Annotated in this window: 52 protein-coding genes and 5 pseudogenes (1 of these 57 running past the window's edge); 32 read left to right on the top strand and 25 right to left on the bottom strand. The window is 69.8% G+C overall.

Annotation, left to right across the window (positions count from 1 at the left end):
* The 5 genes from ABZ098_RS30695 to ABZ098_RS30675 all read left to right on the top strand — a co-directional run.
* Positions 1-580 carry the 3' portion of a fumarylacetoacetate hydrolase family protein gene (locus ABZ098_RS30695; protein WP_356596893.1) on the top strand. The gene continues 209 nt to the left of window position 1, outside the view, so only the last 580 of its 789 coding nucleotides appear in the window; its start codon lies off the left edge, out of view; its stop codon occupies positions 578-580.
* The gene (locus tag ABZ098_RS30690; protein ID WP_356596637.1) at positions 577-1,551 is read left to right on the top strand and encodes an acetaldehyde dehydrogenase (acetylating); all 975 of its coding nucleotides are present in this window, start codon (positions 577-579) and stop codon (positions 1,549-1,551) included. Before ABZ098_RS30695 ends, ABZ098_RS30690 begins: the two co-directional genes overlap by 4 nt.
* Before the next feature lie 2 nt (positions 1,552-1,553).
* Positions 1,554-2,573, top strand: a complete 1,020-nt coding sequence (dmpG, locus tag ABZ098_RS30685; protein WP_356596635.1) for a 4-hydroxy-2-oxovalerate aldolase — start codon at positions 1,554-1,556, stop codon at positions 2,571-2,573.
* A 182-nt stretch (positions 2,574-2,755) separates the two neighbouring features.
* On the top strand, positions 2,756-3,112 hold the full coding sequence (locus tag ABZ098_RS30680; RefSeq protein ID WP_356596633.1) for a VOC family protein: 357 nt from the start codon (positions 2,756-2,758) through the stop codon (positions 3,110-3,112).
* A gap of 408 nt (positions 3,113-3,520) precedes the next feature.
* The gene (locus ABZ098_RS30675) at positions 3,521-3,871 is read left to right on the top strand and encodes a hypothetical protein (RefSeq protein ID WP_356596631.1); all 351 of its coding nucleotides are present in this window, start codon (positions 3,521-3,523) and stop codon (positions 3,869-3,871) included.
* A gap of 482 nt (positions 3,872-4,353) precedes the next feature.
* Here the strand turns inward: ABZ098_RS30675 and ABZ098_RS30670 are convergent, their stop codons facing one another.
* The 3 genes from ABZ098_RS30670 to ABZ098_RS30660 all read right to left on the bottom strand — a co-directional run bounded on the left by ABZ098_RS30670 (position 4,354) and on the right by ABZ098_RS30660 (position 7,654).
* Positions 4,354-5,613: a lipase gene (locus ABZ098_RS30670; protein WP_356596629.1), complete on the bottom strand. Its 1,260-nt coding sequence runs from the start codon at positions 5,611-5,613 to the stop codon at positions 4,354-4,356.
* Positions 5,614-5,864: 251 nt separating this feature from the next.
* A complete protein-coding gene (locus ABZ098_RS30665; protein ID WP_356596627.1) occupies positions 5,865-6,920 on the bottom strand; it encodes a MerR family transcriptional regulator in 1,056 nt (351 codons plus the stop codon).
* Entirely contained in the window at positions 6,914-7,654 is a 741-nt protein-coding gene (locus tag ABZ098_RS30660) for a HEAT repeat domain-containing protein (RefSeq protein WP_356596625.1), read from the bottom strand. Before ABZ098_RS30660 ends, ABZ098_RS30665 begins: the two co-directional genes overlap by 7 nt.
* 429 nt (positions 7,655-8,083) lie before the next feature.
* On the opposite strand from ABZ098_RS30660, the gene ABZ098_RS30655 reads away from it, so the two are divergent.
* On the top strand, positions 8,084-8,785 hold the full coding sequence (locus tag ABZ098_RS30655) for a class I SAM-dependent methyltransferase (RefSeq protein ID WP_356596623.1): 702 nt from the start codon (positions 8,084-8,086) through the stop codon (positions 8,783-8,785).
* Positions 8,786-9,396: 611 nt separating this feature from the next.
* Positions 9,397-10,170: an MBL fold metallo-hydrolase gene (locus ABZ098_RS30650; RefSeq protein ID WP_356596621.1), complete on the top strand. Its 774-nt coding sequence runs from the start codon at positions 9,397-9,399 to the stop codon at positions 10,168-10,170.
* Positions 10,171-10,516: 346 nt separating this feature from the next.
* Here the strand turns inward: ABZ098_RS30650 and ABZ098_RS30645 are convergent, their stop codons facing one another.
* The 3 genes from ABZ098_RS30645 to ABZ098_RS30635 form a co-directional block, all read right to left on the bottom strand.
* On the bottom strand, positions 10,517-10,741 hold the full coding sequence (locus ABZ098_RS30645; protein WP_356596619.1) for a hypothetical protein: 225 nt from the start codon (positions 10,739-10,741) through the stop codon (positions 10,517-10,519).
* 247 nt (positions 10,742-10,988) lie between these two features.
* Positions 10,989-12,194, bottom strand: a complete 1,206-nt coding sequence (locus tag ABZ098_RS30640) for a hypothetical protein (RefSeq protein WP_356596617.1) — start codon at positions 12,192-12,194, stop codon at positions 10,989-10,991.
* A 675-nt stretch (positions 12,195-12,869) separates the two neighbouring features.
* Complete coding sequence (locus ABZ098_RS30635) at positions 12,870-13,466, bottom strand: TetR/AcrR family transcriptional regulator (protein WP_356596615.1); 597 nt, start codon at positions 13,464-13,466, stop codon at positions 12,870-12,872.
* Positions 13,467-13,622: 156 nt separating this feature from the next.
* Between ABZ098_RS30635 and ABZ098_RS30630 the strand changes: the two genes are divergently transcribed.
* From ABZ098_RS30630 to ABZ098_RS30605, 6 genes are all read left to right on the top strand, one after another.
* On the top strand, positions 13,623-14,180 hold the full coding sequence (locus ABZ098_RS30630) for a 2Fe-2S iron-sulfur cluster-binding protein (RefSeq protein ID WP_142146786.1): 558 nt from the start codon (positions 13,623-13,625) through the stop codon (positions 14,178-14,180).
* Positions 14,177-15,169 carry a xanthine dehydrogenase family protein subunit M gene (locus ABZ098_RS30625; protein ID WP_356596613.1) on the top strand — a complete coding sequence of 331 codons (993 nt, stop codon included), beginning with the start codon at positions 14,177-14,179 and terminating at the stop codon, positions 15,167-15,169. Before ABZ098_RS30630 ends, ABZ098_RS30625 begins: the two co-directional genes overlap by 4 nt.
* Positions 15,166-17,283 carry a xanthine dehydrogenase family protein molybdopterin-binding subunit gene (locus ABZ098_RS30620; RefSeq protein WP_356596611.1) on the top strand — a complete coding sequence of 706 codons (2,118 nt, stop codon included), beginning with the start codon at positions 15,166-15,168 and terminating at the stop codon, positions 17,281-17,283. Before ABZ098_RS30625 ends, ABZ098_RS30620 begins: the two co-directional genes overlap by 4 nt.
* Entirely contained in the window at positions 17,276-18,508 is a 1,233-nt protein-coding gene (locus tag ABZ098_RS30615) for an XdhC/CoxI family protein (protein WP_356596609.1), read from the top strand. Before ABZ098_RS30620 ends, ABZ098_RS30615 begins: the two co-directional genes overlap by 8 nt.
* A gap of 129 nt (positions 18,509-18,637) precedes the next feature.
* A complete protein-coding gene (locus tag ABZ098_RS30610) occupies positions 18,638-19,249 on the top strand; it encodes a hypothetical protein (protein ID WP_356596608.1) in 612 nt (203 codons plus the stop codon).
* An 80-nt stretch (positions 19,250-19,329) separates the two neighbouring features.
* The gene (locus tag ABZ098_RS30605; RefSeq protein ID WP_356596606.1) at positions 19,330-19,554 is read left to right on the top strand and encodes a lamin tail domain-containing protein; all 225 of its coding nucleotides are present in this window, start codon (positions 19,330-19,332) and stop codon (positions 19,552-19,554) included.
* 309 nt (positions 19,555-19,863) lie between these two features.
* Here ABZ098_RS30605 and ABZ098_RS30600 read toward each other — a convergent pair whose 3' ends face one another.
* The 3 genes from ABZ098_RS30600 to ABZ098_RS30590 all read right to left on the bottom strand — a co-directional run bounded on the left by ABZ098_RS30600 (position 19,864) and on the right by ABZ098_RS30590 (position 20,795).
* On the bottom strand, positions 19,864-20,034 hold the full coding sequence (locus ABZ098_RS30600) for a hydrophobic protein (protein WP_356596604.1): 171 nt from the start codon (positions 20,032-20,034) through the stop codon (positions 19,864-19,866).
* A 232-nt stretch (positions 20,035-20,266) separates the two neighbouring features.
* Complete coding sequence (locus ABZ098_RS30595; RefSeq protein WP_356596602.1) at positions 20,267-20,545, bottom strand: hypothetical protein; 279 nt, start codon at positions 20,543-20,545, stop codon at positions 20,267-20,269.
* Positions 20,481-20,795, bottom strand: coding sequence for a hypothetical protein (locus ABZ098_RS30590; protein ID WP_356596600.1), 315 nt, complete (start codon positions 20,793-20,795; stop codon positions 20,481-20,483). Before ABZ098_RS30590 ends, ABZ098_RS30595 begins: the two co-directional genes overlap by 65 nt.
* A 236-nt stretch (positions 20,796-21,031) precedes the next feature.
* Here ABZ098_RS30590 and ABZ098_RS30585 point away from each other — a divergent pair, with 236 nt between their 5' ends.
* Positions 21,032-21,427, top strand: coding sequence for an Imm7 family immunity protein (locus ABZ098_RS30585; protein WP_356596598.1), 396 nt, complete (start codon positions 21,032-21,034; stop codon positions 21,425-21,427).
* Positions 21,428-21,442: 15 nt separating this feature from the next.
* Here the strand turns inward: ABZ098_RS30585 and ABZ098_RS30580 are convergent.
* Positions 21,443-22,327 (bottom strand): annotated as a pseudogene (locus ABZ098_RS30580) (IS5 family transposase).
* Positions 22,328-22,500: 173 nt separating this feature from the next.
* Here ABZ098_RS30580 and ABZ098_RS30575 point away from each other — a divergent pair.
* The gene (locus tag ABZ098_RS30575) at positions 22,501-23,559 is read left to right on the top strand and encodes a hypothetical protein (RefSeq protein WP_356596596.1); all 1,059 of its coding nucleotides are present in this window, start codon (positions 22,501-22,503) and stop codon (positions 23,557-23,559) included.
* Positions 23,560-23,828: 269 nt separating this feature from the next.
* Here ABZ098_RS30575 and ABZ098_RS30570 read toward each other — a convergent pair whose 3' ends face one another.
* Entirely contained in the window at positions 23,829-25,382 is a 1,554-nt protein-coding gene (locus ABZ098_RS30570) for an alpha/beta fold hydrolase (protein WP_356596594.1), read from the bottom strand.
* Positions 25,383-25,787: 405 nt separating this feature from the next.
* Between ABZ098_RS30570 and ABZ098_RS30565 the strand changes: the two genes are divergently transcribed.
* Both ABZ098_RS30565 and ABZ098_RS30560 read left to right on the top strand, forming a co-directional pair.
* Entirely contained in the window at positions 25,788-26,156 is a 369-nt protein-coding gene (locus ABZ098_RS30565) for a hypothetical protein (protein ID WP_356596592.1), read from the top strand.
* A gap of 91 nt (positions 26,157-26,247) precedes the next feature.
* The gene (locus ABZ098_RS30560) at positions 26,248-26,403 is read left to right on the top strand and encodes a hypothetical protein (RefSeq protein ID WP_356596590.1); all 156 of its coding nucleotides are present in this window, start codon (positions 26,248-26,250) and stop codon (positions 26,401-26,403) included.
* A gap of 487 nt (positions 26,404-26,890) precedes the next feature.
* On the opposite strand, the pseudogene ABZ098_RS30555 reads toward ABZ098_RS30560, so the two are convergent.
* The 6 genes and pseudogenes from ABZ098_RS30555 to ABZ098_RS30530 all read right to left on the bottom strand — a co-directional run.
* Positions 26,891-27,293, bottom strand: a pseudogene (locus ABZ098_RS30555) (ATP-binding protein); the annotation flags it as partial.
* 724 nt (positions 27,294-28,017) lie between these two features.
* Positions 28,018-28,662, bottom strand: a complete 645-nt coding sequence (locus tag ABZ098_RS30550) for a TetR/AcrR family transcriptional regulator (RefSeq protein WP_356596588.1) — start codon at positions 28,660-28,662, stop codon at positions 28,018-28,020.
* A gap of 28 nt (positions 28,663-28,690) precedes the next feature.
* The gene (locus ABZ098_RS30545; protein ID WP_356596586.1) at positions 28,691-29,095 is read right to left on the bottom strand and encodes a PaaI family thioesterase; all 405 of its coding nucleotides are present in this window, start codon (positions 29,093-29,095) and stop codon (positions 28,691-28,693) included.
* An 85-nt stretch (positions 29,096-29,180) separates the two neighbouring features.
* Positions 29,181-30,599 (bottom strand): MFS transporter, encoded by a 1,419-nt coding sequence (locus ABZ098_RS30540; RefSeq protein WP_356596584.1) that lies wholly within the window; start codon positions 30,597-30,599, stop codon positions 29,181-29,183.
* Entirely contained in the window at positions 30,596-31,081 is a 486-nt protein-coding gene (locus tag ABZ098_RS30535; protein ID WP_356596582.1) for a MarR family transcriptional regulator, read from the bottom strand. The genes ABZ098_RS30540 and ABZ098_RS30535 overlap by 4 nt, the downstream gene beginning before the upstream one ends.
* Before the next feature lie 59 nt (positions 31,082-31,140).
* Positions 31,141-31,365, bottom strand: a complete 225-nt coding sequence (locus ABZ098_RS30530; protein WP_356596580.1) for a hypothetical protein — start codon at positions 31,363-31,365, stop codon at positions 31,141-31,143.
* Positions 31,366-31,655: 290 nt separating this feature from the next.
* Here ABZ098_RS30530 and ABZ098_RS30525 point away from each other — a divergent pair, with 290 nt between their 5' ends.
* Positions 31,656-32,336: a response regulator transcription factor gene (locus ABZ098_RS30525; RefSeq protein WP_356596578.1), complete on the top strand. Its 681-nt coding sequence runs from the start codon at positions 31,656-31,658 to the stop codon at positions 32,334-32,336.
* 464 nt (positions 32,337-32,800) lie between these two features.
* Here the strand turns inward: ABZ098_RS30525 and ABZ098_RS30520 are convergent.
* From ABZ098_RS30520 to ABZ098_RS30500, 5 genes and pseudogenes are all read right to left on the bottom strand, one after another.
* Positions 32,801-32,991: pseudogene (locus tag ABZ098_RS30520) on the bottom strand (hypothetical protein); the annotation flags it as partial.
* A gap of 25 nt (positions 32,992-33,016) precedes the next feature.
* Entirely contained in the window at positions 33,017-34,432 is a 1,416-nt protein-coding gene (locus ABZ098_RS30515) for a HAMP domain-containing sensor histidine kinase (protein WP_356596576.1), read from the bottom strand.
* Positions 34,429-35,148 (bottom strand): response regulator transcription factor, encoded by a 720-nt coding sequence (locus ABZ098_RS30510; protein ID WP_356596574.1) that lies wholly within the window; start codon positions 35,146-35,148, stop codon positions 34,429-34,431. Before ABZ098_RS30510 ends, ABZ098_RS30515 begins: the two co-directional genes overlap by 4 nt.
* A 100-nt stretch (positions 35,149-35,248) precedes the next feature.
* Positions 35,249-37,501 (bottom strand): MMPL family transporter, encoded by a 2,253-nt coding sequence (locus ABZ098_RS30505; protein WP_356596572.1) that lies wholly within the window; start codon positions 37,499-37,501, stop codon positions 35,249-35,251.
* A gap of 110 nt (positions 37,502-37,611) precedes the next feature.
* Positions 37,612-38,565, bottom strand: coding sequence for a LysR family transcriptional regulator (locus ABZ098_RS30500; protein WP_356596570.1), 954 nt, complete (start codon positions 38,563-38,565; stop codon positions 37,612-37,614).
* Between the two features lie 200 nt (positions 38,566-38,765).
* On the opposite strand from ABZ098_RS30500, the gene ABZ098_RS30495 reads away from it, so the two are divergent.
* From ABZ098_RS30495 to ABZ098_RS30460, 8 genes are all read left to right on the top strand, one after another.
* Positions 38,766-39,923: a tartrate dehydrogenase gene (locus ABZ098_RS30495; RefSeq protein ID WP_356596568.1), complete on the top strand. Its 1,158-nt coding sequence runs from the start codon at positions 38,766-38,768 to the stop codon at positions 39,921-39,923.
* The gene (locus ABZ098_RS30490) at positions 39,920-41,599 is read left to right on the top strand and encodes a hydantoinase B/oxoprolinase family protein (protein WP_356596566.1); all 1,680 of its coding nucleotides are present in this window, start codon (positions 39,920-39,922) and stop codon (positions 41,597-41,599) included. Before ABZ098_RS30495 ends, ABZ098_RS30490 begins: the two co-directional genes overlap by 4 nt.
* Entirely contained in the window at positions 41,596-43,668 is a 2,073-nt protein-coding gene (locus tag ABZ098_RS30485) for a hydantoinase/oxoprolinase family protein (RefSeq protein WP_356596564.1), read from the top strand. The genes ABZ098_RS30490 and ABZ098_RS30485 overlap by 4 nt, the downstream gene beginning before the upstream one ends.
* Positions 43,669-43,749: 81 nt before the next feature.
* Positions 43,750-45,024, top strand: a complete 1,275-nt coding sequence (locus tag ABZ098_RS30480) for an MFS transporter (protein WP_356596562.1) — start codon at positions 43,750-43,752, stop codon at positions 45,022-45,024.
* Between the two features lie 27 nt (positions 45,025-45,051).
* Positions 45,052-46,038, top strand: a complete 987-nt coding sequence (locus tag ABZ098_RS30475; protein ID WP_356596560.1) for a phosphoglycerate dehydrogenase — start codon at positions 45,052-45,054, stop codon at positions 46,036-46,038.
* A 42-nt stretch (positions 46,039-46,080) separates the two neighbouring features.
* Positions 46,081-47,466, top strand: a complete 1,386-nt coding sequence (locus ABZ098_RS30470; RefSeq protein WP_356596558.1) for an acyclic terpene utilization AtuA family protein — start codon at positions 46,081-46,083, stop codon at positions 47,464-47,466.
* On the top strand, positions 47,459-47,785 hold the full coding sequence (locus tag ABZ098_RS30465) for a DUF4387 domain-containing protein (protein WP_356596556.1): 327 nt from the start codon (positions 47,459-47,461) through the stop codon (positions 47,783-47,785). The genes ABZ098_RS30470 and ABZ098_RS30465 overlap by 8 nt, the downstream gene beginning before the upstream one ends.
* Before the next feature lie 166 nt (positions 47,786-47,951).
* Positions 47,952-49,343, top strand: coding sequence for a DUF6351 family protein (locus ABZ098_RS30460; RefSeq protein WP_356596554.1), 1,392 nt, complete (start codon positions 47,952-47,954; stop codon positions 49,341-49,343).
* 767 nt (positions 49,344-50,110) lie between these two features.
* Here the strand turns inward: ABZ098_RS30460 and ABZ098_RS30455 are convergent.
* The 3 genes and pseudogenes from ABZ098_RS30455 to ABZ098_RS30445 all read right to left on the bottom strand — a co-directional run bounded on the left by ABZ098_RS30455 (position 50,111) and on the right by ABZ098_RS30445 (position 51,512).
* Positions 50,111-50,284, bottom strand: a complete 174-nt coding sequence (locus ABZ098_RS30455) for a hypothetical protein (RefSeq protein ID WP_356596911.1) — start codon at positions 50,282-50,284, stop codon at positions 50,111-50,113.
* Between the two features lie 57 nt (positions 50,285-50,341).
* Positions 50,342-50,587: pseudogene (locus tag ABZ098_RS30450) on the bottom strand (hypothetical protein); the annotation flags it as partial.
* Between the two features lie 43 nt (positions 50,588-50,630).
* Positions 50,631-51,512, bottom strand: coding sequence for a helix-turn-helix domain-containing protein (locus ABZ098_RS30445; protein ID WP_356596552.1), 882 nt, complete (start codon positions 51,510-51,512; stop codon positions 50,631-50,633).
* A gap of 173 nt (positions 51,513-51,685) precedes the next feature.
* Between ABZ098_RS30445 and ABZ098_RS30440 the strand changes: the two genes are divergently transcribed.
* The 6 genes and pseudogenes from ABZ098_RS30440 (at position 51,686) to ABZ098_RS30415 (ending at position 56,817) form a co-directional block, all read left to right on the top strand.
* A complete protein-coding gene (locus tag ABZ098_RS30440) occupies positions 51,686-52,702 on the top strand; it encodes a zinc-dependent alcohol dehydrogenase family protein (protein WP_356596550.1) in 1,017 nt (338 codons plus the stop codon).
* A 94-nt stretch (positions 52,703-52,796) separates the two neighbouring features.
* Entirely contained in the window at positions 52,797-53,462 is a 666-nt protein-coding gene (locus ABZ098_RS30435; RefSeq protein WP_356596548.1) for an SDR family NAD(P)-dependent oxidoreductase, read from the top strand.
* A gap of 16 nt (positions 53,463-53,478) precedes the next feature.
* Positions 53,479-54,021, top strand: coding sequence for a cyclophilin-like fold protein (locus tag ABZ098_RS30430; RefSeq protein ID WP_356596546.1), 543 nt, complete (start codon positions 53,479-53,481; stop codon positions 54,019-54,021).
* A 182-nt stretch (positions 54,022-54,203) separates the two neighbouring features.
* On the top strand, positions 54,204-55,457 hold the full coding sequence (locus ABZ098_RS30425; RefSeq protein WP_356596544.1) for an MFS transporter: 1,254 nt from the start codon (positions 54,204-54,206) through the stop codon (positions 55,455-55,457).
* 144 nt (positions 55,458-55,601) lie between these two features.
* Positions 55,602-56,364, top strand: a pseudogene (locus ABZ098_RS30420) (glucose 1-dehydrogenase); the annotation flags it as partial.
* Between the two features lie 39 nt (positions 56,365-56,403).
* Complete coding sequence (locus tag ABZ098_RS30415) at positions 56,404-56,817, top strand: cupin domain-containing protein (RefSeq protein WP_356596891.1); 414 nt, start codon at positions 56,404-56,406, stop codon at positions 56,815-56,817.
* The last annotated feature ends 185 nt before the right edge of the window (positions 56,818-57,002 follow it).

The raw sequence follows: 57,002 nt of genomic DNA, 5'->3' as shown, positions 1-57,002 counted from the left end.
GGACCGGCCGGATTTCGGGGCGCTGTTCGCCGACATGGCGGTGGCCGACGGCGGCCGGGTGCCGCTCGGACGGTTGCTGCAGCCCAAGGTGGAGGCCGAGGTCGCGCTGGTGCTCGGCCGTGATCTGCCGCACCGCGAGTGCACCGTGGTGGACGTGCTGCGCGCGGTCGACTTCGCGCTCCCCGCTCTGGAGATCGTGGACAGCCGGGTACAGGGGTGGGACATCACCCTCGTCGACACGGTCGCCGACAACGCCTCCAGCGGCCTGTATGTCCTCGGCGGCGCCCCGCTGCCGCTCACCGGCGTCGATCTGCGCGCCGTGACGATGACCATGACACGGAACGGCGAAACCGTCTCCGAGGGCACTGGTGCCGACTGTCTCGGCAGCCCGCTCAACGCGGCCGTCTGGCTCGCCTCCGCCCTGGCCGAGCGGGGCGACCCGCTGCGCGCCGGAGACCTGGTGCTCACCGGAGCCCTGGGGCCGGTCGCTCCCGCCGTCCCCGGTGACCGGTTCGAGGCGTCCATCAGCCACCTGGGCACCGTAGGTGTCGAGTTCACGAGTGAGAAGAACGAAGCATGAGCGCACGAACCAAGGTCGCCGTCATCGGCTCGGGCAACATCGGCACCGACCTGATGATCAAGGTGCTGCGGCTGTCGGAGACCCTCGACATCGCGGCGATGGCCGGCATCGACCCGGACTCCGACGGCCTGGCCCGCGCCCGCCGCCTGAAGGTGGCCACGACCCACGAGGGCGTCGAAGGACTCGTCCGGCTGGACGAGTTCGCAGACGTCGAGATCGTCTTCGACGCCACGTCGGCCGGCGCACACCGGCACCACGAGGACATACTGCGCCCGCTCGGCCGCACCCTCGTCGACCTCACTCCGGCCGCGATCGGCCCGTACGTGGTGCCGCCCGTCAACGGCGAAGTCCACATCGACGCACCGAACGTCAACATGGTCACCTGCGGCGGCCAGGCCACCATCCCGGTCATCGCCGCGGTGGGCGCCGTCACCCCCGTGCACTACGGCGAGATCGTCGCCTCCATCTCCTCCCGCTCCGCCGGCCCCGGCACCCGGGCGAACATCGACGAGTTCACCGAGACCACCGCCTCCGCCATCGAGCGGGTCGGCGGCGCCCGGCGCGGCAAGGCGATCATCATCCTCAACCTGGCCGAACCCCCGCTGATCATGCGGGACACAGTGCACTGCCTGGTTTCCGACTGCGCCACCGAGTCCGTCACGGCATCGGTCGAGGAGATGGTCGCGCGCGTGCAGGACTACGTGCCCGGTTACCGGCTCAAGCAGAAGGTGCAGTTCGAGAAGGTGGTGCTCGACGACCCGCTGCGTACCTTTGCCGGCGGCGCGGGCGAGGTCCTCAAGGTCTCGATCTTTCTGGAGGTCGAGGGCGCCGCCGACTACCTCCCGGCCTACGCAGGAAACCTCGACATCATGACCTCGGCCGCGCTGCGCACCGCGGAACGCATGGCCGCACTCCCCCACTCTCGGCTTCGCTCGAGCGGGGGGACCCCCATCGCCACGGAGGTGGCCTGAAGATGACCCGCCTGTACGTCCAGGACGTGACCCTGCGGGACGGCATGCACGCTGTCCGGCACCGCTACACCGTCAACCAGGCCGCTACGATCGCCGCCGCCTTGGACGCCGCCGGGGTGGCCGCGATCGAGATCGCCCACGGGGACGGTCTGGCCGGCTCCAGCATCAACTACGGCGTCGGTGCCCACACGGACTGGGAGTGGATCGAGGCGGTGGTGGGCGCCGTGCGCCGGGCCGTCCCCACGACTCTTCTCCTGCCCGGCATCGGAACGGTCCACGACCTGAAGCAGGCTCACTCCCTGGGCATCCGCTCGGTGCGCGTCGCCACGCACTGCACCGAGGCCGACATCTCCGCCCAGCACGTCGCCGCCGCGCGGGAGCTGGGGATGGACGTCGCCGGGTTCCTGATGATGTCCCACATGGCCGAGCCCGCCGAACTCGCCCGCCAGGCCAAGCTGATGGAGTCCTATGGCGCGCACTGTGTGTACGTCACCGACTCCGGCGGCCGCCTCACCATGGACGGCGTCCGCGACCGCGTCCGCGCCTACCGCGGTGTCCTCGACCCGGGCACGGAACTCGGCATCCACGCCCACCACAACCTCGCCCTGGGTGTGGCCAACACCGTCGTCGCCGTCGAGAACGGTGTGGTCCGGGTCGACGCCTCCCTCGCCGGCCAGGGGGCGGGGGCGGGCAACTGCCCGCTTGAGGCCTTCATCGCGGTCGCCGACCTGATGGGCTGGGAGCACGGCTGCGACCTGTTCCCGCTGATGGACGCCGCCGACGACCTCGTGCGACCACTCCAGGACCGCGAGGTACGCGTGGACCGTGAGACGCTCACCCTCGGCTACGCGGGCGTGTACTCCAGCTTCCTGCGCCACGCCGAGACCGCCGCCGCCCGTTACGGCCTGGACACCCGCAGCATCCTCGTCGAGGCCGGCCGGCGGCGCATGGTCGGCGGTCAGGAGGACATGATCAGCGACATCGCACTGGATCTGTCCGCGCGGGCGAACACCGCGTCCTGACGCGCGGAGCCGAGGAGGAACCGGTGCGCCGTCGGCTGTATCTGTCCCTGCTGGTGTGCGGGCTCTGGACCGCTGGGCATCCAGGCATCTCCACGCGTGACGGTTGCAGTGACGGGTCGTCACGCTGGAGGTGCACTTCGCCAGATCCGGCTTAACGAATATCAGAAAGGAAGATGATTGGCATGGGTCAGCCGGTAGCGTTCTTCGAAGTGATCAGCACAGATCAAGAGCGGGTACAAAAATTCTACGCGGATCTGTTCGACTGGCAGGTCACCCCGGATCCGGCGATGGGTGGCTACGCTCTGGTGGACACCGGCGCCGGCGGCGCGGCGATCATCGGAGGGATCGGCCCGTCGATCGCCCCGGGAGACACCGGAGTCAAGATCTACATGAGGGTCGACGACCTGGACGGTTACCTGGAGAGGGCCGAGGCGCTGGGTGGGAAGAAGGTGGTGCCGCCCACCGACCTGCCGGGTGACCACAGCCGTTACGCGATCTTCGCGGATCCGGACGGGAATCTTGTCGGCCTGTGGGTCTGACGACAAACGGAGGATCCCGTAGAGCGACGAGACGCAGTGCCCGATGGCCGACACCGCGACGGACACCGCGACTGACGAGGCGCTGCCTCACTCGCTGAACCGCGTCGCCGGGCGGTCCTGCGTCTCGTCGCCACGACGCGCCGGCGAGATTGCCGCGGCGTTCGACATCACCCGCACAGCGATCGGCCATCGGGGATTGCCGGTCAGGGTGGCCCCTGGCCGACCTCCCCGCCCACCGGCCCCCGCCCTCGACCCGCACCGGCAGCCCCCGGCCGATCCCGGCGAGCCGACTGCACGCCGCCCCCAACCGCGCCCGCAGACTCACCGTTGTGCGGGCCGCTTCCGGCGGCTGTGGGCGGCCGGCCGGATACACGGTCGGTCGGGGCGCCCGGGAAGGAGGATGGGGGCATGGACATCGAAGACGTCATGAACTTCCTGGTCGAGCACCGTGCCCCGAACGTGGTGCCCGGTTACATCTCTGAGCAGATCCTTTCCATGGGATGGATCATCGACGTCGAATCCGGCACGCGCATCATCGAGGTCGGTCGGCGGTGGCTGAGGTCGGACGATGCGTTCCGGGCGGCCGTTGCGATTGGTCTGGAGAATGAAACCTATCTGGCTGACTCCTTGGACGAGCTCATCGAACTGGCCGAGCCGATGAAGGAGCGGTTCCCCTCGATGGCCGACGACGTGAGCGCATGGCTGGAGCGGGCCGGGCTGTCGTACGAGAGGCGGCAAAAGGGGTACTGGGCTCACTGAGGGTGTGTGAGCCGCAGCGTCGACCGTCTGGTGCAGGGGAGGCCTGCCACCCGCTCTTCCTCGCAAGGGGGCGAAGTGTCCGTCGGTGCCCGCAGCGGTGTTACTGCATGGTGTACGCCGCTGCGGGCCCTTCTCAGTTGCGCGCCGGGCGGGGGCTCCGCGCTGCGCCGTGGTCAGCGCGGAGGTGACGTCAGGCGGGGGAGAGGTCGGGGCGGGCGCGGTGCCGACGTGCGGGTTGCCACTACCGGCCGGAGGCGTCGCGGGTGACGTCGGGGCCGACTTCCACCACCAGCTCAGGTTCTACCGACGCGATGTTCAGCGGTTCCCAGCGCCCCACCCAACGGAGAACGACCAGCCCCGTCCACGGGTGGCCGCGCCGGCCCGGAGCGAAGCATGCCAAATCCCGTGGATCGCGGGCGGCCGGAGTCCGATGGTCATAATGCTGACGACGCGCCGGCTGACGAAACCAGTGGCCGACCTGCCTACCGCAGGGCGCCGAACCACCGCACCACGGCGGCGGTTCCCGCCTGCTGGGACCCCAGATGGCGTGAGCCTTCGTAATCAGGGGTACCGAGGCCGATCACCGGGGCGTGGATGCCGCGGGCACGCAGGGCGGCGTCACACCGGGCGGTGTTCGCGGTGACGGCCTGCTCGTCCCCATCGGCGTAGTAGAGCCGGATCGGAGCGCGCGGCGTCCAGTCCGCACACACGCCGTCGGTGATCCGCAGGGCCGCCGCCAGCCCACCGGTGGGGTGGGCCAGCATCGCCCGGCCGCGGGGGGTGAGGAGCGCGTCGATGGAGTCCGGGGTGCCTGCCACGACCTCCTGACCAGTGTGCATGCCGTCCAGCAGACCTTCGATCGTCTCGTCATACGGCGCCTGGAACACCTGGGACGGCGTGTCGTAGAGATGGTGCAAGCGGTTGAAGGCGGCCAGGGTGAGCGCCGTGTAGATCACGCTGGCCTTCGGCTCTGTCTGCCCGGACAGCAGCGCGGGCAGCTCCGCGTCGCGGAACGCGTACGCGCCGCTGATGGGCGCCACGGCGCGCAGCCCGAACCATCCGTCGGTGCCTTCCTGCAGCGACCGGGCCAGTCCCAGTGCCGCCGAGGCGCCCTGTGAGAAACCGGTGACCAGTACCTCGCGCCGCAGCTCCCGGCCCTTCGCCCTGACGACGGCGCGGGAGGCACGCAGCATGTCCAGGGCTGCCGTCGTCTCCGTGGGCACATCCATCCAGGGATGCGGGCCGGGGCCCAAGCCCAGCCCCAGGTAGTCGGGGAGCACCGTGGCGAATCCTGCGGAGGCGTAGGTCAAGGCGGGCGCCTGGTCCCAAACGCTGGTCGAGACCGAGGCGACGTCGTCCTTGGACAGTTCCGTCCCGTGCGTGAAGGACACGGTCCGCAGCCGCCGTTCGCCGCTGCGAGGCAGGGCGAGCAGTCCGCTCGCGGTCGTGGGCCGGCCGTGAGGGTCGACCGTGCGGTACACGATCCGGAAGGTGTCCAGCCCGTACCGTACGGCGCCGGTGTCCCAGGCACCCGCCTCGTCCCCCGCCAGCTCAGCCGCGACTTCGCGGGCAGCCAGCGTGCGCAGGTGCTCGACCGACACGAGCGTGCCCCGCGACAGGTCCGCCGGAACCGGCGCAACGGCGGTGACCCGGGGGCCCACCGCTTCCTGTGCGACAACGGTCGTCGTGCCGCTCGCCGTCAGCGCCACCAACACCGCCGAGACCATCAGTACCCTGCTCATTCGCCTCATACCGCGACCGTACGTAGCCGTCGACACCACCGGCCATCCGGCCAACTCTCCTATGGGGGTGGGGTTTTCCCGAGGGCGCGTTCGGGTGCGGGTCTTCTTGGCATGGCAGAGGATCCGCATCAAGGCGCCCGGGTTGCTGAAACGGATCCGTGGTCGGGCCGCCCGCCTGGGACGTGGCACCGTCTGCCACTCAGGCGAGCCACTCGTGAAGTGCCCTCGAAAGGCCATGACTTTCTGCTCGCTCACCGAGCGCCCATTTTTCGGGAATGCTCATCAGCCGGCTCTTGGAGGGGTCGCTCCTCGCGAATTCCGGCAAGGGCCGAGGCGACGAGGGCGACAGCGCCGTCGTCGTCGTGGGCCAGTCGGCGCAGGACCTCCTGCGCGGTGGTTCCCTCGATCTCGACCAGCGCCTGGGTAAGGCGGATCCGCGTCGCGGAGTCCGCGGTGGGTGCGGCCAGTTCGTCGACCAGGGCGGTCATGATGCGGTCCGCGCATCCGGGATCCAGGGACAGCATTCCCAGAACCTCCCCCGCGTCCACGTCGTTGGGGCCCTCCACCACCATGTTGACAAGTATGGGCATGGCCGCGGCCACACCCTGCCTGCCCAGAGCCAGAGCAGCGTGCCTGCGCACCGTCGTGTCCGGGTCGCCGAGGGCGCCAGTGAGCGCTGCGGCAGCCGCCGGAGCCTCGGGCATCTCGACGATCGCCAACACCGCGCGCCGCCGGATGCCGGCGTCCTCTGAGTGCAGGCCCGCCTGCAGCGTCGCCACGCCGTCGCCGCCCGATCGGGCGAGCGCCCAGCGCAGCGCGCCCGCGACGTGCGGGTCGGTCTCGGTCAACACCGCCCCGGCCAACAGATCGGCGGGTACCGGCAGATCCTCCGGCCGGCCCAGGACAGCCTGCTGTCTGTGCGCGGCGCTGGTCGAGTTGAGTTGCCGCATGAGTTCGACGATGCGCAGCACTCCCTGCCAGTCCGTGGGTGCCAACGCGTCGATCGCACGGAGCCGCTCGAGCAACTCCTGTTCTTGCGCCAGGCGGTCCTCCGTCCTCCGGATGATGTCGCCGACCAGGTCGGACGGAGTGAAGGCCGGGTCCTCCAGTGCGCGCCCGATCTGCTTGAGCGAGAGCCCCAGGGACCGCAGGCTCTCCACGTGGAAGATCTTGCGGACATCCTCGGCAGAGTATGCGCGGTAGCCACCGGCCGTGCGGCCCGTGGGCCGCACCAGCCCAAGGGCGTCGTAGTGCCGGAGCATCCGTGTGCTCACCCCGGAGTGGCGGGCCACATCCCCGATCAGCACTCCACGCCCTCCGCCTCTGCAGCTTTCACAGCTCCCCTGGGCTCGGTCGTCTGCGCGGTCTCGACGGGCTCCGAGCTCTCGGTGTCCGCCGACGCAGCAGAACACGCAGCAGCTCGTTCCGGACCGAGCGCGATCACTCGCCTCGCCTCGTCGAGGGCGGCCTCGAAACCGGTCTCCGGGTTCTGCCGGAGCAGCTCGGTGGCCCGGGCGTGGGCGGCCACCGCCGGGTCGGCACTGTCCGCGGCCCGCTCCAGGGCAGCCTTGTTCACGTCACCGAGGTCGACCAAGGCCCGGCTCAGACTCAGTTGCACACTTCGGTCGCCACGGCCGAGCTGCAGAACCAGTTCGTCGGCCAGGCCCTTCTCCTCGTCCTCGGGCACGAGAGCGACCGCGACGCGCCACGCGGTCCGCGCGACCTCGTCGTCGGGGTCCCGCAGCATGTCGCGGGTGATCCAAACCCACGTGCTCTTGTCACCGATCTTCGAGAGTGTGTGCAGGGCCTGACAGCGAGCCTGGGATCGTTCGGAGTCGAGCTCCCGGCGGATCCGGGGGAGGGTGATCTCCGCCGGGAGTCGGGTCAGCGCCCAGGACAGCACGTCTCGTACGAAGAAGTCCGGCTCGACCGCGCACCGCTCGACGAGCAGCTCCAGGAACACAGGGTCGGGGTGCGAGCCGACCGCCAGGGCAGTCTGAAGCCGGACCGACGAGTCATCGGCGCTCAGGGCATCGGTCATACGGGTGTTCCGCGGGGCCATGTCGGTCGTGTTGATCGGGACCACCTCCTGCGCCCAAGTGAAAACCTTGTCACCCTGTCAAGGTCAAGGCCACGACCTGCGAAGAGGGGAGTGCTCTGGTACGGCATCCTCTCGGATCCGCCGACTGGAGGTGGAGAGCGGCAGACGCAATCGCACGCTGATGCCGTCGAGGCAGCTGTCGTAGGACGGCGGCCGTGCGGCCGTGCGTCATGAGCCGTTTCCGTAAAGCACTTGTGAGCTGCGGGGGTAAGCAAGGTGTGGCCTGACCCCGCCTACCGCCCAAGCCTTGGACAGTGTCTGCGGGTTGCCCATTGTGAGCAATTGTCATGACCTCTGGATGCTGCTCACCGGGTCTAGTGATCAAAAAACTGTGTCGCCTGTGGGGGCGAGTGACCGTAGCGTCCGCCTATGGATTGGAGCGCCTGGCACGACCAGTACGACGCGGCCGACTCGTGGATGGCACGGCGACTGCGGACAGTTCAAGCGCAGGTCCGCGCTGCCTTGTCTGATGCCCCGGCCGGCGGGTTGAAGGTGATCAGCCTCTGCGCTGGGGAAGGCCGCGACCTTCTGGACGTTCTGGCCGAGCATCCCCGCCGCGACGATGTGCGAGCGAGGCTCGTCGAGCTGGACCCGCGCAACACTGCCGTCGCTCTGGAAAGGGCTGGCCGGGCAGGCTTGCACCAGGTCGAGGTCGTGACCGGCGACGCCTCCCTCATCGACCATTACGAGGACATGACCCCTGCAGATCTCGTCCTGATCTGTGGCGTTTTCGGCAACATCACCGACGCCGATGTCGAGCACACCATCGCGGCCTGCAATCAGCTGTGCAAGACCGGCGGCACCGTTATCTGGACCCGGCATCGCGCCGAGCCTGACCGGGTGCCGCTGATCTGTGAATGGTTCGAAGCGCAAGCCTTCGAACTGCGGTGGCTGTCAGCACCGGACGCAGGCTTCGGAGTCGGTGTGCACCGGTTCGTCGGCGCACCTCAACCCTTGCGGCGCAGCACTCGTCTGTTCGAGTTCGTGGGCTACGACGTGCTCCGTCAGGCCGTGGCAGCGGAATCCCTCGGTCGTAACGACCCCACGCCGCACGACCAACGCGGCACGTAGTCGGTGGGGATGGTCAGGCGGCGTCGGCCTCTGGCCGTTCGACCAGGACGCCGTTCGCGAACCTCGCGCCGGCACGAACAAGGGGCACCAGATGGGCTCCGGTGATCGCCCGCCGAACGGGCTGGGCGGACTCAACGAGCTTCAACGCCATCGCGAGCGCGGCGGCTGGGTTGCCGGCGCGACCCAGTGCTCGGCCGGGAAGTCGTAGAACGCCAGCGACTCTCGCGATCATCGCTGATCTTCGCGACGGCCTTCGGCCCCTTGTCGCCGTAGCCATTGCGAATGCCTCGATCGCCTTCTTGGCCTGGGCGCGCCCTCGGCGTCGTAGATCTCCTGCATCGCCTTTGTGGCGCCCGGCTGCACCGACTTCGGAAGTGCGTTTGCCACATGCGGCAGGTCAGAGCCCACATCTCATGTCTCAGCAAGAACCAAGCGCAGCCGTCCCAGCCCGACATCACCCATCACGTTCGATAGCACCCGCGAGGCCCGTACCGCCGACGGCCGCCCCCACCGATCTCAGCAACTCCCCGGCACCAACCCTTCGCCCATGTCCGCTCCCAGCCCGGAAAATGCCTGCTCACGACACGGGATAGCAACTACTGTCCTGTGACATGCAATTGACCGTCCTCGGGGGCTGCGGAGCGTGGCCCACCGCAGTCCAGGCATGCAGCGGCTACCTCGTCGACTACGCGGGCTTCCGCCTGCTCATCGACCCCGGTTATGCCACACTGCCCCGCCTGCTCGACCACTGCACCGTCGACGCCGTCGACGCCGTGCTGGTCAGCCACGGGCACCCCGACCACTGCGCCGACCTCAATCCTCTTCTGCGCGCCCGGGGCCTGAGCGACACGCCACCGTCGGCCCTGCCCGTCTACGCACCGCACGGTGCCGTCGACGCTGTTCTCGCCCTGGACAAAGCGAGCATGCTCGCCGGGGCGTACCGCCTTCACGAGTTCCAGCCAGGTGACCATTTCGACATCGGCCCATTCAGAACCGACACCTGGCTCCTGCCGCACTTTGTGCCCAACGCCGGCATCCGACTGACCACACCGGAAGCTGTGCTCGCCTACACCGGCGACACGGGACCGAGCCCCGACATCCTGCGCCTCGCTCAGAATGCCGACCTGCTGTTGTCAGAAGCCACACACATCCACGAAGTGCCGTCCGCCGACGCGCCGTATCTGCTGACCGCACGCTTGGCAGGCCAGTACGCCAGCCAAGCAGACGCTGCCGGCCTCATGCTGACCCACCTGTGGCCAGGGACAGTCCCTGAAGCCGCACATGACGCAGCCGCGGGAACCTTCCGGCACCCCATACATGTCGCAACTCCCGGACTGAAGATCAAAGTCGCCCGTACAAGCGGTCAAACAGTGGTGAAACCCTAATGAGACGTGCTGTTGCAGGCGATGGGCGGGTACTTCGCCCGGCTGGCGCAGGGTCCGTGGAAGGCGCTCGCCGAACCGGACGAGGGCGCCCTGGAACTACTGCACAGCTACTTGTTCCGCGCCGTCCACGGGGTGCCACTCGCCGCCGACGTACCCCCGCGTCTGACCGGGCGGGGGCGCCTGCTTCGCCGCCAAGATGGCCCTGGAGATCGGCGCCTCCGACCCCGACGACCTTGCGTACCTTCTGCTGACCCTCATCCGGGGCAGCGATGTCGTAGGGGCGTACGGCCACAGCCCCCACCCAGACCGACTCGTACGAGCAGGCGATCGCGGCCGTCCAGGCTGCCTACGGCCTCAACCTCGCCGCCGCCACCAGCAGTTGGCCGCCCGCGCCCGACCCCCGGCCGGGCCCGGAAACGCTCAGCAGCGAGGACCTCGGGGAAGGCTGGACGGAGCGGATGGCGTTCGACACCGTCGCCGCGCTCATGCCCGGCGCCCGCGCCGTCCAGCAGCACTTCGCCGGCCATCCGGAGACGCCGATCGAGCCGAAGAGGACTGGTGGGACGCTCACGGCACCGTCACTCCCATCGTCCTGCGGTGGGAAACCCGACGCTGACACGAGTGGTGGGCCGAGCCCAGCGCGCTTGGCCTCCAGTGCGCCCTCGTTGTAGTAGCGGTGCTGCGGGCGTTGCCCTCCGGCGGCGACGTGGCCCAGTGCCTGTCGGCGGAACAGATCGGCGCTCCGTCCTCACCCGCCGCTGGAGGCCCACATGGTGGCCGCAGGGTGCCACGGTGCTCCGGATTGCGACGCCGACGGTTCAGCGCAGGGTGCGGACGAACACGTCCCCGATCAGGTTCGTGTCCTCGGGCACCAGCCCCGGGTAGTAGGAGTCGAATACGGCCGTCGACTCGTCCGCGCTCAGCGCCGCGCGTCCCACGGTGACGGGCTTGCCGTCCTGTCCCGGTGACAGCAACTCCTCGTGTCCGGTCCGCAGATCGCGCAGGACCAGCCCCAGCGACCTGCCGTCCGCGTCGGCGGTGTTCAGCAGCAGCTTCGAGCCGTGCACCGACAGGTCCGACATCAAGGTGAGATCCGTGGGGGAGCGGCCGTCGTACCGCTGGAGCGTGCCGGTGTGCAGGTCGCGGACGAAGGCGTTCCAGCCGCTGTTGGGATCGGCCTGCGGAACCAGGTTGGTGGCCCGTGAGTTGAAACCGACCTTGGAGCCGTCGGGGCTCAGCACCGGACCGAGGGCCGACATGTCGGCCCTCGCACCGTCATGGGTGGCATCAGCCTGTACGGTTCTTCCGGTCACGCGGTCGTACACCAGGATGTCGCCCTGATCGTCGTCGGCCGGCCCGGAGTATCCCTCCAGGTAGGCGACCTTGCGGCCGTCGGCGCTCATCGAGAGCTGCTGGCACTGGTGGAAGTTCTTCGAGCCGTCCGAAGACCGGCTGACCCGCCGGACCTGCTGCGTCCGGCGGTCCAGGAGCATGACCCGGCAGGCGTAGGCACCGTTCTCGTCGGCGCTGGGCCGGGCGACGAAGGCGACGTAGCGGCCACCGGCGCTGATCGGGGCGACGCCGTAGGACACGTGGTAGCCCTCGTCCATCGCGGGTGCCAGGCGTTGGGTCTGGCCGGTCTGCAGGTCCATGACGTGCACGGACGACGTCCCGGTCGGGGCCGAGTACGAGTTGAAGGTCAGGTAGCGCCCCGACTCGGACAGCTGTGGCGTCGATGTCGTCTCACCCGGTACCACGACACGCTGCAGCGGTGCGCCGGGAGCGGTCCGGTAGAAGATGCTGTTCGGCACGTCGGTACCGGGCACCAGGTTGCTCGCCGACGACTGGAAGGCCACCACGCGTCCGTCGGCGCTGACCACCGGCTGCATCGAGTGGTGGTTGCCGCCGGTGCCGTCAGGGGCCACGCTGATCCGTTCGGTGCGCGGGACCTGATCGGCGGCGGCCGCCTCGGCAGGCCAGGAGAGACAGGCGACGGCAGCCGCCAGGACAGCGGTCATGGACATGCGTAAGGAAGGTTTCATCAGGTGGCTCCCCCTTCGGCCGGGGACGGCCACCGCCGCCCCCTGTACCCCGTGCCCCCGGCCAGGCGCAGAAGGCTCACGAGGATGCACGAGATGAAAGCGCGTCGTCCGCCAGGGGTCAATGGGTGCGCACCGGTCGGTCCCCTTCTCGGACGGTCAGCGGTGGCTCAGCAGGTCGACCACTCGTCCGTTGGAGGCGCCGATGACGATGCCTCCGTGGTCAGCTGCCACAACCGTCAGCCATGCGGAAGGAGTTGGACGGCTTCCCCACAGGCATGGGTCTTGCCGGTGGAGAAACCACCGATCGAAGTCACCGGTGTGCTGCGGTCCTGCCGGGCGCCGAGCACCCAAGCCCGAGGGACCACGTCGTGCTCGCGCTCCGCATGGACCGGCAGCGCTGGCAGCGGGCCGGCCGCGTCATCGCCGGGGGCTTCGATCGCCCGGGACAGGCGCAGCAGGGGCGCTCGATCTGCGTGCAGTCGCCGCCCGTAGAGATGATGCCCTCGCCCGATCACGCGCTCCCGTCCGGGTTCCTGCCGTTCAGCTCCTGCTTGAACACGAGGCGCTTACCGGTCGCTGCCAGTCCCGGGAGCTTCAAGCCGAAGCCGGCACTGGACGCCTCGTGCGACGAGGCGCTGGTGCCTGTCGTGGGCCTGATCAGCCGGACGAGCTCCGGCGTCCGGGCGCCCCCGCACGAAGTCCGTCCATGACGATGTCCAGCAGGCGTGTCGCCTTTGGCTGCCAGTCGTCGTGCGGGGTGAGCTGCCACAGGCCTGCGATGGCCAGCATGAAGTCGTCGGCCGTGATGCCGGGACGGATCGCGCCGGCCTCCTCGCAGGCGTGGAGCAGGAGGTCGGCAGCGTCGGTCACCGGCGTGTGGCCCGGTTTCGCCGCCTTCCCGGACGGGGTGCTCAGGGCCTGGCGGATCGCCTCCGCCAGGCCGGCCTTGGTCATCGCGAAGCGGGCGAGGTGGTCCATCCAGGCCCGCAGCGCACGGTCGGGTTCCATGGTCTCCAGCAGCTCGGACGCGGTGTCGGCGATCTGCTGTACTCCTTGGCGGTAGAGCTCGAGGACGAGCGTCTCGCGGTTGGGGAAGTTCCGGTAGAACGTGCCCTGGCCGACGCCCGCCTTCTTGGCGATCGTGCTCAGCGGGGTGTCGGCGGCCCGGGAAAGCTCGGTGAGGGCCACTTCCAGAATGCGTTCGCGGTTGCGTTGCGCGTCCGAGCGCAGGTGTGGGTCGTTCCTCTGCCGCACTCGTCCTCCTCGCCGGCTTGTGTCCGAAAGCGGTCCTTGAGAACCGGACAGTTGTCCACTACGTTCGAACCGGTAGCGGACAATTGTCCGCTTGAGCTCACTCTAGCGTCGGACTGACGCCCCGACGTGTCCGGGACACGTGAAAGAAGGCTGAACATGGCCCCAGCCCCCTCGTCAACGTCCAGCGACATCACCTTGAACATCAACGGCGAGAAGCACAGTCTGCCCGTCGACCACCGCACCACCCTGCTCGACGCCCTGCGCGAGCGCCTCGACCTGACCGGTACCAAGAAGGGCTGCGACCAGGGGCAGTGCGGCGCCTGCACGGTACTGCTCGACGGACGCCGGGCGGTGTCCTGTCTGCAACTCGCCGTGGCCGCCGACGGACGCGAGATCACCACCGTCGAGGGCCTGGCCGAGGGCGACCGACTGCACCCGGTGCAGCAGGCGTTCCTCGACCTGGACGGCTACCAGTGCGGTTACTGCACCCCTGGCCAGATCTGCTCGGCGATCGCGGTAATCGAGGAACACGCGGCCGGCTGGCCCAGTGCCGTCACCGACGACGTCCGCCCCGAGGCTGGACCACCACCCCTGAGCGCGGAGGAGATCCGGGAACGGATGAGCGGGAACCTGTGCCGCTGCGGCGCGTACGTGTCGATCGTCCAGGCCGTGGCCCAGGCGGCGGAAGCGAAGACCAAGGAGGCGGCAGCGTGAGGGAGTTCGCTTACGACCGGGCCCTCGACGTCTCCGGGGCCCTGGCCCTGCTGGACGCCGACCCCGACGCCCGCTTCCTCGGCGGCGGCACCAACCTCGTCGACCTGATGAAGACCGGCGTCGAGCGCCCCACCCGCCTGGTCGACGTCCGCGAACTGCCCCTGGACGGCATAGAGGTGACGCCGGACAGCGGCCTGCGCATCGGCGCCACCGTCACCAACAGCGACCTCGCCGCCCACCCCGAAGTCCGCCGCCGCTACCCGGCGTTGGCACAGGCGGTACTGGCCGGCGCCTCCGGCCAGCTCCGCAACATGGCCACCGTCGGAGGCAACCTGCTCCAGCGCACCCGGTGCGGCTACTTCACCGACGTGACCAAGCCCTGCAACAAGCGCGTGCCCGGCAGCGGTTGCCCCGCGATCGAGGGCGAGCACCACAACCACGCCGTCCTCGGTGCCTCCGAGCACTGCGTGGCCATCCACCCCTCGGACATGGGCGTCGCGCTGACCGCCTTCGACGCCGTCGTGTCGTACGAAACCGCCGACGGCCCCGGCACACTGCCCCTGGCCGACTTCTACCTGCCGGTCGGGGACACCCCGCACCGCGAGACCGCGCTGCCGCCGGGCGCGCTGATCACCCATGTCACCCTGCCGCCCGCTCCGGTGGCCGCCCGGTCCCGCTACCGCAAGGTGCGCGAGCGGGCCTCGTACGCCTTCGCCATCGGCTCCGTCGCCGCCGCGCTCGACGTGCAGGACGGCCTCGTACGCGACGTACGCCTCGCTTTCGGGGCGGTCGCGTCCCGGCCGTGGCGGGCGACGGCGGCCGAACGCGTCCTCGCCGGAGCGCCTGCCGACGCCGAGACCTTCGCCGCCGCCGTGGACGCCGAACTCGCCGCGGCGAAACCGCTGCCGCACAACGCATACAAGGTGACCCTCATGCGCAACCTCGTCGTGGCCGTGCTGACCGAACTGACCGAGGAGGCCGCCCGATGACCACCACCCCCACGGCACGCAAGAACGCCGTCGGCACCGCGCACACCCGCGTGGAGGGCCGCGACAAGGTCACCGGAGCCGCCCGCTACGCCGGTGAGATCCCGTTCGCCGACCTCGCGTACGGCTGGCTGGTGCTCTCCACGGTCACCCGTGGCCGCATCCGCTCCATCGACAGCGCGGACGTCCTCGCCATGCCCGGCGTGATAGCCGTCCTGCACCACGGCAACGCCCCGCGGGTCGAGACGGGCTACGTCGGTGTGCTGGGCGTTCCGGACCCGACCGCGGCCGTTTTCCAGCACGACAGGGTGCCGCACGCCGGCTGGCCGGTGGCGCTGGTCGTCGCCGACACCTCCGAACGGGCCCGGGAGGCCGCCGAAGCGCTGGTGGTGCACTACGAACAGGAGCCGCACGACGTCGACTTCGCCGGCGAGCACCCCGACGCCTACCCGCTCGACAGCCATGGGCCGGCGGTGATCGAGAACGGCGACCTGGAGGCCGAACTCGCCGCGTCCGCGGTGGTCGTGGACGCCGAGTACACCACCCCGGAAGAGCACCACAGCATGATGGAGCCGCACGCGGCGACCGCCCGCTGGGACGGCGGCCGTCTTGAAGTCGTCGACTCCAACCAGGGCACCTTCTGGGTCGCGAGCGAACTCGCGCAGATGTTCTCGCTCGACCCGTCCGCTGTCCGGGTGCGCTCCGAGCACGTCGGCGGCGGCTTCGGCAGCAAGGGCATCCGCGCACACCAGGTGGCCGCCGTCATGGCCGCGACCGAACTGCAGCGCCCGGTCCGCGTGGTCATGACCCGCCGTCAGATGTTCTCCCTGACCGGCTACCGCAGCCCCACCCGGCAACGGCTGCGGCTCGGCGCCGACGCGGACGGCCGGCTGCGCGCGCTGGAGCACCGTTCCCTCAGCGCCACCTCCACCGTGCACGAGTTCATCGAATCGGCCGCCGGCCCCGCCCGGACCATGTACGGCGCCGACGCCCACCACACCGCCAACCGGCTCGTCCGCCTCGACGTGCCGACCCCGACGTACATGCGCGCGCCGGGCGAGGCACCGGGATCGTTCGCACTGGAGTCGGCGATCGACGAACTCGCCGAGAAGTGCGGAATCGACCCGATCGAACTGCGCGCCCGCAACGACCCCGCGGCGGGCCCGGTGTCCGGGCTGCCGTTCAGCGGCCGCAATCTGATCGCCTGTTTCCGGGAAGGTGCCCGCAGGTTCGGCTGGGCCGACCGTGACCCGCGCCCCGGCCTGCGCCGCGAGGGACGCTGGCTGCTCGGCACCGGGACAGCGGCCGCATCCTTCCCGGCGGGGGCCGGCCCGTCCACCGCGGCCGTGACGGCGGAGGCGGACGGCACCTTCACCGTGGGGGTCAACGCCGCCGACATCGGCACCGGCGCCCGGACCGCACTCACCCTGATCGCCGCCGACGCCCTGCAGACCGAGACGGAGCGCGTCCGGGTGCGCATCGGCGACAGCGACCTCGGCCCCGCGTTCATCGCCGGCGGCTCCATGGGCACCCGCTCCTGGGCGTGGGCGGTCATGGCCGCCGCGAAGGAACTGCGGGAGAAACTCGCCCTCGGCGCCGACATCCCGCCGGAGGGGATCACCGTACGGTCCGACACCACGGAGGCCCTCGGCGCCCTCGCCAGGACGGAACGGCACTCCTTCGGCGCCCAGTTCGCCGAGGTCGCCGTCGACCCCGCCACCGGCGAGGTCCGGGTGCGCCGCATGCTCGGCATCTTCGCCGCCGGCCGGATCGTCAACCCGCTCACCGCCCGCAACCAGTTCGTCGGCGGCATGACCTGGGGCATCTCCATGGCCCTGCACGAGGAGGCGGTCCGCGACCGCGCCCTCGGCAGCCACTACGGCGCCGACCTCGCCGGCTACCACGTCGCCTCCCACGCCGACGTTCCGGCCATCGAGGCGGACTGGATCGACGACCCGGACCCCGACGACCCGGTCGGCATCAAGGGCATCGGCGAGATCGGCATCGTGGGCGCCGCCGCGGCCGTCGCCAACGCGGTCTGGCACGCGACCGGCGTACGCCACCGGGACCTGCCGATCCGCCCCGACCGCGTCCTGACGGCAGGCGTCCGTGCTTGACCTCGCCGGGGACCTGCACCGCTGGATGGAGGAGGGCCGCGCGTTCGCCGTCGCCACCGTCGTGGCCGTCGGCGGCAGCGCCCCGCGCGGCCCCGGCGCCGCCCTCGCCGTCGACAGCGAGGGCACGGTGATCGGCTCCGTCTCCGGCGGCTGCGTGGAGGGAGCGGTGTACGACCTCTGCGTCCAGGCGCTGCAGCACGGCGAGACGGTCGTCGAACGGTTCGGATACAGCGACGAGGACGCCTTCGCGGTCGGCCTGACCTGCGGCGGGGTCATCGACATCATGGTCACCCCGGTCGGCACCGACGCGCCTGGAAGGCCGGTGCTCCGGTCGGCCCTGTCGGCTGCCGTCCGGGGCGAGCCGGCAGCCCTCGCCCGCGTCGTACGAGGCCCCGCCGATCTCCTCGGCACGGCCCTGCTGGTGCGGCCGGGCGAAGCGGTGGGGGAGCCGTCCCGGCCCTCCCGGGTGAGCTCGTACGAAGGCGGACTCGGCGGGCAGGCGGAACTGGACCGTACGGCGGCCGGTGAAGCCCTCGCCATGCTGGACGCCGGCCGCACCGGCACGGTCGAGCTGTCGGCGGACGGCTCACGCTGCCCCGCCGGACTGACCTTGCTCATCGAGTCGAGTGTGCCTGCGCCCCGCATGATCGTCTTCGGGGCGATCGACTTCGCCGCGGCACTCGTACGGGTGGGCAAGTTCCTCGGCTACCACGTCACCGTGTGCGACGCCCGCCCCGTCTTCGCCACCACGACCCGCTTCCCCGAGGCCGACGATGTCGTCGTCGACTGGCCGCACCGCTACCTGCGCCGCACCGCGACCGACGCGCGCACCGTGCTGTGCGTGCTCACCCACGACGCCAAGTTCGACGTGCCCCTGCTGGAGGCGGCCCTGCGGATGCCGGCCGCGTTCGTCGGCGCGCTGGGCTCACGGCGGACGCACGCCGACAGGGAAAGACGGCTGCGGGAAGCAGGCCTGACCGACGGGGAGTTGGCCCGGCTGAGGTCGCCGATCGGCCTCGATCTCGGTGCCCGCACACCCGAGGAGACGGCCCTGTCCATCGCGGCGGAGATCATCGCCACCCGACGGGGCGGAAAGGGCACGCCCCTGACCGGGTCGGGGGGACCGATCCACCACGAGGAGGACACGCATGACGCGGGGACGAGCTCAGGCCCGTGGACGCGGAGCACCGTAGCGATGCGCACGTCCATGCCGAGCTTGCGGTAATGGCTGCCCATGCGCCGCGGGCTTCGTGTACGGCAAGGACGGCACGATCGGCGACTGGACGGTCTCCACGGAGAACCTGCCGTGCTACAAGGACTGATCCGCATTCCGCCTGGCTGAGACGATGTCTCGGTGAACTCTTTCTCGTATGACCGCATCGGTCCTGGTCATGACCGGACGGATCTCTCGGAGCCCAGGCAGGCCGAGCCCGGTGAGTGGCCGAAGTTCGAGGCCGCACTGGCTGTGGTCAATCGCGACGTGACGGCGACCCTGCCCGGTCAGGACGCGCTGATCCTGATGGTCGCCCCGTCCTGGCAGCCGCTGCCCGCGAGCGGGATCGACAGGGGACTGGTTTATGTGGCGATGCCGGACGGCCGTTGGCAGGGCAATTCCGTGAACGCGGTCGACCTGGAGGAAGGTGACCTGCCGGAGCCGGATGATGCGATGGCGGCCCTGACGCTGGTCACGGAAGCGGCGCAGGAGACCGTCATGGAGCTGCTCTGGCAGGTGTGGCCGGTCTGCCGGGAGCACAAGACGGGGCTGCACGTTCGTCCCGCAGGGACCGCCGACGACTGGTGCGGGGGCGAGGCGGACGCGTCGGACCCGGTGGTGTGGTGGTGCCGGGGCAGCCGGGACGGCACAGGCCACGACGTGTCCCCGGTGGGCGAGTTGGCCGCGACCCTACCGGGAAAGGAGCGTCGCACACTGCGGCGCAGCGAGCGCAGACGGGACAGTGGCCGATAGCGGTGTGGACAGCCGTACAGCTTGTCGGCTGTCCACCGCCGTCGTCGGCCGCTGACCATGCCCGGGTCGAGCGGGGGAGGGTGGAGATCAGCGCGGTGCAGTACGAATCGCCCGGCCGTGGCGACGGCTCGCGGCGTTTGCTGAAGAAGGAGTGGGTGGAACTCACCAACACCAGCCGCCGGGCGGTCAACCTCGGTGGCTGGACCCTTGCCGCTTCATCGACGACGCCTCCTGGGGCGGGCACCGCCACCGCGGCGGCGGCCACGACCGCTGACCCCGTTTCCTGCACCCGCGGCACGAGGTGATGCCGCGAGGTGACGGACGTGGCTCCGGCTGATCCGCCTGCCGGGGCTATCCGTCGCCTCGGCCAGCGGGATACAGCCCGCGGCCGCACGGCGGGCCAGCAGAGCATCGCGGCCCGGGGCGCGATCTCGTGGTGGCTAGGGTCCGGTGGTTTGGAGGCGCAGGTTCCGCTGCCCGCCGGACCCCAGCTATGAGGCCCGGTTCCCGGCAAGGTGGTGGTTACACCGTTATGCGACGGAATTGGCCTGATACGGGACATGTCTGTGGCTCCGGATGCGTCCGGAGCCACAGACATGTTGCTGCGTGGCGGGTTACCAGCGATACCAGCGTCCCTCGCGGCCCCCTGTGTCGGCGGAGCGTATGACGAAGCCCCGCAGCCAGACGACCAGGACGATGACGGCGATCCACCACAGTGCCTTCAGCGCGAAGCCCGCGCCGAATCTGCGGGGGACGCGGTGACCTTTTTTTCCTGGTTTCTCCACTGCGCAGGCCTGTGGCAGGGCTGCCGGCGCCCGGGTCAGCCGTCCGCGTGCCGGCGCTTCCGGGGCGTCGTAGCCAAGGCGGTCGACGTGCCGGTCCCTGCCCGTACGACGCGATGCTGCCCCGGCACCCACGCAACTGAGCCGAGAAGACCGTGCCGCAGCCGATCTGTGCCCGTACAACACCGGATCACGGCGGGATGCGCCGGGCCTGGGACCGGGCCCGCGGTGCCACTCAGTCGGCGATGGTGAGCTGCATCAGCGCCTCGGCCGCGTGCATGCGGTTCTCCGACTGGTCGAAGACTCGGCTCTGCGCGCCCTCGAAGACGTCGTCGTCCACCTCGCAGATGTCCGGGTGGGCGATGGCGGTCTCGGTGTCGAGCAGGTGGAACGCGGGGAGGCAGTGCAGGTAGGTGGTGGTGTCCTTGCGGCCGGTAAGAGCCATCAGTTCACCGGTGACCTTCAGGAAGCGCGGTAGTTCGGTGCGCGTCTCGGTCTGGTCCTCCTCGCCCATGGGGACCCAGACGTCGCCGTAGGATCTCGGCGAGCAGCGCGGGATCGGGCTGGAGCGGCTCGGGCGCGAGGATGCGCAGATCCAGGCCGAGCTTCGCCGCGGCCACCGCGAGGGTGATGGTCATGTTGTTGCGGCCGTCGCCGACGTAGGTCAGAGTCAGCCTCTTCAGGTCAGCGAAGTCCTCGCGGAGGGTGAGCAGGTCGGCGAGGACCTGGGTCGGGTGGTAGCTGTCGCACAGGCCGTTCCACACGGCGGGCGCTGGACGGTGGTGTCACGGGCACGGCCAAACTGTGATCAGGATGAGCGGGCAGTGGTGCGTCGGCTGTCGCGGGTGCGCAAGGCGCCGCGAGATGTGGTGATGCGGGCACGGATGGTCGAGCTGAGCTGGGCAGGGCTGCGGGTGCCGGCGATCGCGGACTAAGGCCTGTCCGGCGGATCATGCTGCGATCGGCACGGTAAAGCAGGCCATCGCACTACGATCACGGGATGTTCGAGTACCACGGTTGGATCACGGTCAGGGAGACCGCAGCTTGTGACGACGATGAGGCTAATCTGCAGCAGATCGTCAACGAGCTTCGGCTTCGCATCGCCCAGATGGACAGCCCGTACTTGCTTGACCTCAGGTGGATGAACGGCTCGCCGTTCATCCACCTCGGCGGCCACTCCAATCACCGCTCGGCGCCTGACATTGTCGAACTGTTCGAGCATGTGGCTGTGGTTGCCCCTGGCTCCTATGGGCTCCTCCACGTTCGCGATGACGAAGAACCCGACCACGGAAACGAGGTACGCATGCTCAGGCTGGTTCGCGGCGTGCTCACGCAGCACACCGAGGCGCTGCTGTCTCCGTGTATCCCGACAGTGGAGGATCCCTGCATCGACTGAGGCGTCTTCGGCGAATCACGTTTGGATCCAGAGTCGGTTTGCGGCGAGGGTGACGGTGCCGTGGAAGACGTAGGCCCGCTTGTCGTAGCGGGTCGCGACGGCGCGAAAGCTCTTCAGGCGGTTGATCGTCCGCTCGACTTCGTTGCGGCGCTTGTACTGCCCCTTGTTGAACCCGGTGGTCGGCCGCCGCGGCTGCCACGACGCCGACGGTGGCCCTCTGGTCCTTCGGCTCGGGAATGGTGTGCCTGATATGGCGTCTGCGCAGGTAGCGGCGGTTCCTGCGGGAGGAGTACGCCTTGTCCGCGCTCAGGTGTCCCGGCCGGGTGCGCGGGCGCCCCTCGTCCTTGCGGGCCACTCGGATGCGTTCGAGTACGGCGATCATCTGTGGTGCGTCGCCCCACTGGCCTGGAGTGACCAGCAGCGCGAGGGGTCTGCGACCACCTTCACTGGCCAGGTGGATCTTGCTCGTCAGGCCGCCCCGGGACCTTCCGAGTACCTCGTCGGGGCGGTGCTGTCGGGGCGTGGCCCTTTTTTCGGTGTGCGGGGTGTCTTCCTGCGGGCGCCGGCGGCGTGTTGGTGGGCACGGCAGGACGTGGAGCCGACGCCCAACATGCTCCAGTCGATCCGGCCCTCCGCGTCGGCGTCGGACTGGACCGCCTGGAGGATCCGGTCCCAGGTACCGTCCGCGGACCAGCGTCTGTGCCGTTCATAGATGGTCTTCCACCTGCCGAACCTCTCCGGCAGATCCCGCCACGGGATCCCGGCCCGTTCAGGGAAGAGGATCCCGTTGATCACTCTGCGGTGACTGGCCCACCGCCCATCACGCCGACCGCGGACGGGCAGATGCGGCTCCAGGCGGCGCCATTCCTCGTTCGTCAGATCGCCACGGCCCACGACCAACTACACGGCTCCGCAAGCCGAAACACTTATGATCCGCCGGACAGACATTAGGTGGGCTGGGGCCAGAGGACAAGGCGTTCGACACCGAACCCAGGCGGCGCTGAGCTTTGCCGTTCAGCCGAGTCGTCGCAGAACAGCCGACCGTGTCAGTGGCCGGTCGCATACTGACGCCCATGCAGATATTGGCGCACACACTCAAGCGGGCCTGGCACCAGGTGTCCGCGGCCTCTGACGTGCTCGACGACGCGATGCTCCCGCCCATCGGCACCTCACCCGACCAGTACGAGCAGCACGTGGGCGAGCCGCACGGTCGTCTCTTCCTGGTCCTGGACGATGACGGCACGGTGCGCGGCCACATCGGTCCCTATCGGGAGGTCTTCGTCACTCAGGACCTGGATCAGGTGCTGTACTTCGCCGCCGAGGACGCGGTCCGCAAGCTTGCCGAGCACATCGCGGCCCGGTCCCCGGGTCGCGGCCCGGTGGCTAATCTCGTCTCCGGGCAGGCCGAGCTGCTGGACCGGATCAACCTCGCCTGGGGCAGCCGATTCCGCAACGGCGGCATGGACGGTACGCAGCCCTCCGCTGCGTGCGGGCGCGACCCGCTGGAGCGCCTCGCCTGGATCGCCGGCAGCTGGCGCGAGCAGGACCCCTACACCCACCTCGCCTTCTTCCGCGGCGAGAGCATCAGCGCCGAACAGATCGCCCTGCTCCACGGAGCCGACCCAGCACAGATCGCCGCCGGGACCCGTCTTGTGGATCTGCGCAGCATGGACGGCGGGGCCTTCGACCACTGGGACATCGTCTGGGAAACCTGCTGCTACGGGCAGGCCGGCGACTGGGCGTTCCTGATGTACCACGAGACCCCCGGCTTCGGGCCCGGTCCTGAGGCTCTTGCCCGTCTCGGTGTCACCGAGACGGTGCACCTGAGCGCCACCTCCGCGAAGGCCATCTACACCTTCGACTACATACGCGACGGCCGCCGAATCGACGATGACTGGGGCGTCCTCGAGCTGATCTGGTACGACCGAGGCCGTGCCCCCTACTTCCGAGGCGGTCAGCTCGACTTCCTCAACCAGGCCATACGCCGTGCCGAATTGGACCACCCCGACCTCACCAGCGAGTTCGAGCTGTACTTCCACGCCCTGGAGGACGCTTTCGACCTCCAACTGCCCCGGCAGGCCATTCAGGAGGGAACGGTCCGGGCCGCGCAGTGGACACGCCGCAACAGTTGACAGCCAACACAGTCCACTCAGGTCGGAGTGAACCGCTCCGGGATCGGTGGAGGCTCCGGACCGTCCCGAGCCGAGGGGAGCCGCCGGTCGGGGCGGATGCTGAGCGTATCCTCGCAGCCTGCCTGCGCATCGTCCGGCTGTTCTGCTCCGACCTCTGCCCCGGCACCTAGCCAAAGGCGGCCTGGGACCGCGCGGTGTGGTGGTGCACGCCCACGGCCCCTGCAGACGAACCGGTGAGCTGACGGCCGCCCGGCGGATCCGTACGGGCCTCAGGACATGCTGCCCCGGCACACCGTCCCCATGGCCGGAGTGCGGCCCGTGCGGAGGTATTTGTCCACCGCCTGCGCGACGCAGCGGTTCTGCGGGTATGTGCCGTGGCCCTCCTCCTCGGCCGTCAGGAGCACGCCGACACCGTCACCCAGGGCGCGGGCCATGTGGCGGGCGCCGGGATACGGGGTAGTCGGGTCGCCGGTTCCGCCGACCACCAGAACAGGGGCCGCGCCGTCGGCGTTCACCTGGAGCGTGGCGCGCTCGCCGTCGAACGGCCAGTCGTAACAGAGGTAGACGCCAGTGGACCAGGCCGCGCCGAAGACGGGTGAGGCCGCTTTGATACGGGCCTCGTCCCTGTCGAGGCGTTCGAAGCCAGGACGCAGACTGGAGTCCGCGCAGGTGATCGCGATCCGGGCGGCGCGGCTGCTGTCGCGCGGGGTCGCCGCGCGGTCGGCGGAGCCGATGTCGTCCGCGCCCTTGCTCAGCGGACCGCCGTCATTGTGGTCGATCAGCGCGGCGAGCGCCTTGGCGAGCGGCGACCAGCCGTCTGTGCCGAGGTCGAGAAAGTCACTGACGGCGAGCGCGAGGGCGTCGGCGTCGAGGTTCCTGCCGCCGCCGGCCGGGGCGGGCGTCTTCTCCAGGCGGTCGGCCAGGCGCGCCATGCGTCGCGCGGCCTCCTCGGGCCCATCGCCGGTCGGGCAGTGGCGGATACGGGCCGCGCAGTGCGCAGCGAACCGGTCGAACGCCGCCTGGACCGCCTTGACCTGCGACACCTGCTGCTCGCTGAGGTCCTCGGTCGGATCGACGGACGCTTCGAGGACGAGCCGTCCGACGTGCGACGGGTACAGGTGGGCGTAGACCCCGCCGAGCGCCGTTCCGTACGAGACGCCGAAGTAGTGCAGCCGCTCGTCGCCGAGGAGGTAGCGCATCAGGTCGAGGTCGCGGGCGGTGTGCGAGGTACCGACGTACGGGAGGAGCGCCCCGGAGTGCTCGGCGCAGGCGTCGGCCCCGTCGTAGCCGGTGTCGTCCGCGTTCTTGCCGCAGCGCACAGGGATGGTCGCGCCGACGCCGCGCGGGTCGAAGGAGACCAGGTCGTAGCGGTCGAGGAGCGGCTCGTACTGGTTGAGGTGTGTGGGTAGTCCGCTCACGCCGGATACGCCGGGGCCGCCGAAGTTGAGGACGAGCGAGCCGATGCGCCGGGCGTTCGGGCCGGTGGCCTTACGGCGGATCAGGGCGACGTCGATCGTCCTGCCATCTGGTTTCCGGTAGTCGAGAGGGGCCTTCATGACGGCGCAGTCGTAGCCCGTGCGCGCGGTGGGCGGCGAGGTGCAGGGGGACCAGCGCAGGTGCTGGCCGGTGGTGAGCGCGGTGGGCAGACCGGCGGGCGGGTTGTTCGCGGTGAACTCCGTACGCGGCTCAGCACTCCGGCCGCGAGCGTCATGCTGAAGCCAGGCGCCGACGGCACCGATCGCAGCGAGGACGACCACGGCGAGAATCCGCGCACCGACCGAAAGGCCCGTTCTGCGGCTTCGTATCAAATGTTCGGCACTCATCGAATCCCCGCGTTCCCGCCCCTGGACGCCCGCCCGGTGCCCGGTTGCCCGTGTGCGTGATCGTCCGATCGTCGAAATGAGTGCAGGGTACAAGCCGTCTCCGCCAGAAGCTCAACTCCTGGCGTCACGGATCCCCAACCCGGTGAACGTGTTCGGTCACAGCACGATGCTCGACTCGCCGCTGGGACTGAGGAGTTCACGGCCACCCGAACCGCCCTCGCGCACCCGGCACCACGGCAGCACGTGAGGCGCTGCACCGCGCACTGCGGTTCCTGGACGACCAGGACAACCCGCGCTCTCGCCGAAGCCCGGGCGGCTGCAGAGGCGGTGCCGCACCCGTGGCAGCAGCCGCACTGCGCCGAGTACCGGCGCAACGGTGCCCACGTCCCGCCCGCCTGGACGGGCGTGGACGCGTTCATCGCGCAGATGCCCGACTGGTTCCGGTTCGTCGGGCCACCAGCTCGCGCAGCGCGGCGTAGTGCCGCTGAGCGTCGGCTGGTGGTGCTCGGACGGTTCTTCCGCTTCGCGCGAACCCGGAAGATCGTCCTCGTCGATCCCGCCCGGGGTCTGACAGCCACAGGACCGAGCGGCTTCACCGGCACGACTCTGACGCTTGACCAGCAACGTCTGCTGTTCCGCCGCTGGACGACGGATCCAGCCGTCCACCCGCACGAGGCCCTCCGGGCATGCTCGCCCTGTTGCCGCCGTCTTGGGCGGCAGTGGAACGCTGCCTGGCCCACCGTGAAGAACAGAAGACGGACAACCCGCATGTGATGGTCACCCGTCAGACGAAATCCGGCCGGGGGCCGGCGTCACCACCGCCTACGTTAGTCACGTCCTCGACGCCTGTGGCTTCCCGCCCCGCATGATCCGCTGCACTCGACTGCTCGACCTGGTCAACACGATGGACCCCAAGCTTGTCGCCGCCGCCTTCGGCATGGACCCCGAGGCCACCATGATCCGTCTGTCCGACCGCATTGATGAGACCCGCTCGGCGGAGTGGGCGCCAGCCAACGACTGATCTCTGGTCAGAGTTCGTACGGGTAGAGAGCGATCTTCTCGCGCTCTATGAAGAGCTCGACCCACGTGCCGGCAACACCCTCGGGCAGCGCATCGGCAAGATCCAGCAGAATCTGCGAGCCGTCGAAGTCCAGCACGGCGGCGCCGTCCACAGTGAGGTCCAGCCGTCCGCGCAGGACAACGCAGTGCCCGCCAGGTCGGACTCCCGGGCCGACGCCGACAGCCGGTTTCGCGTTCCGACCCCAGGCGATGTCCTCATCGACCGTCCACTCAACGTGGTACATGCCCGGCTTCACGGCCTGGTCACCGCACCAGCGGACCGCTGTCCCGCCGAACGGCGTCCGGACCTGGGCCAGCCAGGGGCTCCAAGGAAACTTTGCGACCTTCACCAGTTCGACCAGCATCGTTCGATCATGCAGCATCCGCGTTCCTGCCGGAACCCGTGAAGTTTCGGCGCTGCCAGGTACAGCCTCGCCGGTGTGCGCTTTGCCGAAAGCCTCGTGGGAGGCGATGGCGACGCAGTTCTTCTCCTCGCGTTCCCTCAGAACCTGGAACAGCGGCTCAGTGCCGTGCTTGTCGAGGTCCATGTAGCCGAGCTCGTCGATGCATAAAAGATCGACACGGCCGTAGCGGGCGATCGTACTCACAGGTCGCCAGGGTGTGGACGGCGGCCGCGTCGATGTTGGGGTTGGCGTCGAAGTCGAACTTCCGCAGCGACTTCTGCCTCGGGAAGGCTGCGGCGTTGATTCTGCGCTCGGACCGGCGTCGGGCGCCGTCGTCGCACTCGACCAGCAGCAGTTGAGTGAGGAAGGTGAGGTAGGACATCTGCTCGCGGGCGGCCTGCTCGGCCAGGTCCAGGAACTTTGCGCGGATGGTAGGGAGCCGGAGCATCCGGCAGGCGCCGACCACGGCAGTTTCGGCCGCCAGACCGTGTCCGCGCTCAGCGGCACCAGCACCGAGACCTCTGCCGCGGCAGCCGGTACCCCGGCCGAGAGGGCGGACGGCAGCGAGGAGCCCTACCGGTGACACCGTCTCAGATCCCCGAGCAGCCCGCCGGGGAACCACCACCGCATCGCCGCGGCTGGCGCCCGGAACCGATCTGCGAGAGCGCTGGCGCCGCCCACCGCACCTGGCTGGAGCCGGTTCGCAGCCGGTTCGTCGCCAGCGGCCTGACCCTGGACGACCTCGTGGGCCGTTCCGGATACTCCCAGACGCGGCTGTCGGAACTGCTGCGCGGCAAGGGTTACTACCCCGCTGGGAGATCGCCTACAGCGTGGTGCGCGCCCTGGACATCCCCGTCCGTCCGCTGCTGCGACTGTGGAAAGCGGCCGCCGTCGAGGCAGACAAGCCCCCCACCTCCTTCACGGAGGTGGGACGCCGCGGCGGATGAGCTTGTTCGGTCAGCAGGCCGAACCACCGCCGCACCTGGTTCATCTAGGAAGAGCCGGGTGAAAGTGAAACGGACGTGGAACGGGGGTGTTTGCCGAGCCACGTCCGGATCTCGGCGGTGTCGTGTGTGTGGGGGGGAGTTGTCACAGACGATGTGACTTCGAGCCCGGTGGGCACCGCCTTGTCGATGCGCCGTCGGCCACCGGACTCCGTCGGCGAACCGGGTTCAGCCCGACCGCATCACGGCGGACATCGAGGGTGGCGACGCGTGAGAAGCGGTGAAAAGGGCGCCGTGGACGGCCGCGGACGCCACTCGGGTGACATAGCGAGCGGTGTCCCGAGGCCATGCGCCACGTTCCTGGTGGATCAGGAGACAGACGGCGCCGTGCACGCCGGCGCACAGCAGCCTGGCGGTTTCCGTCGTGCTCTCGACCGGTACCCCGGCATCGAGACAGGCTGTGACCTTGTCCCGGAAATAGCGGAAACACGCATCCGCGTTCTGGCGACTGGCCTCGGTGGCCTCGCCATCCATCACCAGTCGGTACTGGGGGGGATGGCGAAGCCCGAACGCGACGTAGGCGACGCAGGTTTCGTAGAGCGCCGTGACCGGATCCGGGACCCCCCGGGACACTTCTTCCAACTCGAGGAACAGTGAACTCCACACACGCAGGCACGTGGCGTGGACGAGTTCCGTCTTCGAGGCGAAGTGGAGGTAGACGGCCGGCGGGGTGACTCCCGCGCGTGTCGCCACCGCGCGAATCGTAAGAGCGTCGGCACCGCCCTCTTCGAGGAGTTGATCGGCGATGTCGAGAAGCTGCTCGCGGAGCAGGCCGCCCTGGCCCTTGGCGGCGCGGACGCGGGAGCCGGTCACAGGAAGGGGCCTTCCGCAGGGAGCGGCATCAGGATGTCTTCGGCTTGACGGCGGTGACCACCTGGGTCACCCGGGCGCACAGTTCGCCTTCGGCGTCGTGCACGTCGACCTCGATGACGGTGTTACGGCCGACGCGCAGGGGGCGAGCTGTGGCGACGACGTCTGTGTGTGCCGGCCGGAGGAAGTGCGTGGTCGACTCCACAGTGGCCGGTGCCGCGCCGACCGGGCCGTTGAGGGCGGCGCACACGGCGGCGCTCACATCGGCGAGGCCCATCAACGCTCCTCCATGGAGGCCACCGCCCACCGTGGAGAGCGAGAGATCGTGTGCCAGCGTGGCTCGAACGCCGGCTGGAGTCATGTCTTCAAACACGACTCCGAGGGTCTTGGCGTACGGCGCGAGTGCGTAGACGTCGTTGGCTGCGAGTGCGGGCACTGGTTGCTCCCATCTGAGTTAAGTACGATAAGTTATCGGCGTTAACTCAGGCCGTCAATTGGGGATGTCCGATCACGTACGACGGCTACGGATAAGCCCCTTTGCGGGGAGCGGGGGTCGTTTGGCCAGGTGTCGTGGCGCGGGCCAGCGAGCGGTCGGCCGTGCACAGCACCAGGAACACGGCGGCCACACCGAGGAGCGACCAGGCCATGGCATGCAGTCCGGGACTGGTGGCGCCGTCGCGGAAGAACACGGCGCTCGCCGCAGCCGCGAACAGCGCGCCGATGTACATGAACGTGCGCAGCAGTCCCGCGGACGAGCCCATGCGGGTCGGATCGGCCTGTGCGTACAGGGCATTCTGGTTGGCCAGTCCTATCAGCCCGTGCGGGATGCCGACGACCGCGCTGAGCACGACAAGCAGCCACATCGGGCTGTCGGCGTGCAGGAGCAACAGCGCCGCGCAGCCGAGGCATTGGAAGAGCGCGCCGACGACGAGTTTGCCCCGTACCCGGCCGCGGCGTCCCGTGAGCGCGGTGACACCGATGGCCGTCGCGGACAGCGGCAGCAGAAGCAGACCTGCCTGTGACGCGTTGAGCCCTCGGCCCTCTTGGAGCCACTGGCTGTAGCCGTAGAAGAAGGCGTACGACGTGGTGTAGGCGAGGCACTGGCGGGTGAACGTGGCAAGCAGCGGTCCGTTGCCGCCGAGGACTTGAAGATCTATGAACGGCTGGTCCGTGCCGAGTTCGCGGCGCACGAACACCGAGCCCGCAGCCAGGCCGAGCACCGGCAGATACCAGTGTGCGACCGCCGGGTTCATCAGGAAGAACATGAACGCGGTCAGTGATCCGGCGAACCACAGCATGCCCGGCACATCGACGCGTACCGTCCTGCCCGGTGGCGTCGCGCGTGGCAGCCACAGTGTGCCCAGGACGCAGCACATGAGCGACAGCGGCACGTTGATGCCGAAGATCAGGTGCCAGCCACCGGTGCCGATCAGCAGGCCACCGAGAGCCGGCCCGACGACCGCGATGACCTGATTGGAGATCGACAGCGCGGCGAGGACGCCACTCGGGTTCTTCCGGCCGGTGCGCTCCGACTCCGAGCGCAGCAACGACATGGACGCCGGGTAGGCCGCCGAGGTGCCGAATCCGAGAAGGACGCGGGAAGCGACCAGCACCCACAAGTTCGGAGCGAGGGCGCCGAGCAGTCCGGCCAGGCCGGCCAGCGCGGCGCCCAGCAAGTAGAGCCGATGCGAACCGAACGCGTCGACCAGCCGGCCGATCACCGGCTGGCCGACGGCCGTCGCGAGATAGAGACCCGAGACGAGCCATGCCGTCTGTGAGGGAGGCACGTCGAAGGCGCGGCCGATGGGCACCAACGCGACTGCGAGCATGGAGGAGTTGATGGGGTTGAGAACCGAGCCCAGGATCATCGGTGCGATCAGGCGCCGGTCGAAGCCGCCCGTCTCTGCCCGACGCCGTCCGCGCGAGGCTGGACGCGTCATGCCTGCGCCACCTTGTCGAGCAGCGCCATTGCGGTGATGACCGCCCGCACCTCCTCCTCGGTGCCGTGCGCTTGCAGGGCCCGGGCGAGCCACGCCTGACGGGCGAGGCGCTCACCCCTGCGTCGTTGGTGGCCCCGGTCGGTCAGGGAGACGAGTTGCCGCCGCCCGTCATCGGGGTCCGGGCTGCGTGAGACGAGTCCGGCCTCTTCAAGGGCGATGACGGTCTTCGCCATCGACTGAGGCCGTACGCCCTCAGCAGCGGCGAGATCACTGGCGGAGGCGGTACCGTTCCTGGCGAGACGGCGCAGGACCGAACTCTGCGGCGGGGAGGGTTCCCTCTCCCCGCCTCCGCCCCGGCCCATCGCTTCCTCGGCCGCTTCCAGGGCTCGCAGCCTGCGGCGGAGCCGGCCGAACACCACCCAGATGTCGCCGGCAGCCTGAACGGCGGCCTCGGTCAAGGGCTCTTCGTCCGCTGGCGTCATGTCCCCATGCTAAAAAGACAGCCCAAGCTGTACAACCTGAGCTGTCTAGTTGGTCGTGTTCAGGGAACCGGCCTGTCCGTGGCGCTGTCGAGGAGATCTCGGAATGCCTCGCACATGGTGATCGCGCCGTCCGCCGCGGTATCGGCGAGTGGCGCGTACTGCCGGAATCCGTGCGGCAGGGTCGGCTCCTCGAAGGGCAGCACCGTCACACCCTTCATAAGCAGCCGCTCCCGGAACGGGCGGGCTTCGTCACGCAACGGGTCCAGGACGAACAAGGACCGCACCGACCGGCACGGTCAGTGGAAGCGGGGCCAGACGAGTGAGCCCGCACCTACTGGACGGCGTCGACGGCATCGTCGTAGGCGCACAGGAAACCGGTGGTCGGGCGCGAGGCGGTCGGCCGAAGGGGGAGGCCGTCACTCGGCAACCGTCAAGGAACGCTCAGGTGCGCGGCGGGCCGACCGTCAAGTGCCGCATGAATGATGGGGCAGGTCATCCCGGAAACCAGTCACGTCTGAGCATGTGTGCCGGACGGGCGGTGACGGAACGGCTGTCGAGCCGAGAAGAAGGACACGTGGACAAGGTGATCGTCGCAGGCGGGCCGACCCTGATGCGGGCCGCGCTGACCAAGGTGATCGATGCGAGCGGCACCATGAGGGTGGCTGGCACCGCCGCGCACGGCAAGGACCTGACGGACCTGCTCGATGCAGGTGTCGACGCGGACGTCATCGTGCTCGACCGTTCTCATTACACCGGGCCACTGGATGACTTCACTGCCCAGATCACCGAGATCTGTGCCGCGGCGAGAACCGTCGTCTTCGGCGCCCCCAGTGATCAGGAGGTCGATGCCCAAGTGCGAGCCGGCGCCACGGGGGTCCTCGGCGCGGATGTCAGCGCCTCCCAGCTCATCGCCGCTCTGGAAACCGTGTGCAAGGGCGGGCTCGTCGTAGCCCTGGGAACAGCTCCGGCTGTAAACAAGGCGCAGGGGCGGGTCACGCCCGAGCTCACCCGGGATCTCTCCGTCCGAGAACGCGAGATCCTCACCATGCTGTCGAGCGGCCAGGACAGTGCCTCCATCGCCCGCGACCTCGGTCTCAGTCCTCTCACCGTGAAGACCCACATCACGCACATGCTCAGCAAGCTGGGAATCCGCCGACGCGGACACCTGATCGCCTTCGCCTATGAGAGCGGCCTCATCGTGCCGGGCATGACACCCACAAGTTTCATCGCCTCCCGGTTGCAAGCGGCTTCGTAGCCCCGGACGGCCGACAACCCGGGTGGCAGGAAGTCGTGTTGCCCAGGTGCATGCCCGGCCTACGCCTCGCGTGTGCCCTGGTGCATCTCGTCGATGAGGTTCTGCGTGCGCGCTCGACCACCGTCCGCCTCTGTCCCAGGCTCGGGTGATCTCGCCACGGTCCACAATCAGGTCTCGCGGGGCAGCAGGCGGAACCCCTTGACGCTCTGCCACCGTTGAAGCCCGGCGCTGAGCTGTCGCACATACCCGTCGATCCGCACCACCGAGGAGGGTGCCGAGACGACCTCCTCGTACGGCTTTGCCGCCAGGCCGTGAGAGGTGCGACCTCGTTGCGGTCGGTGATGCGCAGACAGCCGTCGTTCGAGAGTTCGCCTGTGTCGCTGGTGTGGAGCCAGCTGTGGGGTCCAGGGCCTTGGCGGTCTTCCGGGGCAACCCGTGGTAGCCCTGCATGACGCCGGGCCCCGCAGGAGGATCAGGCCGGCCGCGATGTTGTGGACCCGCTCGGCGGCCGGCGTCCAGCTGAGCGATTTCCAGTCGGCCGTGCCCTCGGCGGAGGAGGGCGATACCGGTAGCGGTAGGCATCGGCGTCTGGGGTGACCGTCACACGCTCCGGGAAGGGTCCCGCGACGGACCGCGGGTGTCTGGTGTGGGTCAGCCGGTCAGGTGCCGTGCGCGGGTCATCACGGGCGATGGCCGCGCGGGAGCCGGATGGTGACGGTGGTTCCGACTCCCAGGTCTGAGTGCACGTCCACCTGTCCCTGGTGGGCGTGGACGATGGCCTCCACGATGGCCAGGCCGAGACCGGAACCGCCGTAGGCGCGGCTGCGGCTGGCCTCGGCGCGCCAGAACCGCTCGAAGACGCGGGGCAGGTCTTCAGGTGAGATTCCAGGGCCGTTGTCGATGACACTCAGTTGTACGGTCTCACTGCTGACGGAGACCTCGACGCGCACGAAGGCCTGAGCTGGAGTGTGCTGGACGGCGTTGCCGACGAGATTGCGCAGGACCTGTTGCAGACGGGCGGCATCGCCGACGACGGGTGCGGGCAACGCGGGTGCCATGGCGATGTCGCGTCGGGGGTAGATGATCTGGGCGTCCTCGATGACCCCGGCGGCCAGGACAGTGAGGTCCACGTCGTCCTGCTCGACAGGTCGGCCGGCATCCAGGCGGGCGAGCAGCGCGAGATCCTCCACGAGCAGGCGCATGCGCCCCACTTCGTTCTCGATGTGGTCGAGTGCGGTTTCCAGGCCTGGACCGGAAAGGCCGCCTTGGCGGTGCAGGTCGAGCCAGCCGGAGATGGTGGACAGGGGCGTGCGCAGTTCGTGAGAGGTGTCGGCGGCCAGCGACCGAACGGTCGCCTCCGCGCGTGCCTGGGCGTCGAACGCCCGGTTGACCGCCTTGGCCAGCAGATCGGCTTCGCTGCCGTTGCGGTGCGTGGGCAGCCGTTCGGTCAGGGAGCCCGCGGCGATGGTGTCGGCGCTTCGGGCCATGCGGGCGAGCGGGCGCATGCCGAGACGCAGAACGATGACGGACAGGGCCAGCAGCACCAGCAGCGCGCCGCCGATCAAGGTCAGTTGACGCCTGATGAGCGCGTCGGTGGTGGCGTCGTCGACGGAGGTGTCGATGGTGAGGATGACCGTCGCCGGTGCCACGGTGCCTTCGGCGGGCCCGCGGTCGATGATCAGGCCGGGGCTGGGGATGCGTATGGCGCTGAGGTCGCCGCCCTCCAGGGTGACCAGATGTCCCGTCGGCGCTGTCGCGCTGCGTGCCGCCACATCGTCGGCGGCCCGGGACGCGGAGCCGGTGCTCAGCAGGACGTTGTTGTGCTTGTCGACGGCCACCGTGCCCAGGGGCGAACCGAGGAGGGCACCGAGTTGGTCGGCATCGGCGGTCTGCGGTCCCTGGCCGATGACCCGGGTCAATCGCTGGGCGTTCGCTTTGAGGGTGTCCTGGTTTCGCTTGTCCAGGAAGTCTTCCAGGAGGAGGGCGCTGATGACGGCGCTGGCGACCAGGCCGACGACCAGGAGAACGGCCAGCCCGGCGAGCAGGCGCAGGCGGACGCTGGAGAAGGCCCAGGGAAGACGGCCGCGGAGTCTCACGTGTCGTCCTGCTCTCGAAGCGTGTAGCCGACGCCGCGGACGGTGTGCAGCAGCGGCGTACGGCCATGGTCGATCTTGCGTCGAAGGTTGGAGACGAACCGCTCGACGACCACGGAGTCTCCGCCGAAGTCGTACTGCCACACGGCCTCGAGGATCTGGGCGCGGGAGAGGACCTGCCCTTGGTGACCGAGCAGGTAGTGCAGCAGCCGGTACTCGGTGGGGGAGAGTTCGACGAGCTGTCCGCCCCGGCGGACTTCGTGACGCAGGTCGTCGAGCGTGAGGTCGGCACAGGACAGACGGGTCTCCTCCGCGGCGGGGGTTCCGCCCCGGGCGCGACGCAGCAGGGCCTGCAGGCGGGCGCCGACCTCGACGACGCTGAAGGGTTTGGTGACGTAGTCGTCGCCGCCCAGGCGCAGTCCCCGTACGCGGTCCTCGACGGCGTCTCGTGCGGTGAGGAAGAGGACGGGGACGTCGATGGCGCGGGAGCGCAGGAGCTGCAGGATCTCGAAGCCGTCGGCGCCGGGGAGCATCACGTCGAGGACGATGACGTCCGGGGGGTGGCGGGCGACCTGGTCGAGGGCCTCGCTCAGGTCGCCCGCCGTTTCCACGTCGAATCCGGCGAACTGCAGTGCCGAGATCAGCAGGCGCCTGATACCGGGATCGTCGTCGATGACGAGGACGCGGTCGGCGGTGGCCGGCGTGTTGACGGCGTTCATGTGTGCTCCTGGTGGCGGCAGCGGAAGACCGGGGTCTGCCGCTGCCGCCGGTGGGGCCGACTCGGGTGTCCCGGTAGCGGCGCTGCTGGTCATGGTGTGGTCACAGGTGTGCGGGGGCGGATTCCGTGGCGGGTGCGTGTGGGGCCGCCGACTGAGGGGCGGGAAAGTTCTCGCCCTCGACGTCGAGATGGGGGAGTACTCGGTCGAGGCGTCGTGGCAGCCACCAGGCCCGGTCCCCGAGGAGTGCCAGGATCGCCGGCACGAGGGTCATGCGGACCAGGAAGGCGTCGACCATGACTCCGAAGGCCAGGGCGAAGGCGATCGGCATGATGTCCGGGTCGTGGGAGAACAGGAAGCTGACGAACACCGAGATCATGATGAGCGCCGCAGAAGTTACCACACGGGCGGAGTTGCGGGCTCCGTTGAGGATGGCCGTCCGGGCTTGGTGGTGGCGGTTGTAGTCCTCGCGCATGGCGGAGACGAGGAACACCTCGTAGTCCATGGCCAGTCCGAAGAGCACGGACATCACGATGATGGGCACGAAGCTGGCCACCGGGCCCTCGCTGGGTACGCCCAGCGCTCCGGCCAGCCAGCCCCACTGGAAGACCGCGACGGTGGCGCCGAAGGCGGCACCCACGGACAGCAGGAACCCGATGGTCGCCTTGACCGGGACGGCGATCGACCGGAAGGCGATCATCAGGAGGAGCAAGGAGAGGCCGACGACGACGATCACGAACGGTACGAGCGCGCCGCTGAGCTTGTCGGAGACGTCGATGCTGACCGCGGTCATGCCGGTGACGGCCACGTAGGAGCCGCTGGACTGTGCCAGTGGCTGCATCTGGGTGCGCAGCCGAGCCACGAGGCTGCTGGTCCCCTCGGACCGCGGTCCGGTCTCGGGGATGATCCGGATCCTTGCCGCCCTGTCGTCCTCGGCCAGGTCGACACCGCTGACGTCCGCGATCCCGTCGACCTCCCGGAGTTCGTCCTCCACGGCGGCGGCCGTGGAGTCGACGGTGGCCGGGTCGTCGTTCTCGACGAGGACGACGAGGGGGCCGTTGGCGCCGGGACCGAAGGCGTCACCGATCGCGTCGTAGGCCTGGCGGCTGGAACGGCTCGTGTCGCTGGAACCTTCGTCGGTGAGGGCCAGTTTCAGCTCCATGCCGGGAACTGCCAGGGCGATCAGCGCGGCGGTGCCCAAGATCAGGTTGCGCACGGGGTGGCGCAGGACGCCCTGGGTCCAGCGCACGCCCATCGTGGACGTCCGGCCGCTGTGCGACGCCGGTTCCAGCGCGCGCTGACGGCCCATGGGCAGGAACCTGCGGCGCCGGGCGGCGGACCGGGGCGTCTTGGGTGTGAGCCGCTTACCGGCCATCGCCATCAGCGCGGGCAGCAGGGTCAGTGCGGTGATGACCGCGACCGCGACCGCTCCGGCCGAGGCCAGCCCCATGGAGGTGAGCATCGGGACACCGGCCACCGACAGTCCGGCGAGCGCGATGAGGACGGTGGCGCCGGCGAACACGACGGCACTGCCCGCGGTGGCGGTGGCCCTGGCGATGGACTCCCTGACCGGCATACCGGTACCCAACTGGGCGCGATGACGGGAGAGGATGAACAAGGCGTAGTCGATGCCGACGGCGAGTCCGAGCATGATCGCCAGGGTGGGCGCGTTGTCGGAGACGTCGAACACCGTCGCCAAGCCCATCATCGCGGCCACCGTACCGGCGATGGAGAGCACCGCGGTGATCAGCGGCAGACCGGCGGCGAGCAGCGACCCGAAAGTGATCACGAGGATGACCAGGGCCACTCCCAGTCCGATCAACTCGCTGGGCCCCACGGGCGGTTGCGAGGTCTCGTAGGGCTCACCGCCGTAGATGGTCCGCAGGCCCGCCCGCTCGGCCGCGCTCCCGGCGGCCCGCACCGCGTCCAGCGTGCCGGCCGGCACGTCGTCGGCCTCCTTCGTGGTGAAGGTGACCTCCGCCACCGCGGTGCGCCCGTCCTCGGAGACGGTGCCGTTCTCGGACGGGTCGCTGACCTCGCCGACCCCGGAGACTCGGCCCATGGCCTCCAGCGTGGCCTTCAGGGACTTCCGCAGATCCGGCTCGGTCACCTTGCGGCCGGGCGGAGCCTGGAACACGATCCGCGCCGACTGGACGTCCGGCTCGGGGAAGTGCCGTTCCATCCTCGTCAGGGCCGTCTGGGCCGGCGACCCGGGAATGGAGCCGCTGTCGGCGAAGGAGCCGGCGAAGGCAACCCCCAACCCGATTACCGCGCCGAGGGCGAGGATCCACCCGATCAACATCGTTCGCCACCGACGGGCACCCAACGCGCCCAGCCGGTACAAGAGCGTGGCCATCACAGATTCCCTCACTGCTCGGAAGTCGACCCGCCAGATCCTTCTGACTGGACTTGACGACCGCCGCACAGAGAACTTGAGGGTTTGTTGACGGTTCGGCTCCCGCACCGTCAGGCACGCCGGTCACCGGGCAGGGGCTGGTCGGCGCTCCGCCTGTCGGCGGACCGGTCCGTGGCGTGCTCCAGCCGTAGCGGCAGCCGCGCGGCGAGGTGGTCGATGAGGGCACTCACCCGCCGCGGGACATGCCCGTCCTCCTCCAGGAGGGCATAGATGTCGGCGGCCGGTGTCGACAGGTCCGGCAGGACCCGGACGAGCTCGCCGCGATCCAGATGCGGCCTGACGTGCCACTCCGAGCGCATGATCACACCACGGCCCTCCAGCGCCCAGCCGGTCACCACGTCACCGTCGTTGCTGGACAGACTGCCCTGCACCCGCACATGCCGGGGACGGTCCGAATCCCCGAAGCGCCACAGGGCGAAATCGCTCTCGTTCTCCCGCAGCACGATGCAGTTGTGGTGGGCCAGATCCTCGATGCTTCCCGGGGTGCCGTGCGCGGCGAGGTAGGACGGCGCCGCGCAGGGCACACGGCGGTTCTTGGCCAGACGACGCATGCGCAGCGAGGAATCGGGCGGCATGCCGACGTGGACGGCCACGTCGAACTCACGCTGGTGGGGCCGCAGCGGAAGCGCGGAGGTCTGCATCCGGACGTGCAGTTCGGGATGGGCCGCGGCGAACTCGCCGAGCAGCGGCGCGATATGCGCGCGGCCGAGACCCAGCGTGGCTTCGACGACGACGGACCCGCGCAACCCTCCGGCCGTGTCGGTGATCGTGTCCTCGAGCTCGCGTACCTGGTCGAGGATCGCCTCGACGCGCGCCGCGTAGAGCTGACCCTCCGACGTCAGCACCAGCCGGCGGGCGCCGCGCTGGACGAGCCGGACATCCAGGCGACGCTCCAGCGCACTGAGGCGTTTGCTGACGACGGGCAGGGAGCAACCGAGTTCTCGTGAGGCGGCCGTGAGCGTCTCACTCGACGCGACCACGTGGAAGAACTGCAGATCGTCCACGGCCGAACGGCTCTTGGACCAGGGGCGACCAGAACGCCGCGGGCTTTCCATGGGGGAAAACCTACCTTGCCCGTTACGGGCTTGTAACGACTGTCACCGCTGGCCAAGGTGGGACCCAGCCGCGCCGTGACCGGTATGCCTCTGGGAGAGAGTGCTCGCCACCGGACGTGCGCATCGATCCGTGGACTGGGAGTGAATTCGTGCCGCAGAGCTATCGCATCGCAGCGATTCCGGGCGACGGGATCGGCCGCGAGGTCGTCCCGGAGGGGCTCAGGTGCCTGCGCGCCGCCGCCGAGGCGTACGGGTTCCAACTCGACGTCACCGAGTTCGACTTCGCCAGCGCCGACTACTGGCTGCGCCACGGCAGGATGCTGCCCGACAACTGGCGGGACGTACTCGGCGGGTTCGACGCGATCTTCTTCGGCGCGGTCGGATGGCCGGAGGTCGTCCCGGACCATGTCTCGCTGTGGGGCAGCCTGCTGCAGCTGCGGCGGGGCTTCGACCAGTACGTCAATCTGCGTCCCGTCCGACTGCTGCGCGGGGTGCGCAGTCCGCTGCGTGACCACCGGCCGGGCGACATCGACTTCTATGTCGTGCGGGAGAACACCGAGGGCGAGTACTCCAGCATCGGCGGCCGGATCTTCGAGGGCACCGATCGCGAGACAGTGGTCCAGGAGACTGTCATGACACGGACCGGTGTCGACCGTGTCCTGCGCTATGCCTTCGAACTCGCCTCGTCCCGGCCGGACAAACACCTGACCTGGGCGACGAAGAGCAACGGAATCTCGATCTCCATGCCCTACTGGGACGAGCGGGCGACCGAGATGGCCGCCCGCTACCCCGAGGTGACCGCCGACAAGGACCACATCGACATCCTCGCCGCGAAGTTCGTCCTCCGGCCCGACCGGTACGACGTGGTCGTCGCCAGCAATCTGTTCGGTGACATCCTCTCCGACCTCGGGCCGGCCTGCACCGGAACGATAGGCATCGCCCCCAGCGCCAACATCAACCCCGACCGTTCCTTCCCGAGTCTCTTCGAGCCGGTGCACGGGTCGGCGCCGGACATCGCCGGTCTCGGGGTCGCGAACCCCGTCGGCCAGATCTGGAGCGGCGCCATGATGCTCACGCACCTCGGTGAACACGCGGCGGCCGCGCACGTCGTGGCCGCGATCGAGAACGTTCTGGACGAGCAGCCGGGCGTGGTCACCCCCGACCTCGGAGGCCCGGGGACCACGGTGGGGCTTGGCAAGGCCATCGCGGCCCGGATCGCCGCGACGTCACCCCGCGCCCACGGCGGGGGAGGGGCGGCCGGTGACGTGGCCGACCGCACGGTCGAAGAGGGGGTCACGGCGTCATGATCAGACCTGTCTCCGACCCGGTCGGCCTCGAAGTGCGCTGGGACCGGCTTGCCGCCGCCACCGACGAGGCGGCCGCCACGATGCTGCGCACGGCCTTCTCCACGATCATCCGGGAGTCGAACGACTACACCGTCGTCCTGATGGACCGCGCCGGCCGCACGCTGGCCGAGTCCCGGGCCGGCATCCCCGCCTTCGCGGCCCTGATGAGTTCGCTGACCGCGCTGGTTCTCGAACAGTTCCCGGCGGACGAGTGGCAGGACGGCGACAGCGTCATCACCAACGACCCGTGGATCGCCACCGGGCACCTGCCCGACATCGCCATGATCTCCCCGGTCTTCCACCAGGGACGGCTCGTCGCGTTCGCGGGCACCGTGGCGCACTCGCCGGACATCGGTGGCACACCGTCGATGAGCGCGACCGAGCTGCTCTCCGAGGGCATCCTGATCCCTCCCCTGCGCCTGTTCCGGGCCGGACGGGTCGAGCGGGGAGTCAAGGACCTGCTGCTGGCGAACGTACGACTGGCGGACCAGGTCTGGGGTGACCTGGAGGCCCAGGCCGCGGCACACGGCGTGTGCCGCCGACGTGCCCGGGAGTTCCTCACCGACTTCCGTGAGCCGGACTTCGAGGCGTTCGCGGACCAGGTCCACGCGGTGACCGACGCCGCGATGCGGACGGGCATCCGCGAGCTGCCCGACGGCGTCTACCGCGCCGCGCTGGACGCGGACGGCGTCGAGGGGCATCCCACGCACATCGCATGCGCGGTGACCGTTCGTGGCGAGGAGGTCGAGATCGACTACACCGGCAGCTCCCCCCAAGTGCCCTTCGCGACGAACTCGACGCTGAACTACACCCGCGCCTACTCCATGTATCCGCTGAAGATCCTGCTGGACCCGTCCACCCGGACCAACTGGGGCTCCTACCGGTCCATCCAGGTCACTGCGCCGAAAGGCACGATCGTCAACCCGAGGTTTCCCGCACCCGTCGTGGCACGGCACCTCACCGGGCATCTCCTGTCCTGCGCGGTGTACCAGGCACTGGCCCCGGTGCTGCCCGACCGTGTCATCGCCGACAGCGGCGGTGCCCCCGCCCTGCGCGTCCGCTTCGCCGGGCTCGACGACTCCGGTCGGCCTTTCAGCCTCATGCTCTTCGCCAACGCGGGCATGGGCGCGTCCAAGGAGTCGGACGGGCTGTCCACCACCGCCTTCCCGACCAACTCCGGCGGCGGCAGCATCGAGGTCCTTGAAGCCGCGTCTCCCCTGCACTTCGTCCGCAAGGAGTTGCGTGCCGGATCGGGCGGACGGGGCCGGCGTCGCGGAGGGCTGGGCCAGGACATCGAGGTCCGCAATCCGACCAGCCGACCGGTGCAGATGGTGCTGCTCGGGGACCGTGAACGGCATCCGGCGCTCGGGCTGGCCGGCGGTGAACCCGGTGCCACCGCACAGGTCGTCCTGAACTCCGGCGAGCGGGTCCCGCTGAAGTCCGTCTCGCAGCTCGCCCCCGGCGCATCGGTGATCATCTCCTTCGCCGGCGGCGGCGGGTTCGGCCCTGCCCAGGAGCGTGAGCCCGAGCTCCTGATCGCCGACGAGATCGCCGGCTACACCGCTGCGGCCGGCCGACAGAACCCGCGCACATCCCGGACGACATGCGGTAGCGCACGTGAGGAGATGGGCCGATGAGCCGCACGGTCCGGATAGGCGTCGACGTCGGCGGGACGTTCACCGATCTGCTCCTGCACGACCCGCGCAGGCAACTGCTCCGGCCAGGGAAGCTGCCCACCACGCCCCACGCCCCCAACGAGGCCATCACCGCGGGGATCGCTCGACTCCTGCAGGAGACGTCCACGGCCCCCGGAGACGTCGCGGGCATCGTCCACGGCACCACGTTGGTGACCAACACCCTCCTGGAGCGCACCGGAGCGGTCGTCGGTCTGCTGACCACCCGCGGCTTCAGCGACTGTCTCGAAATGGGACGGGAGACGAGGTTCGACACCGCCGATCTGCTCGCCCGGCCCGCTCAGCCCCTGGTGCCGCGCTGTCTGCGCCGGGGCATACCCGGCAGAATCGCCGCGGACGGCGGTGAACTCGAACCGCTCGACGACGATGCCGCCCTCGCGGCTGTGCGGGAACTGGTGGACCAAGGTATCGAGGCACTGGCCGTGGCCCTGATGCACTCCTACCGCGACGCCGGTCACGAGCACCGGGTGCGGGACCTGGTCGCGCGGGCACACCCCGGCCTGCCCGTCACCCTCTCCAGCGCCGTGGCCCCGGTCATCGGAGAGTACGAGCGGGCCGGCACCGCCTGCCTGAACGCGTACGTGCAACCTCTGATGTCCCGCTACCTCGACGACCTGCGTGAGGACCTCATCGCCATGGGGGTCGACGCGCCCCTTCGCATCATGCTCTCCGGCGGTGGTGTCACGACCCTCGAGGACGCCAAGCGGTTCCCGGTACGGCTGCTCGAGTCGGGCCCGGCGGCCGGTGCCATCGCCGCTGCCGCGGTGGCCCGGACTCTGGGGGAACAGGACGTGGTCTCCTTCGACATGGGCGGCACCACGGCGAAGATCGCCGTCGTCCAAGGGGGCAGAGCCACGCTCAAGCACGACTTCGAGGCGGGGCGGGTCGACAAGTTCAAGCCCGGCTCGGGACTGCCGGTGCGCCTGACCGTCGTCGACATGATCGAGATCGGGTCGGGAGGCGGCTCGATCGCGGCACCCGACGCACTCGGGCTGCTCAAGGTCGGACCGCGCAGCGCCGGCTCGGTGCCCGGCCCCGTCGCCTACGGGCGGGGAGGCGAGCGGCCCACCGTGACGGACGCCGACCTGCTGCTGGGCCATCTCGACGCGGAGAACTTCCTCGGCGGCGAGATGAGGCTGCGGACGCGCGAGGCCCACAAGGCGTTGACCCGTGAGGTGGCGGGCCCTCTGGGACTCGACACCGTGGACGCTGCCGCCGGGATCGTGGAGGTGGTCACCGAGAGCATGGCCGCTGCCGCCCGCATGCACCTGTCCGAGCAGGGGAAGGACCCGGCCGACTTCGCGCTGCTGGCCTTCGGCGGAGCCGGACCGGCCCATGCCTACGGACTGGCGAGGTCGCTGAAGATCCCCCGAGTGATCGTGCCCATGCGGGCCGGAGTGATGTCCGCCTGCGGGCTCCTCGCCGCCGCTCCCACGGTCGACGAGGTCCGCAGTCTGCCCTCGCCTCTCGCCGACGTCGACTGGGACCAAATCGGCGCGCTGTACGACGAGATGACGGCCCGCGCCACCGAGACACTCCAGGCCGGAGACCCGAAGCTCGTGCGGGTCCGTCGCTCGGCCGACATGCGTTACCTCGGCCAGGGCTTCGAGATCGAGGTCACCGTGCCCGAGCAGGACTTCGGTCCAGCCGGTCTCGGACGCATCCAGAGCGCCTTCGAGTCCACGTACCGCGACGTGTTCGGCCGCACCCTCGACGGGGCCGTGGAAGTCGTGAACTGGCGGCTTTCCCTGCGACTGCCCGCTCACGAGCTGTCCACCGGAGCCGACCGCGCCCGAGGAGGTGAGGCGAGCCGCGGTGTCCGGCCGGTGTACTTTCCCGGACACGGGCTGCTCGAAGCCACCGTCTGGAACCGCTACGAGCTCACACCGGGAACCGAGCTGACAGGTCCGGCGATCTTCGAGGAACGCGAGTCGTCCTGTTCCTTCGGGCCGGACTGCCGTGTCCGGGTCACCGACGACCTGACCCTCGTGGTCGAGGTCGACCGGGCCTGAAGTGCCTCTCATCCCCACGCCCACACCGACAACCTATCCAGCGGCTGCCCAGCATGGTGGCGGCGCGAAGGGACGACCCTCATGACGACGGTGTCAGCAGGGCAGCGCAAAGGTACCCGGCGCATCACGTTTCTGGTCGCTCTCGCGGTCTTCGCACAGGAGTCGACCTGGAACTTCTACGAGTCCCAGGTTCCGCCGCTCCTGCGGGAGCACATCACCAGCGCGGCCGTCGTGGGTCTGCTGATGGGCATGGACAACCTGCTCGGCATCTTCATCCAGCCGTGGATCGGCAACCGTTCCGACCGGACCAGGACCTCCTGGGGCAGGCGCATGCCCTACCTGGTGGTCGGGATGCCCGTCGCCGCCGCGCTGTTCATCCTCATTCCGCACAGCGCGGCGTCGTTGCCGCTGTTGATCGTGGTGCTGTTCTCGTACGCCCTCGTCGCCAACACCTTCAAGCCGATCGCCGAGGCGCTCGTACCGGACTTCATCGCACCCGAGCGACGAAGCCGCGCCAACGCCGCCGTCAAGATCGCCTCGAGTGTCACGGCCATCGTCGCCGCGCTCATCAGCATTTTCCTGGTCGACAACCATCTCAGCCTCGCGTTCGCCATCCCCGCGATCATCATGCTGATCTCGATCGGGGTGCTCGCGGCCACCGTGCGCGACAACCGGTCCCCTGCCTACCGGGCGGCGGTGGCCGAGTGCGATGAGCAGGACGGTGCCCAGCGCACCGAGCCACGGGTCCGGGACACCTTCGTGGAGATCCTCAAGGATTCCGATCGCAGCCGGCTCCTGCTGTTCCTCGCGATTCTCCTCTTCGGCAGCGCCTGGGCCGCGTCCCGGTCGTTGATCACGCCGTACGGGATGGAAGCCCTGGACATGTCACGGGGAGCCGCCGGCGGTCTCACCCTGCCGAGCGGTATCGCCTTCATCCTGGCGGCGTACCCGGCCGCCGTACTCGCCGAGCGCTACGGCCGGCTCCGGGTCATGGCCGTGGGCATGTCGGTCTTCGCCGGCGCCATGGTGCTGGGAACGCTCGTCCAGACCCCGACGGGGGCCACCGTGGCCCTGTGCCTCGCGGCGCCCGGCGCGACCTGCTTCCTGGTCAACGCGGTGGTCGTCCTGTGGAACCTCGCACCCTCGGCACGGGTCTTCGGGACCTACGCCGGCATGTACACCGTCGGCTGGTCCGGCGGCGGCTTCCTGGGGCCCGCGCTGGTCGGCGGGATGGTCGACATCACCGGCTGGCCCTTGATGCTCATCGACATCGCCTTGGTCGCCGCGCTGTCGATCGTCGTCGTGGTCAGGATCAGCGCGCTGCAGCGCGGTACCACCCTGACCCTCGCCAAGTGACCGGCTCGCAACCAGAGACGAGGAACAGTGCCCCGCATTCTGATCACCACGGACTACCTACGGCCCGGTGACAAGGTCGATGACCATCTCCGGGCGCACGGCCACACGACGGTGCACGCCCCGCTGGCCGGCCGGCACGGCCCCGAGCACCTCGTCGCCGCCCTCGACGGGATCGACGCCGGGCTCGTCGGCCATGAACCCCTGACCGCCCAGGTCCTCGCCGAAGCCCCCAGCCTGCGCGCCATCGTGCGCACCGGTGTCGGCTACGACTCGATCGACGTCGTCGCCGCGGCCAGGCTCGGCATCACCGTGAGCAACCTGCCGGGCATCAACGCCAACGCCGTGGCCGAGTACACCCTCGGCCTGCTGCTGGCGGCCGCCCGGCGACTGGTGCAGAGCGCGGTGGGCGTCGCCGCCGGCGGGTGGCCGAGACAGGACGGTCACGAGTTGCGAGGGTCGACGCTCGGCCTGATCGGATACGGGGCGGCGGCGCGCGCCGTGGTGCCGCTGGCGAGAGCCTTCGGCATGAAGGTGCTCTGCACGACCGGTGTGCCCGAGGACGAGCGATCCGACCCGTCGGTGCGGTTCGTCACCCTCCCCGAGTTGCTGGCGGCATCCGACTACGTATCGGTGCACACCGCGCTGACCGACCGCACCCGCGGTCTGCTGGACGCCTCCGCCTTCCGGCGGATGAAGTCGACGGCGGTGCTGGTCAACACCGCGCGCGGGGCCGTCGTCGACGAACAGGCCCTCGCCGACGCCGTACGCACCGGCGAGATCGCCGCGGCGGCCCTCGACGTGGTGAGCGAGGAGCCGCTGGCGGCCGACAGCCCGCTGCGGGACGTGGAGGGCATCGTCGTCTTCTCCCACCTCGCGGGCCAGACCGCCGAAGCCCGCGCGGCCGCCGGCCTCGAGGGCGCGGCCGAGGTGATGGCCGCCCTCGCGGGCCGACCCCGGTTCGCGGTGAACGCCCACCTGCTGCCCCCGGCACCCACCGCCCGGGTCGACGGATGACACCCGCCCGCCCCGTGCCCGCCACCGACAAGAAAGAGGAACATGGAAAACGAACGGGTTGACCAGGTCAAGGTCCTGGCACCGACCGGCATGCTCGGAGCCGGCTTTCCCGAGGCCACCATCGAGCGGGGCCTGGCGCTCGGCGCCGATGTCATCTCCGTCGACGGGGGCAGCACCGACTCCGGTCCCTACTATCTCGGCGCGTCACAGCCCAAGACCACTCGTGCGGCGGTCGCCCGTGACCTGCGGATCCTTCTCAGGGCGGCGGCAGGCGCCGGCATCCCCCTGATCGTGGGCTCGTGCGGCACCAGCGGAACCGACTCGGGGGTCGACTGGGTCGCCGGCATCGTCGCCGACATCCTGGCGTCCGAGGGGCTGCGGCTGCCGGTGGCGCGCATCTACAGCGAGCAGTCGACCGGCACGCTCCTGAAACGCCTCGACGAGGGCCGGATCCATGCCCTGCCGCCGCTGGACGAACTGGACCCGCAGACGCTGCAGAGCTGCGCACACATCGTGGGCGCCATGGGACACGAGCCGATCGTCGCGGCGCTGGAGGCCGGGGCGCAGGTCGTGCTCGCCGGACGCGCCACGGACACCGCCATCGCCGCCGCCTATCCGCTGATGAAGGGGATGCCGGCCGGGCCGGCATGGCACGCCGCCAAGATCATCGAGTGCGGTGGGCAGTGCACCAGCAACCCGCGCGCGGGTGGGGTGCTGGCCACAGTCGACGCCGACGGCTTCACCATCGAGCCGCTCGATCCGACGGCCGCCTGCACACCGATCCTGGTCGCCGCCCACATGCTCTACGAGACGGTGGACCCGTTCCAGATGCGCGAACCGGACGGCACCCTCGACGTCCGTGAGGCCGTCTACACCGCGCTGGACGACCGCACAGTGCGGGTCGAGGGTTCGCAGTTCCATGTCGCCGACCAGCACACCATCAAGCTCGAAGGCGCCAGGGTCACCGGCTACGAGACGATGTCGTTCAGCGCGATCAGGGATCCGCACATCCTGGCGAACATCGACGCCTGGGCCGATCTCATGCGGACGATGATCAAGCAGCGGGTGGCACAGACGATCGGCCTGGACGAGGACAAGTACGCCTTCGACCTGCGCCTGTACGGGCACAACGCCATCCTCGGGGACCTCGAACCGGCCGCGGGTCCGCCCCGCGAGGTGGGAGTCATGCTCCTCGTCAACACACCGGACCAGAGCACCGCCACCGCCGTCGCCAAGATCGCCAACCCCTTGATGCTCCACCTGCCGACGGCAGACATGGACTACCTGCCGAGCCTGGCGTTCGCCACCTCACCGGCCGAGGTCGAGCGGGGACCGGCGTACGAGTTCGTCCTCAACCACGTCGTCGACACCGTCACGCCCACCGACATGTTCCGCACCGAGTTCGAGGAGTCCTCCCACCATGGCTGAGACCGCCCCCATCACCCTGGGAGACCTCGCGCACGAGGTCCGGTCCAAGAACGCCGGGCCCTTCTGGGTCACCATGGAGCTGTTCATGCGTGACGAGGACGGCTATCGCATCGCGGCCGACGAGACGTTCCTCAACGAGGGCACGGTCGCCCGGCTCTACGGACTCGACGAGGCCGACGTACTGATGTTCCGCATCCCGTCGCTGAAGGTCGTCAAGATCTCCTTCCCGCGCCCCGTCAGCCAGGCATCGCTGCGTGACCGTGACGTCCACTCAGGCCAGCACCATGTGCCGCTGGCGGTCCTGCCCGTACCCGCCTGACCGCCGCCCGGACGAAGGGGCGGCCCCGGCGGTGATCCCGAACGCGACTGTCAGACGCGGTCCTTCACCTATCCGCCCCACAAGCACCCGAAGGAGCAGTTCCTTGAACACACCTGCCGTACCCGAGGCCAGTACCCGTCCTCGCGTTCGCGGACGCCGTTCGGTGATGCTGACGGCACTGGTCGCGGCCGCGATGGTGGGCACGCTCGGCACCGCACCCGCCGGCCCGGCCGACACCACGCGCCCCACTCCCGCCGCCTGCCCGGGCCACCTGGAGCCGAAGGCCGACTGCTACACCGGCCGGGACGCCAACGGTGCGTACTACACGATGGCCGTCCCCGAACACTGGAACGGCTCCCTCGTCGTCCACTCCCACGGCGGTCCCGACTTCTCCTACGACGAGTCCACCAGCACCGAGGACCTGGAACGCTGGGCGGTGATGGTCGACGAGGGCTATGCCTGGGCGGGCTCCTCGTACCGGCGCGGCGGCTACGGGGTCAGGATGGCCGCCGCCGACACGGAGAACGTACGCCGCCTGTTCGTCGGCCACTTCGGCCGCCCCGACCGCACCTACCTGCACGGCCAGTCCTGGGGCGGCAACGTCGCCGCCAAGGTCGCCGAGACCTACGGCCGGAAGCGCGGCCCCTACGACGGAGTCCTGCTGACCAACGGCTTCCTGGCCGGCGGCTCGCGCGGCTACGACACGCGCGTGGACCTGCGGACGGTCTACCAGTACTACTGCCGCAACCTGCCCCGCCCCACCGAGCCGCAGTACCCGCTGTGGCAAGGACTGCCCGCCGACTCCCCGATGACAGCCGACGAGGTCCACAGCCGCCTCCAGGAGTGCACCGGCATCGACTCCGACCCGGCCGACCGAACCTCTGAGCAGCAGCGCAACCTCGACGACATCCTGTCCGTCACCCGCATCCCGGAACGGTCCCTGGCCACGAACATGCAGTACGCGGCCTTCCTCGTCCGAGACATCGTGTCCAACCGGCTCGACGGCCGTAACCCGTTCAGCAACCGAGGGGTCCGCTACGACGGTTCACACGACGACAAGGCGCTCAACGCCGGCGTGGCGCGCTTCTCGGCCGACTCCACCGCGCGCCGCGACCTCTCCTACGACAGCGACCTCACCGGACGGATCCCGCTCCCGGTCCTCACGCTGCACGCCATCGGCGACCCCCAGGTCTTCGTCGAGCACGAGGCCGCCTATCGTGCCACGGTCCAGGCCGCGGGCCGAAGCGAGAACCTCGTCCAGACCTTCACGAGGGAGAGCGATCACAGCGCGCTCAGCAACGCCGAGTACGCCAACTCCCTGGCGGCTCTGGACACATGGACGCGCACCGGCCGGAAGCCCACACCCACCGCGATCAGGCGTTCGTGCGGCGCGTTGGACACCCGGTACGGCGGTGGCTGCTTCTACGACCCGGCGTTCCGCCCCGCCCCGTTCGCCACCCGGGTCCGGCCCCGGCCCGGCGGCTTCCACTGGCCCGCCATGTCCGCCGCGCAGGAACAGGCGTGGAGCCGTATCGAGGGCGTGGGCATCGCACCCTGAAGCGGCTCCGTGGTCCCGACCGGTGGCGCCGGGGCAGTTCACGCCGGCCGCCGCCGACCGGGTGCCGCTCTGACCGTGGCGGCGGCAGAGCGAGGATGTAGGGCTATGAGGGGGTCGCCTTGCCGGCGTCGATCAGCTCCGACTGCTACACGCGCCTGGAGCAGGGCCGCGGACAGGCTCCCGAACCGGTGCCGGAGACCCTCGCGTGTGTTCCGGCGCGACAACGGCGAGCGTGCCTACATGTCGAACTGTCGCTCCAGGGCCCCGACTTCCGGCGGAAATTCCCCGGGCGATTGCGCCCGGGGTGCTTTGCCCTGACCGCCACCCGGTCCCGGGCGTGGTGACAGGGAAGTCGGGACAGGCGCTTCTCCGCCGGTGGCCCCGTGGGCGGAACCGCGCTGCTGCTGGAAGCCGGGGCCTGGGACGTGGGTGGGTTCACTGAATGCGGGGGAGTGTCGGCCTCACGGACCGGGCTGTCCGGAGAGCCGTTCATGACGGCGAACAAGGCGCACGCGACAGCTGCGGCCAGATCCAGCAACACGACGGCGGTCCGGTGCTGGGGGAGGGACCACCTTCTGGGCCTGTCGGGCAGGCGGGCAGGCCGCAGCTGTCCCCAGTCGATGGTCTCGGGCTGGGCGGCGAGAGCCTGGCGCAGCCGGTCCTCGATCGCCTCGTGACGGATCGGGCTGCGGCTCATCGCCGGAGCTCCGCTAGGTGCTGCAGATGGCGGGAAGGAAGAGGGCACGGCGGAGAGGGGCGGCGGACGGTCATCGAGGTGTCTCCTGCGGATTGGAGGAGTCGGTCACGTCCCACAGGAGCAGTGTCTTCGTCAGGTTCGTGGTCGCCAGGGGGCGGCCGTCGCGGGAGAAGGCCATGCCGATCACCGCGACCGTCACGTTCAAGGCCCTCGTGCTGCCGTTCGGGTCACTCGGGCCGGTCATCGGTTGACCGACCCGTATCGGCTTCGACAGCTGGGAGACGTCCGACAGGATGATCGTGCCGTCGGAGCGGCCGACGGCCAGCGTGCGGCCGTCCGGGGAGAACGCCGCCGCCGTGACGTGGGCGGCGGGGCGTAGATGCTGCTGGTCGCGAGGGTGTGACTGTCCGGGCCGAACGTTCCGACGCGGATGATCATGGCGGGCAGGTCCTTGCTCCGCAGGGCCGGGTGAGTCGCCTTGGACAGCTCCCAGAGCATCGATGCGTCGTTGTCGACGGTGATGAGCATCCGGCCGTGTGAAGGTCATCGACCGAACCCCTCCGGCGAGGTCGTGGAAGCGGCTGCTCGGGTCAGGTGAGTGGTGCCGACGCGGGCAGGTGCTGGTCGGCGGCCCAGGAGGCGAGGATGCGCAGTCGTTCGTGGGTGGGGGAGCCGGGGGCGGCGGTCCAGACGGTCAGGTGCTGGTCGGGATCGGTGTTGGCGGTGAGGGTGTCCCAGTCCAGGACGAGTTCGCCGACGACCGGGTGATCGAGGGTCTTCGTGCCCACGGTGCGTGCGGCGACGTGGTGATCGCCCCACCAGCGGGCGAACTGCTTGTCGCGCATGGACAGTTCACCGACCAGCTCGATCAGGCGCGGGTCCTCGGGATACTTCGCGGCCTCCATGCGCAGTTGGGCGACGGCGATGTGCGCGGAGCTCTCCCAGTCGGCGTACAGGGTGCGCATGGCCGGATCGGTGAAGATGATCCGGGGGTAGTTGCGGTGTTTTTCGGGGACGCGGGAGAAGTCGGTGACCAGGGCGGCGGCCAGTACGTTCCAGGCCAGGATGTCGCCGCGCCGGCCCTGCACGACGGCCGGAGTGGCGGTGAGGTCGTCCAGGACCCGCTGCAGTTGCGGCTGAACCTTCTGCCGGCCGCGACGCCTCGTGCGGGTGGCGGTTTTGCCGGCGAGCTGGAAGAGGTAGCCGCGTTCGTCGTCGTCCAGATGGAGTACGCGGGCGAGGACGTCCAGCACGGGCGCGGACGCCTGCATACGGCCCTGTTCGAGGCGGGTGTAGTAGTCGGTGCTGATGCTGGCGAGCTGGGCGACTTCCTCGCGGCGCAGGCCGTCGACCCGGCGGGGCCTGTCGGTCTCGGGAAGCCCGACCGTGCGCGGGCTCAGCTCCGAGCGGCGCTTCTTGAGGAACTCTCCCAGCTCATTGAGGGGAACGTTGCTGGTCATGCTGCCCAGCATGACACCGGTCGCACCTGGCGAAGGGGGGAGAGTTTCCTCCCAGGATGTTTCCCTCCCGGGAGGAAACTCTCCGCTTTTCGTGCCTGCCCTCGCGTGTGAGGCTCGATACCGAGCAGCCGTCCCAGATCCCCGGCTGCGGTTCCAGACCCTCCTACCGAAGGCAGCACCCAATCATGCGCGGAGCAGTCATTCACGCCCCTGGCGACGTGCGCTTCGAGACCCTGGAAGACCCGGAGATCACCCGGCCCACCGACGCGATCATCCGGACGGTCGCCACCTGCGTGTGCGGCTCGGACCTGTGGCCCTACCGCGGCGCGGAGCCGGTGGACGAACCCCATCCGATGGGCCACGAGTACGTCGGCATCGTGGAGGAGGCGGGCAGCGAGGTCACCCACGTCAAGCCGGGCCAGTTCGTGGTCGGCTCGTTCGCCACCTCGGACAATACCTGCGTGAACTGCCGCAACGGCTGGCAGTCCAACTGCCTGCACCGCGAGTTCATGACCACCTGCCAGGCCGACTACGTCCGTATCCCCAACGCCCACGGCACCCTCGTCGCCACCGACGAGCAGCCCGACGCCGAGGCGGTGCCCAGCCTGCTCGCCGTCTCTGATGTGATGGGCACCGGCTGGTACGCCGCCCTCGCCGCGGAAGTACAGCCGGGCTCGACGGCCGTCGTCGTCGGCGACGGAGCGGTCGGCCTGTGCGGCGTCATCGCCGCGAAGGAGCTGGGCGCGGAGCGGATCATCGCGATGAGCCGCCATGAATCCCGGCAGAAGCTTGCCCTGGAGTTCGGTGCCACCGACATCGTCAGTGAGCGCGGCGACGAAGGCATCGCCCGCGTCAAGGACCTCACCGGCGGCGTCGGCGCCGACTCGGTGCTGGAGTGCGTCGGCACCTCCGAGGCCATGCGGCAGGCCCTGCACTGCGCCCGGCCCGGCGGCAACGTCGGCTTTGTCGGCGTCCCGCACGACGTCGCGATCGACGGCCAGGAACTGTTCTTCTCCCACGTCGGCCTGCGCGGCGGCCCCGCACCCGTCCGCCGCTACCTGCCCGACCTGATCGACCGCGTCCTGACCGGCCGTATCAACCCCGGCAAGGTCTTCGACCTCACCCTGCCCCTGGACCAGGTCGCCGAGGGCTACCGGGCCATGGACGAGCGCCGCGCCGTCAAGGCCCTCCTCAAGCCCTGACCACACACGCCTCACACCAGGGGCCCGGCCGCCCCCAGGCGGTGCGGTGGGCCCGGGCCGAAACAACTCCCGCTCGCTCACGCAAGGATTGACCATGACGACCTTCGCCCTCGTCGGCGCCGGCCCCGGCCTCGGACTTGCCACCGCCCGCCGCTTCGGAGCCGCCGGTCACACCGTCGCCCTGATCTCCCGCGACGCGGAGAAGCTGGACGGCCTGGCCGCCGAACTCGCCCGTGACAACATCCAGGCTCGTGGCTTCCCCGCCGACGTCCTCGACGTCGAGTCGCTGACCGCGGCCCTGTACGCGGCTGCGGCGGCCCTGGGGCCCGTCGAGATCCTCCAGTACAGCCCGGTGCCGCGCGCCGACTTCATGAAGCCGGTCCTCGACACGAGCGCCGACGACCTCGACGCCCCGCTCGCCTTCTCCGTCAAGGGCCCCAGCGCCGCGGTGAACACCGTCCTGCACGGCATGCGTCAACTCGGCCGCGGCACACTGCTGTTCGTCAACGGTTCCAGCGCCGTACGACCGAACCCGAAGGTGGCCGGCACCTCAATCGCATTCGCCGCGGAGAGCGCCTACGCCCACATGCTCCACGACGCGCTCGCCCCCGAGAACATCTACGCCGCTCAGCTGATCATCCCGGGTGCCATCCGCCCCGACGCCGAGCACAGCAGCCCCGACGCCCTGGCTCAGCGCCTGTTCGACATCCACCGGCAGCGGGACGGTTTCCGCCACTACTCCGAGCCCCTGCCCGACTGATCCAGGGACGACACCCATGAACGCGGCCGCCCACCGTGCCCTCGCTCGCGCCGCCACGGCCACCGCTGTCCTGCTGACCGTGACGGCCTGCACCGACACCCCGCCGGTCTCCCCGCGTGCGGCATCCCCCGCACGGCAGCAGACACCGACGGCCGAGGCAAGCACCGCACCCTCCGACAGGAACACCGCACCGTCCGACAGGAACACCGCCATGGACATCCGGGTCACCCTCGACGGCCACCCCGTCGACGCCACCTTGAGCGACAGCCCTGCCGCCCGTGACTTCGTCGAGTTGCTCCCGCTCACCCTGGACCTGGAGGACTTCCACCAGACGGAACGGATCGCCGACCTGCCGCGCAGGCTCACCACCTCCGGCGCTCCCGAACCGGCCGCGCCCAAGCCCGGCGACCTGACCTACTACGCGCCCTGGGGCAACCTGGCCCTCTTCTACCGCGACGGCGACTCCGCCAACGCCGACCTGCTCATCCTCGGCCACATCGACGCCGACACCGACCGCCTCGCCGGGGCCGACCGCATCACCATCGAAGCCGCGCCCTGATCCGCCCGACCGCACCGCTCGCCTCACGCGGACGCTCACCCGAGTAGGGGGGAGAAGATCCTCCCCTTTCACTCCGTTTCGCTCCATGGAACGGTGAAGGACGTGGCCGCGCCGTCCCCTTCGCCGGGACGGCCCCGCCGCCACCACGACCACCGACTACCACTCAAGGAGAGAGCACCCGTATGCCTTCCGCGTCCGGGACCACCCCCGGCAAGCTTCCCTTCGCCGTCTGGGTGCTCGCCGCCGGCACGTTCCTGATGGGGACCACCGAGTTCGTCGTCGCCGGTCTGCTGCCGGAGCTGGCAGGTGACCTCGGAGTCAGCGTCTCCCACGCCGGCCTCCTGATCACCGCCTTCGCCGTCGGCATGATCATCGGGGCGCCGACCATGGCCATGGCAACCCTGCACCTGCCTCAGCGCCAGACGTTGATCCTCGCCCTGTCCGTGTTCTGCCTCGGACACCTCGTCGCCGCCTTCAGCACGTCCTTCACGATCGTCCTCGCCGCCCGCGTCGTCACCGCTCTGGCCACCGGAGCGTTCTGGTCCGTCGGCTTCGTCGTCGCCACCACCGCCGCAGGGCCGCACCACGCCACCCGTGCCACGGGCGTCATGATCGGGGGGCTGACCCTGGCCAACGTCGTCGGCGTGCCGATCGGCTCCTTCGCCGGCCAGTTCACCGGCTGGCGCGGCCCCTTCTGGGCCCTGGCCGCTCTCTCCGGGCTTGCCGCCGTGTTCATCGGCCGCTTCATCCCGGCCCAGGAGCAGCCCGCCGAGGGGTCCCTCCGGGCCGAGGCCCGGGCTCTGCGTCAGGGCCGGCTGTGGCTGGCGCTCGGCGCCGCGATGCTGATCATGGGCGGCGTCCTGGCGACGTACACCTATGTCACGCCGTTGCTGACCGACCGCGCGGGGATTCCCGCAGGCGCCGTCCCGCTCGTCCTCATCGCCTTCGGCGTCGGCGCCCTGGGCGGCACCACCACGGGCGGCCGCCTGGGCGACCGGCGTCCGATGGTCACCACCATCACGGCCGCCACGGCCACCGCCCTGGTCCTGCTCCTGATGATCCCGCTGTCCACCAACCCGGTGACGGTCACCGCTCTCGTCTTCCTCATGGGCCTGACCGGCTTCACGGTCAACCCGGTCGTCACCGCCCTCGCCATGCGCTTCGCGGGCGACGCTCCCACCCTCACCTCGGCGCTGACCACCTCCGCCTTCAACGTCGGCGTCGCCGCCGGATCGGCGATCGCCGGTGCGGCCCTGGACTCCTCCCTCGGACTGACCGGCCCGCCCCTCGTGGGCACCGCCATCGCGGCCCTCACCCTCCTCCCGCTGACAGCCCTCGCCGTCAGGGGAACCCCGCGCAGGACGCGGATCGTCGCCCAGCGCACCGCCCCCGCCCACGCACGACGCGACTCCGCGCAGGCGCCGTCACAGCACTGACACAAGCGAGGGGACTCCGAGGAAGCAGGCGGCGCCGGATTCCTCCGATGATCCGTCAGAGGCGGCGCGCCGTGCCGCCGACGCTCACCAAGCAGCCTCCTCCTACTCGCCCCGCCGCGCCAACGTTCGAAGGGACAACCCGACATGAACCCCAGCTACGACTTCACCGGACGGGTCGCCTCGTCACCGGAGCAGGCGCCGGCATGGGCCTGGCGACCGTCCGCGCGTTCGCCGCCTCCGGGGCCGCCGTCGCCCTCACCGACATCGACGAAGCGGCCCTGAACGCAGCCGCGAAGGAACTCACCGATGCCGGCCACCAAGCCCTCGCCCTTACCTGCGACGTCAGCGACGAGGACCAGGTCGCCGACGCGGTCGACCGCACCGTGGAGAGCTTCGGCCGCCTCGACATGGCCTACAACAACGCCGGCATCCAGATCCCGCCAAGCGACGCCGCCGACGAACCCGCCGAGAGGTACGACCGCGTCAAGGCCATCAACTCCGCGGCGTGTGGGCCTGCATGAAGCACGAACTGCGGCACATGCGCGCCCAGGGCAGCGGAGCCATCGTCAACTGCTCCTCCCTGGGCGGCCTCGTCGGTCTCCCCGGCCGCGCCTCCTACCACGCCTCGAAGCACGGAGTGATCGGCCTGACCTCCAGCACCGCCCTCGAATACGCCCCGCGGGGCATCCGCGTCAACGCCGTCTGCCCCGGAACCATCGACACGCCCATGGTCAGCGACGTGATCGACAAGGGGGAGCTGGACCGCGTCGAGGCGGAGGCCAGCCAACCCGTCAAGCGGCTCGGCACCGCTGAGGAAGTCGCCCAGGCGGTCCTGTGGCTGTGCAGCCCCGGTGCCGGCTTCGTCGTCGGCGTCGCCTTCTCCGTCGACGGCGGCTACGTCGGCCGCCAGGAACAGCCCACGCACGAAAGGGACGTGAGAGACACCATGGAATTCATCAAGCAGCAGCCCAGCAGCAAGGCCCCGGCCGACTGGTTCACCGGCGACGTGTGGTGGGACGTCATCGTGGCCGGCCGGGAGCCGTCCCGGATGCGCGCCAACCTGGTCCGCTTCTCCCCGGGTGCCCGCACCAACTGGCACTCCCACGCTGTGGGCCAGACCCTGCACGTCGTCTCCGGCATCGCCTTGATCGGCACCCGGGACAGCACCGTCTTCGAGGCCCACCCCGGCGAGACCGTCGCGTGTCCGCCGAACGAGGAGCACTGGCACGGCGCCGTCCCCGACCGGTTCATGGAGCACATCGCCCTGTGGGAGGTCACCGGCGACGGCACCCCCGAGACCGCCTGGGCCGAGCCGGTCACCGACCGGCAGTACAACAGTCCCCGCGCCCGCAACCAGTAGCCCCGGCCAGTCATCGATCACGCGACCCGGGCTCACTCAGGACGTCAGGGCGTACCGGCGGGGGCCGGGCCGGCGATCTGCCCGAAGCGGACGATCAGTGGCCACGCACAACGAAGGGGTGAGCGACGCGGAGACAACCACACGGGGGAGTCGACGCGGCTCTGTCCTGCCTCTCCCCGCGCGAA

It is taken from the genome of Streptomyces sp. NPDC006335, assembly GCF_040612795.1.
Taxonomy (GTDB): Bacteria; Actinomycetota; Actinomycetes; order Streptomycetales; family Streptomycetaceae; genus Streptomyces.
Note: the sequence above shows the minus strand (reverse complement) of the source record. Positions and strands in the feature narration are given on the sequence as shown.

Excerpts from the sequence above, each read along its gene's own strand:
- ABZ098_RS30595 (WP_356596602.1), bottom strand. The coding sequence starts at position 20,545 with ATGGGCGAGGAGGACCAGACCGAGACGCGCACCGAACTACCGCGCTTC.
- ABZ098_RS30460 (WP_356596554.1), top strand. The coding sequence starts at position 47,952 with ATGCTGACGGCACTGGTCGCGGCCGCGATGGTGGGCACGCTCGGCACC.
- ABZ098_RS30440 (WP_356596550.1), top strand. The coding sequence starts at position 51,686 with ATGCGCGGAGCAGTCATTCACGCCCCTGGCGACGTGCGCTTCGAGACC.
- ABZ098_RS30510 (WP_356596574.1), bottom strand. The coding sequence starts at position 35,148 with ATGAACGCCGTCAACACGCCGGCCACCGCCGACCGCGTCCTCGTCATC.
- ABZ098_RS30485 (WP_356596564.1), top strand. The coding sequence starts at position 41,596 with ATGAGCCGCACGGTCCGGATAGGCGTCGACGTCGGCGGGACGTTCACC.
- ABZ098_RS30455 (WP_356596911.1), bottom strand. The coding sequence starts at position 50,284 with ATGACCGGCCCGAGTGACCCGAACGGCAGCACGAGGGCCTTGAACGTG.
- ABZ098_RS30465 (WP_356596556.1), top strand. The coding sequence starts at position 47,459 with ATGGCTGAGACCGCCCCCATCACCCTGGGAGACCTCGCGCACGAGGTC.
- ABZ098_RS30430 (WP_356596546.1), top strand. The coding sequence starts at position 53,479 with ATGAACGCGGCCGCCCACCGTGCCCTCGCTCGCGCCGCCACGGCCACC.
- ABZ098_RS30640 (WP_356596617.1), bottom strand. The coding sequence starts at position 12,194 with ATGTCCATGACCGCTGTCCTGGCGGCTGCCGTCGCCTGTCTCTCCTGG.
- ABZ098_RS30480 (WP_356596562.1), top strand. The coding sequence starts at position 43,750 with ATGACGACGGTGTCAGCAGGGCAGCGCAAAGGTACCCGGCGCATCACG.
- dmpG (WP_356596635.1), top strand. The coding sequence starts at position 1,554 with ATGACCCGCCTGTACGTCCAGGACGTGACCCTGCGGGACGGCATGCAC.
- ABZ098_RS30680 (WP_356596633.1), top strand. The coding sequence starts at position 2,756 with ATGGGTCAGCCGGTAGCGTTCTTCGAAGTGATCAGCACAGATCAAGAG.
- ABZ098_RS30620 (WP_356596611.1), top strand. The coding sequence starts at position 15,166 with ATGACCACCACCCCCACGGCACGCAAGAACGCCGTCGGCACCGCGCAC.
- ABZ098_RS30560 (WP_356596590.1), top strand. The coding sequence starts at position 26,248 with ATGATCCGCTGCACTCGACTGCTCGACCTGGTCAACACGATGGACCCC.
- ABZ098_RS30505 (WP_356596572.1), bottom strand. The coding sequence starts at position 37,501 with ATGGCCACGCTCTTGTACCGGCTGGGCGCGTTGGGTGCCCGTCGGTGG.
- ABZ098_RS30575 (WP_356596596.1), top strand. The coding sequence starts at position 22,501 with ATGCAGATATTGGCGCACACACTCAAGCGGGCCTGGCACCAGGTGTCC.
- ABZ098_RS30435 (WP_356596548.1), top strand. The coding sequence starts at position 52,797 with ATGACGACCTTCGCCCTCGTCGGCGCCGGCCCCGGCCTCGGACTTGCC.
- ABZ098_RS30585 (WP_356596598.1), top strand. The coding sequence starts at position 21,032 with ATGTTCGAGTACCACGGTTGGATCACGGTCAGGGAGACCGCAGCTTGT.
- ABZ098_RS30650 (WP_356596621.1), top strand. The coding sequence starts at position 9,397 with ATGCAATTGACCGTCCTCGGGGGCTGCGGAGCGTGGCCCACCGCAGTC.
- ABZ098_RS30490 (WP_356596566.1), top strand. The coding sequence starts at position 39,920 with ATGATCAGACCTGTCTCCGACCCGGTCGGCCTCGAAGTGCGCTGGGAC.
- ABZ098_RS30670 (WP_356596629.1), bottom strand. The coding sequence starts at position 5,613 with ATGAGCAGGGTACTGATGGTCTCGGCGGTGTTGGTGGCGCTGACGGCG.
- ABZ098_RS30425 (WP_356596544.1), top strand. The coding sequence starts at position 54,204 with ATGCCTTCCGCGTCCGGGACCACCCCCGGCAAGCTTCCCTTCGCCGTC.
- ABZ098_RS30675 (WP_356596631.1), top strand. The coding sequence starts at position 3,521 with ATGGACATCGAAGACGTCATGAACTTCCTGGTCGAGCACCGTGCCCCG.
- ABZ098_RS30540 (WP_356596584.1), bottom strand. The coding sequence starts at position 30,599 with ATGACGCGTCCAGCCTCGCGCGGACGGCGTCGGGCAGAGACGGGCGGC.
- ABZ098_RS30470 (WP_356596558.1), top strand. The coding sequence starts at position 46,081 with ATGGAAAACGAACGGGTTGACCAGGTCAAGGTCCTGGCACCGACCGGC.
- ABZ098_RS30445 (WP_356596552.1), bottom strand. The coding sequence starts at position 51,512 with ATGCTGGGCAGCATGACCAGCAACGTTCCCCTCAATGAGCTGGGAGAG.
- ABZ098_RS30690 (WP_356596637.1), top strand. The coding sequence starts at position 577 with ATGAGCGCACGAACCAAGGTCGCCGTCATCGGCTCGGGCAACATCGGC.
- ABZ098_RS30630 (WP_142146786.1), top strand. The coding sequence starts at position 13,623 with ATGGCCCCAGCCCCCTCGTCAACGTCCAGCGACATCACCTTGAACATC.
- ABZ098_RS30570 (WP_356596594.1), bottom strand. The coding sequence starts at position 25,382 with ATGAGTGCCGAACATTTGATACGAAGCCGCAGAACGGGCCTTTCGGTC.
- ABZ098_RS30535 (WP_356596582.1), bottom strand. The coding sequence starts at position 31,081 with ATGACGCCAGCGGACGAAGAGCCCTTGACCGAGGCCGCCGTTCAGGCT.
- ABZ098_RS30415 (WP_356596891.1), top strand. The coding sequence starts at position 56,404 with ATGGAATTCATCAAGCAGCAGCCCAGCAGCAAGGCCCCGGCCGACTGG.
- ABZ098_RS30655 (WP_356596623.1), top strand. The coding sequence starts at position 8,084 with ATGGATTGGAGCGCCTGGCACGACCAGTACGACGCGGCCGACTCGTGG.
- ABZ098_RS30660 (WP_356596625.1), bottom strand. The coding sequence starts at position 7,654 with ATGACCGATGCCCTGAGCGCCGATGACTCGTCGGTCCGGCTTCAGACT.